Raw genomic sequence first — 54695 nt, 5'->3', positions numbered from 1 at the left:
ATCTGGCCAAGCGCTTCCAGGACTACGGCGTCAATTCTGTGATCTACACCGACATCGGCCGCGACGGCATGATGAACGGCGTCAATATCGACGCCACCGTCAAGCTGGCGCAGGCGCTGACCATCCCGGTCATCGCTTCCGGCGGCCTGAGCAATCTCGACGACATCCGCGCCTTGTGCGCGGTGGCGGACGAGGGCGTCGAAGGCGCGATCACCGGCCGCGCGATCTACGAAGGCGGCATCGATTTCGCCGCCGCGCAGACGCTGGCCGACGAATTGTCGGACTGAGAGCCTGTTCAAAGTTTCGCGAGCAAGAGCGAGGCCAGGCGTTTTCAACGCCGTATCGCTGAAGCGCAGCAGACTATGAGCAGGTTCCGATAGCCTGTTTCTCGACTCATCAAGCCATGCCGGCCCGTACGCATTGTCCGGGCCGGTTGGCTGTTTGCCGGACCTCATATGCTTGCTAAACGCATCATCCCTTGCCTGGACGTGACCGCAGGCCGCGTTGTCAAAGGCGTCAACTTCCTGGGCCTGCGCGACGCCGGCGATCCGGTGGAAATCGCCCGCCGTTACAACGAACAGGGCGCGGACGAACTGACCTTTCTGGACATCACCGCCAGCTCGGACCAGCGCGATATCATTCTGCACGTGATCGAATCGGTGGCGGAGCAGGTGTTCATTCCCTTGACCGTGGGCGGCGGCGTGAAGGAGGTGGCGGACATCCGCCGTCTGCTCAGCGCCGGCGCGGACAAGGTCAGCATCAACACCGCGGCGGTAACCCGCCCGCAGTTGGTCAGCGAGGCGGCCGACCGTTTCGGCAGTCAGTGCGTGGTGGTGGCGGTAGACGCCAAGGCGGTGACGCCGGAGAACGACCGCTGGGAGGTGTTCACCCATGGCGGCCGCACGCGTACCGGCATCGACGCGGTGGCGTGGGCGTGTCAGATGCAGCAACTAGGGGCGGGTGAAATCCTGCTGACCAGCATGGATCGCGACGGCACCAAGATAGGCTTTAATCTGGAGCTGACGCGCGCGGTATCGGAGGCGGTGGACATCCCGGTGATCGCCTCCGGCGGCGTGGGCACGCTGCAGCACTTGGTGGACGGGGTCAAACTGGGCAAGGCCGACGCGGTGCTGGCCGCCAGTATTTTCCATTTTGGCGAGCACACGGTGGCGGAGGCCAAGCAGGCGATGCGGGACGCCGGCATCGAAGTGCGGCTGTGAGCGCCTTCTGATCGACATTCTTGCCGACGTCTTAATTTGAGGCGAAGCGGGCGCCGGGCTGAATCATTTGCCGCGCCGCTACTCATAGCCAAGGCGCGCGGCGTTATAAAGGTGAGCCATGAATTGGTTGGATGAAGTCAAATGGGACGACAAGGGCCTGGTCGCAGCCATCGCCCAGGACGCCGCCAGCGGCCGGGTGCTGATGGTGGCGTGGATGAACCGCGACAGCCTGGCCCTGACTGCCGAAACCGGCATAGCCCATTACTGGAGCCGATCGCGCGACAAGCTGTGGAAGAAGGGCGAGGATTCCGGCCATCTGCAAAACGTCAAGGAGTTGCGGTTGGATTGCGACGGCGACGTGGTGGTGATGCAGATCGAGCAGGCCGGCGGCATCGCCTGCCATACCGGCCGCGAGAGCTGCTTCTACCGCCGCTTTGATCCGGCGCGGCAAGATTGGGAAGTGGTGGACGCGGTCTTGAAGGACCCGGGCGCGATCTACGGCAAGGCCTGACTTGCGCGCGGTCAACGCCGCGCGGCGGCTGGCCGTTAGAATGGCAGCCGGCAAGCCGATTGTTATCGTTTTGCCATCGGAACGACATATACTTGCCGGGGTTGCGGCGTAAAGGAATAGCGACATGAGCCAGGATGTGCTGAAAACCATCGCGGACACGTTGGAAGCGCGGCGCGAAGCCAGCTCCCAGTCTTCCTATGTGGCGTCCCTGTTTCATAAGGGCGAGGACGCCATTTTGAAAAAAGTGGCGGAGGAGGCGGCGGAGACGCTGATGGCCTCCAAGGACAAGGACAAGCTGCACCTGGTGCGCGAAGTGGCCGATCTGTGGTTCCACAGCATGGTGTTGCTGACCTATCATGGCCTGCGGCCCGAGGACGTGCTGATGGAGTTGAAGCGGCGCGAGGGTATTTCCGGCCTGGATGAAAAGGCCTCCCGCGCTCCCTCCCCTTAAGATTTAGCGAGAGCCGACAATAATGACAGATTGCATCTTCTGCAAAATCGTGGCCGGGCAGATTCCGGCCAATAAAATCTACGAAGACGACGATGTGCTGGCCTTCCACGACATTCGTCCAATCGCTCCCGTGCATTTCATGCTGATTCCCAAGCAACACGTGGATTCGCTGGCCCATTGCGGCCCGGAGCACGAGGCGGTGCTGGGCAAGATGCTGACCCTGGCGCCCAAATTGGCGCGCGAGCAGGGCCTGGAGGGCGGTTTCAAGACCGGCATCAACACCGGCCGCGGCGGCGGGCAGGAAGTGTTCCATCTGCATGTGCATGTGTTCGGCCATAAGAGTAACTGATTGGCCGATAGAGCTGGAGCGGCGGCCGGGCGGTCTCCGCGGATTAATTCGATTTGATAAGGAAGTGAATCATGGGTTCTTTCAGCATCTGGCACTGGTTGGTGGTATTGCTGATCGTGGTGCTGGTGTTCGGCACCAAGAAACTGCGCAATATCGGCGAGGATCTGGGCGGCGCGGTCAAAGGTTTCAAGGAAGGCATGAACAGCGAGGGCGACAAGGCCGCCAAGGATAAGCCGGCCGAAACCGGCCGTATCATTGACGGCGACGCCGACAAGAAATAAGGCGCGGTCCAAGCGTGTTTGAAATCAGCTTTGGCGAAATCCTGTTGATCGGCGTGGTGGCCCTGGTTGTGCTGGGGCCGGAGCGCCTGCCCACGGTGGCGCGCACCCTGGGCGCGTTGGTGGGTCGCGCCCAGCGCTTTGTGGCTACGGTGAAGGCCGATATCCAGCAGCAGGCCAACTTGACCGGCCTGAACGAATTGCGGCAGGACATCGAGGATGCCGCGCAGTCGTTCAAAGGCCAGCTCGATTCCGAAGTTAGGGGCGTGCGCGAGGCGATGGAGCAGAACGGCGCCGAACTGCGCGCGCTGGCGGACGAGGCGCGCGCGCCGGTGGAGGAGGCGGCCAACGTCATCCACGGCGGCTTGCAGCCGGATCTGCTGGATTCTCTTCCGGTCGAGGCTGCGGCGCATGCCGAGGCGGCGCCGGTCAAGGACGAGAACCAGCTGGAACTATTCGACGACTTGCCGCCGGCGGCGCCGGCGCCCCAGCCGGCGGATACGCCATCGCTACGTTGAGGCCGGCCGCACCCGGCCGGACGGGGCTGGCTCCCGCTTCGGCCGTTCCTGAATCCATTGGAAATCCCGCGCATGAATGAACAACCCTTGCTCGCGCATCTGCTTGAGTTGCGCACCCGCCTGGTGCGGGCGCTGCTCGGCGTCGCGCTGGTGTTTCTCGGCCTGTTCCATTGGTCCGGGGATATCTACCACCTGTTGGCCAAACCATTGCTGGACGCGCTGCCGGCGGGGGCTAACATGATTGCCACCGATGTCACCGCGCCGTTCTTCGTTCCGGTCAAGGTGACCATGTTGGTGGCCTTCCTGATCTCGCTGCCCAATACCCTGTACCAGATTTGGGCTTTTGTCGCGCCCGGGCTCTACCATCACGAAAAGCGGCTGGTGCTGCCCCTAGTGGTGGCCAGCCTGCTGCTCTTCCTCACCGGCATGGCTTTCGCTTACTTCCTGGTCTTCCCCGTGGTGTTCGGCTTCATGTCGGCGGTGACGCCGGTCGGGGTCAGCATGATGACCGACATCGACAAATACCTGTCCTTCGTGCTGGGCATGTTCATGGCCTTCGGCGTCACCTTCGAGGTGCCGGTGGTGGTGATTCTGCTGGTGCGCATGGGCGTGGTGTCGGTGGAAAAACTGCGCCAGGGCCGGCCTTACGTGATCGTCGGCGCCTTCGTGGTGGCCGCCGTCGTCACGCCGCCGGACGTGTTGTCGCAAACCCTGCTGGCGGTGCCGCTGTGGCTATTGTACGAAGCGGGCATTCTGATGGCGGTGTTCCTGGGCCGCAAGAAAGAGCGTCCTTTGCTGGAGGATGGTTCATGAATCGAAACGCCTGGCATTACGGCGCGTCGGCGTCGCTGATCGCGCTGATCCTGTTGTGCCTGGCCTGGGAGCTGTGGCTGGCGCCGTTGCGCCCGGGCGGCTCGCTGCTGGCGCTCAAGGCGGCGGTGTTGCTGCTGCCGCTGCGCGGCATCCTGGGTCAGCGCCTGTACACCTATCAATGGGCCTGCATGTTCATCCTGGCTTATTTCACCGAGGGCGTAATGCGCGGTTGGGCTGATCGCGGCCTGTCGCAGCAACTTGCATGGGGCGAAATCTTCTTAAGCGGACTATTCTTCGTCTGTGTATTGGGCTTTGCCAGAACCTTCAAGTTGTCGCGTCAGCCGCAGTAGACCCCGCGCGAAGCGAAAAGGAAGCCGTCAGCTCATGCTGACGGCTTTTTTTGCGCTCGCCGCTCATGCGAGGCGCAGACTGTGAAACTTGCCGGGGTCATGCGGGTAAAACCGCAAACGGCTTGGTTTACAATCGCGGCGAAACCGCGGACTTGATCGGCGGAAATCCAAAAAATATAGTTTTGTTGGGGAGTGTGTAAATGCGGAATATGTCGATTGCGGCCCGGATTACGCTGGGTTTCGCCTTGTTGTTGGTGGCGCTGGCGGTGACCAGCCTGCTGGCCTTCATGGGGCTGGGCAGCATTTCCAGCCGGGTGGAGGATGTGAGCACTCATGAGCTGGCCTTTTACCGCGACGTGGTGGAGTTGCAGCAGCATATGGGCAATCTGCGGCGTTTTGAGAAAGACTATTTCATTAATATGGGCGACGCGTCCAAGCGCGCCGAGTACAGCGAGAAATGGAGCAAAACGCTGGAGGGCGCGCATGCGGCGATCAAGAACGCCGGCACTCACCCGCTGAACGGCGACGCCGCTCAGCAACTGACGGCGCTGGACGGACTGCTCAACAGTTACGCGGATGGTTTCAAGACAGTGGGGGCCAAGGTGGACAAGCTGGAGCTTGCCGGCACCAGCGACGCCAACAAAGCGTTTGGCCAATACAAGAGTAGCATCCACCAGATGGAAGAAGTCTCGGCCAAGCTGGCCAAGGGCGGTTCCGACGCGGTGGCGCGGCTGCGCAGTCAGATCGACGCTTCCGCGGACGCGGTGCGTAGCCAGTTGCTGGCCACGGTGGCGATCGGCCTGCTGGCGAGCCTGGTGGTGTCCTGGTACATCATCCGTTCCATCCGCGTGCCCTTGCTGCAGATGCGGGACTCCGCGCAGCAGTTGGCCCAAACCTGCGATCTGAATCTGGAACTGCCGGACTTCGGCCGCAATGAGTTGGGCAGCGTCGGCGAATCGCTGGCTTCCTTGGTCGGCACCGTGCGCCGCTTGGTACAGGAGGCCCAGGGCCACGCCACACAATTGGCCAGCGCCTCGGGTCAGATGGCGGACGTCAGTTCCCAGGTGTCCGGCGCCGCGGCCAATCAGGCGGAGTCCGCCGCCAGCGGCGCGGCGGCGATCGAGCAGATGTCGGTCAGCATCAATCTGGTGGCGGACAACACCCGCGATGTCGAAGGCCAGGCGCGCCAGACCATGGCGCAGGCGGATCGCGGCAACGGCTTGGCGGAAAAAGCCGCTAGCGAGATCCAGCTGATCGCCAGCGGCATTACCGAAACCTCCACGGTGATGGGGCAGCTCAATCAGCGCTCCAGCGATATCGGCGACATTGTGCGGGTGATCCGCGACATCGCCGAACAGACCAATCTTCTGGCGCTGAACGCGGCGATCGAGGCGGCGCGCGCCGGCGAGATGGGCCGCGGCTTCGCCGTGGTGGCCGATGAAGTGCGCAAGCTGGCCGAACGCACCAGCCAGGCCACGACGGAAATATCCACCCATATCGAAGGGGTGCAGACCGATACCCAGCGCGCCTACCAGAGCATGCAGCAGGCAAATGCCCGCATTGAGAGCGGCGTCAGCAGCACCTCCAGCGTGGCCGAGTCGCTGCGTGAAATCCATCAGCTGTCCCAGCACTCGGTGGAACGCATCACCGACATCGCCAACGCGATCAAGGAGCAAAGCCACGCCAGCCAGCTGGTGGCGGGCAATGTGGAGCAGATGGCGCAGATGAACGAGAGCACCGCCAAGGCCTCTGGCCAGGCCAGCCAGCTATCGCAGGAGCTGCAGCAGTTGTCGGTGGATCTGGACTCCAATCTCAGGCGCTTTCGTACCTGAGAACCTGTTACGATCTGCTGCGCGTCGTGGAGCGTTACACGGTGAGTACGTCTTCAAAATGCTCATGTACCGTATGTACACTCCGCTTTTTCAGCCGCAACGCCTTGCCTCGCCCTTGCTCGCGAGATCGTAAACAGGTGCTGAGAACGGGGGCATGTCAGCCGGCGATGCCCAGTGCGTCCAGACTGTTGCGGCGCAAGGCCTGGCGCAGCTCTGGCTCCGGCAGGCCGCGCAGTTCGGCCAGCAAGGCGCTGAAGGCGGCCAGATTGGCCGGCTCGTTGGGCTGACCCTGGGCGAACTCGGGGCGGATGTCCGGCGCGTCGGTTTCCAGCACCAGGCCCGACAGCGGCAGGGTGGCCGCCAGCCGGCGAATGCGCTGCGAGCCGGAGTAAGTCATCGCGCCGCCGAAGCCCAGCTTCATGCCCTGGCGCAGCATCGCTTCCGCCTGTTGCGGGCTGCCGTTGAAAGCGTGGGCGATGCCCAGCTCGATGCGCTGCTCGCGCAGATGCTTGAGCACGCGGTCCACCGAGCGGCGTACATGCAGCACCACGGGCAGCGCGTATTTGCGCGCCAGCTTCAGCTGTTCGACGAACAAGGCCTCCTGCCGCGCCGGGTCCAATTCCGGCAGATAGAAATCCAGACCGATCTCCCCCACCGCTTCCGGTCGCTGTTCGCGCAGCGCGCGTTCCAGCTCTCCCAGGTGCTCGTCCAGATGCCGCTCCAGATAGATGGGGTGCAGGCCGAAGCCTATCCAGCAGCCATGATCGCGGCGTAGGGCGGCGGCCGCGTCGAAGGTGTCCGCGCGTACCGCCGGCACCAGGATCTGGCCGACATTGGCGGCGCGCGCGCGTTCCAGCACGGCGGACAGCATTGGAGCCAGCTCCGGCGCGTCCAGATGGCAGTGGGTGTCGATCAGCGCGTCGGACGCGGGCGGGGAGAGGAAACGGTGCATGGCGGATTCGCGGCCGGCTCAGCCGGCTTCGGGCTGCAATTGCTGCAGCAAGTATAGCCGTTGGTAGATGCCGCCCATGGTCATCAATTCCTCGTGGCTTCCGGTTTCGGCGATCTGGCCGTGGTTGAGCACGATGATGCGGTCGGCGTCGCGGATGGTGGATAAGCGGTGGGCGATGGAGATCAGCGTGATCTGGCCGCGCAGCTGTTCCAGCGCTCTTTGCACCAGCTGCTCGGTTTCGCTGTCGATGTGGGAGGTGGCCTCGTCCAGTAGCAGGATGCGCGGCTTGCCCGCCAACGCGCGGGCGATGGCGATCAACTGCTTCTGACCGCTGGACAGCCGCGAGCCGCTCTCGCCCATATCGGTGTCGTAGCCCTGCTCCAGGGCCAGGATCAGATCGTGCGCGCCGGCGGCGCGCGCGGCGTCCTCGATTTGCTGCTGGGACAGCGGCCGGCCCATGGCGATATTGTCGCGCGCGCTGGCGGCCAGCAGGAAAGGCTCCTGCGGCACCAGGCCGACGCCGTCGCGGAAGGCCGCGTCGTCGAAGGCTGCCAGCGCTTGGTCGTCGATCAGGATCTCGCCGTTTTGCGGCGCGTAGAAGCGCAGCAGCAGCGACAACAGCGTGGACTTGCCGCTGCCGGTGTGGCCGACGATGCCGATGAAGCCGCCGGCCGGAATCTCCAGCGAAAGATCGGGCAGCACCGGCCGCTCCGGCTGATAGCCGAAACTCACCCGGCGGAAGCTGACCGCGCCCCGGCCAATGCGGCCCTGTCCGTGGCCGGCGGTCGCCGTCGGCTCCTGCAGCAGCGCGTCCACCCGCGCGGCCGCCACCACCGCTTGCTGCAGCTGGCTGAACTGCATGGTGATCTGGATCAGTGGGTCCACCATGCGGCCGATATAGCTGATGAAGGCGTAGAGCACGCCGATCTGCAGCGCGCCCAGCGGACGTTGGCTGAAGCTGTAGATCACCCCGGCCAGCAACAGCACTTTCAGCAGGTCCAGCGCCGGACGCAGCAGCCAGGCGTTGGCGCTCAGTTCCGCGATCCGCGCCCGGTAGTAATTGTGGTTGGCCTGATCGAAGCGCTCGGCGAAGCGGCCGGTGGCGTTGGCGGCTTGCAGCACGCTCATGCCGGAGATGGATTCTGCCATCTGGGCGTTGATGTCGCTGCGCAGCGCGCGGGCGCGCGTCACCGACGGCGCGCTCCATCGCTGGTACAGCCAGACGATGGCCAGCATCGCCGGCAGCAGCAGCGCCGCCAGCAGCATCAGCCGCCAGTCCAGCCAGGCCATCGCCGCCATCACGCCGATCACCACGATGCTGCTGTCCAGCATCACGAACAGCACCTGCACATACAGCGCCTTCACCGACTCGGTGTCGTTGGTGACGCGGCTGACCAGTTGGCCGGTGATCGCCTTGTCGAAAAAGGCCATCGGCAGCCGGATCACGTGGCGGTAAACCTGCTCGCGCAGTCTTTGCACCGAGCGCATCGCCACGCCGGACAGGCGCACCAGTTGCAGATAGCGCAGGCTGGAGGCGGCGTAGCCGGCCATCAGACAGGAGAGCAGCAGCAGGCCCATTTCCAGCCACTGCGGCGTGCGCGGCAGCAGGTAGCGGTCGATGAACACCTTGCCCAGCAGCGGCGACAATGCCTCCATCAGGGCGGCGGCGATCAGCCACAACGTGCCCCACAGCACATGGTGTTTTTCCGGCGCGGCGGATTGGCGCAGCAGGGCCACCGCCCGGCTGCGGTTGATCGCGGATTGATCAGATTTCATCCAGGCTGGCCTCCAGTTGTTGATAGCGCCACTGGCTGGCGTACCAGCCGTTCAGTTGCAGCAGCGCCTCGTGGCTGCCGGCTTCGGCGATGCCGCCGTGTTGCAGCACGATGATGTGGTCGGCGTCGGCCACCGCGGACAGCCGGTGGCTGGCGATGATCACGCTGCGGCCGCGGCGCGCCTCGCGCAGATGTTGCAGAATCTGGGTCTCGGTCTGGGTGTCCACCGCGGACAAGGCGTCGTCCAGCAGCAGCAGCGGCGCGTCGGCCAGCAAGGCGCGGGCGATGGCCAGGCGCTGGCGCTGGCCGCCGGACAAGGCCACGCCTTTTTCACCCACCGGGGTGGCGTAGCCCTGAGCCAGGCGCAGGATATCGTCGTGAACCGCGGCCAGCCGCGCTACGCGTTCGATGTCGCGCTCGGAGGCGTCAGGGCGCGTCAGCGCGATATTGTCGGCCACCGAAGCGGAAAACAGAAAGGATTCCTGCGGCACCCAGCTGATCGCCGCGCGCAAGGCGTCCATCTTGTATTCTTCCAGCGGCGTCCCGTTCCAACTGACGCTGCCGGCCGGTAGCGGATATTGGCGCAGCAGCAAGCGCAGCAGCGTGGATTTTCCGCTGCCGGTGGGGCCGACGATGCCCAGGGTCTGGCCGCGGCCCAGGCGCAGTTCGATCGCGCGCAGCGCCGGCGTCGCTTGCCCCGGATAAGTGAAGTCCAGGCCGTGCCAGCGCAGCTCGCCGGCCGGCTCCGCCGCGTTGACGCCGCTGTCGTCCACGGACTCGGGCGCGCTCAGCACCGGCTCCAGCCGGTTCCAGCCGGCGCGGCCGCGCTCCAGCAGCGACAACACCCAGCCGGCGGCGAACATCGGCCAGATCAACTGGCCCAGATACATGCTGAAGCTGGTCAGCGCGCCTATGGTCAACTGCTGCTGCCATACCAGATAGCCGCCCACGCCTAGCGTGGTGGCCGCGGCAGTGCTCAGGGTCAGCCCCACCACCGGTTCGAACGCCGCCTCCCAACGCTGCGCCTCCAGGCTGTTGTCTGAGGCGGAAGCGGCCAGGCCGGCCAGTTCGCGGCTATTGCGTTCCTCCAGGCCCAGGGTGCGTAGGGTGCGGACCCCGCTCAGCGTCTCTTGAACGTGGTCGTTGAGCCGGCTGAAGCTTTGCAGCGAGCCGGCCCAGGCCTGGTGCACGAGGCGGGTGATGCGCCAGAAGGCGAAGGCCATTAGCGGGAAGGGCAGCAGCGCGGCGGCGGCCAGCCGCCAGTCTATGCCCAAGGTCATCATCGCCAGCACCATCACCAGGGTCAGGCTGCCGTCGAAGCCGGCCAGCATCGCTTCTCCGGCGGCCATCTCCACCGCGTCGATGTCGTTGGTGGCGCGCGCCATCAGGTCGCCGGTGCGTTGGTGATGGTAGAAGCCAGGCCCCTGGCGGCTTAGCCGCTGATACAGCCGGGTGCGCAATTCCACGCCCAATTGGTAGGCGGCGGCGAACAATTGCAGCCGCCAGCCGGCGCGCAGCAAGTAGATCACCACGCCGAACAGCAGCAGCCAGCTCAACTCGCGCAGCAGCTGCGGGCCGCCAAGCTCGCCCTTGGCCAGCAGGTCGACGATTTGGCCGATCTGGCGCGGAATCAGCACAGTGAGCACCGCCACGGCGGCCAGCATTAACGCCGCGCGTAGGTAGTAGGGCCAATGGCGGAGAACGAAGCCGCGCAGCAGCGCGGACAGGCTGGTGCCGGGGGCGAGATCGGACGGGCGTGGCATGGCGGAGGCGGGCTATCCGGATTGGGTATAGAGTCGAACATTCTATGCCGAATCCGATCGCGGTGTCAGAACCGGTTCAAGGTCTGCCGCGCTGCGGCGATACGGTATTGCAAAGGGTTTCGAAATGCTCATGTACCACGGGTACATTCCGCTTTTCCGGTTGCTTTCGCCTTGTTCCGCTCATGCGCGCAATTCTTTGTACAGGCTCAGGCCGGGCGGACCCGGCCTGGCGATTGCGCAACAGGGTTTAATTCGCTTGCGCCGCGGGCGTCAGCCGCGGTCTGCGCACTTTGTGATAGAGGACGATCAGCAACAGCAGGAAGGGCAGGCCGAAGACCAGGGTCAGCCGGAAGACCTCGGTAAAGATAGTGGTGACCATGATCGCCAGCATCAGCACCAGTCCGGTCAGCGTGCTGTAGGGAAACAGGCGCATCTTGAATGGCAGATCCAGCCCGCCGGCCTGATCGTGATGACGGCGGAAGCGAAGATGCGTGTAGAAGATCATCAGCCAGGTGAACATGGCGCCGAACATCGACAAGGAAATCATCAGCGTGAACGCCTGTTGCGGAAACAGCACGTACAGCACCGCCGCCAGCGCGATGCCGCTGGTGGACAGTAGAAGCGCGTTGACCGGAATGCCGCGCGGGTTCAGTTTGCCCAGCCCTATAGGCGCGTCGCCGGCGCGCGACAGGCTGAACATCATGCGGGTGGTGATGTAGAGCTGGCTGTTCATCGCAGACAGAGCGGCCACCACCACCACGAAGTTGAGGATGCCGGCTGCGTAGGGAATGTTCAGCACTTGCATCACGGTGACGAAGGGGCTGTTGCCGGCGCCGATGCGGCCCCAGGGCACGATGGCGATGATCAGGCTCAGCGACAGCAGGTAGAACACCACGAGCCGCGCGATGGTGGCGCGGAAAGCCTGGCGCACCGCCTGCTCCGGATTTTCCGCCTCGCCGGCGGCCACCGCGATCATCTCCACGCTCAGATAGCTGAAGATGGAAATGACCACCGCCACCCACATGCCCCAGACCCCGTTGGGGAAAAAGCCTCCATCGGCGCTGAAGTTGCGCGCGCCGTAAGCCGGATCGCCGCTGCCCCACACCACGTAGCAGCCCATCAGGATGAAGGCGATGATGGCGAAGATCTTGATGGAGGAGAACCAGTATTCCACAGTGCCGAAGGCCTTGACGCTGGCGGCGTTGACGCCGATCAGCGCGCTGGAGAATAGCAGGATCCAGATCCAGGGCGGGGCGTCTGGAAACCAGTAGCGCATGTATTCGGCCACCGCGGTGATTTCGGTGCCTACCGCCAGCACCACGCAGGCCCAATAGCTGTAGCGCACCAGGAAGCCGGCCAGAGGGCTGACGTAGTGCTCGGCGTAGGCGCCGAAGGAGCCGGAGGTGGCGTGCGCCACCGTCATCTCCGCCAGACAGCCCATCAGCAACAGGGTGATCAGGCCGCCAATGGCGTAGCTGAGCACCACGCTGGGTCCGGCGAAGCCGATGGCGAACTTGCTGCCGAGGAACAGGCCGGTGCCGATGGCGCCGCCGATGGCGATCATGCTCATTTGTCCGGCGGTGAGCCGGCGTTGCAGGCCTTGTTCCCTGTCTTTGATGTCCTGGAAGCTGCTCATGATGTTTCTCCTCTGTAGATGGCGCTGTTGCGGGATCTATCGTCCCTTGCGCTGTAGAGCCGCCGGCCGCGTAGCTATCGCGGGCGGCGGCTCTGTGGAAGCGCGGCGGCAGGGGCCGTCGCGCCGTTCCGGGCTCAGGTCACCGCGCCGCGGCGATGAAACTCCGGCCGGTCCCAACTGCCGCTGTCCAGAATCTCGCGTAGGATTTCCACCGCGTCCCAGATGTCGGCATGGCTCAGGTAAAGCGGTGTGACGCCGAAGCGAAGCACTTCCGGCTCGCGGTAGTCGCCGATGACGCCGTTGGCGATCAGCGCCTGCATCACCGCGAAGCCTTGCGGATGGCGGAAGCTGACGTGGCTGCCGCGGCGCGCGTGCTCGCGAGGAGTGATCAGAGTCAGCGGGTGGCCGCCGCAACGTTGTTCCACCAACTCGATGAACAGATCGGTCAGGGCCAGCGATTTGGCGCGCAGCTGTTGGCTATCCACCTCTCGCGCCACGTCCAGACCGGACTCCAGCAAGGCCAGCGACACGATGGGCTGGGTGCCGCACAGGAAGCGGCGGATGCCCTGGGCCGGCGCGTAGTCGGTGGCCATCTCGAAGGGTTTGGCATGGCCCCACCAGCCGGACAAGGGCTGCCAGAAAGTGTTTTGATGGCGAGGGGCGACCCAGATGAAGGCCGGCGAGCCCGGGCCGCCGTTCAGGTATTTGTAAGTGCAGCCCACGGCGAAGTCGGCGTCCGCGCCGTTCAGGTCAACCTGCAGCGCGCCGGCCGCGTGGGCCAGGTCCCAGATCGCCAGCGCGCCGCGTTGATGGGCGCTGTGGGTCACTGCGGTCATATCGTAGAGATAGCCGGTGCGGTAATTGACGTGGGACAGCAGCAGCACCGCCACGTCCTCGTCCAGCGCCTGTTCCAGCGGCAGCGCCTCGTCGATCAAGCGCAGTTCATAGCCCTGCTGCAGGAATTCGATCATGCCCTGGATCATGTAGAGATCGGTGGGGAAGTTGTCGCGCTCGGACAGGATCACCTTTCGTTCCGGGTGGGCTTGCCGCTGGATGCGCAAGGCCGCCGCCAGCGCCTTGAACAGATTGAGCGAGGTGGTGTCGGTGACCACGGTTTCGCCGGGGCCGGCGCCCAAGAGCGGCGCCAGCTTGTCGCCCAGCCGCGTCGGCATGTCGAACCAGCCGGCGGTGTTCCAGCTGCGAATCAGGTCATGGCCCCATTCGCGGGTGATCACCTGTTGGCTGCGCTCCAGCGCGCCCTTGGGCAGCACGCCCAGCGAGTTGCCGTCCAGATAGATGGTGTTGGCCGGAAGGTCGAACCGTTGGCGGAAGCCGGCCAGCGGGTCTTGCTGATCGGCGATGAGACAAGCTTCGCGAGTGTGTTTCATGGCGGGTCCTACACGAGAGGAGTGGAAACGGGCAAGGGCCGCAGCACGGCGCGCACCGGGCTGGCGTCCAGGTTCATCAACTTCAGAGGCAGCGCGATCAACTCGTAATCGCCCTCCGGCGCGTGGTCCAGCAGCAGTTGCTCCAGGATGGCCATGCGCTGACGCGCGGTGGCGTGGTGGGCGTCCATGGTTTTGCTGTCCATAGGGTCCAGCGAAGCGGTGTCGACGCCTATCAAGCGCACACCCTGGGCGCCCAACCAATCTATGGCGGCGGCCTCCACGCCGGGGAAGTCCGCGTCCCAGGCCTCCAGCGGGTAGCGCGCGTAGCTGCGGATCAACAGGCGCGGCGGCGGCGGGCCGGGCAGGGTTGCGAGCCGGGACTGGATCTGCTCCAGCCGGATCAACGGGCCGGGGGACAGGCAGTGAATCACCCGGCACGGCCCCAGGTAGGCGTCCAGCGCGACTTGGCCTATGCCTTGGCCGGCGGCCTGGAAGTGGGAGGGCGCATCGGCGTGCGCGCCGCTGTGCGGCGACAGGGTCAGCCGCGCCACGTTGACCGGACAGTGGGCGTCCAGCTGCCAGGCGGGGCTGGCGTCGAAAGCGGTGTCGCCGGGCCAGACCGGCAGGCCGGCGCGCAGCGGGGGACTGATATCAAGCAACATGGAACGGTTCCTGAGCGATAAAAAGCCTGGAATCATGCTAGCACCAAGGCATCCGCCAGAAATTGCAAGTTGGTCTTGCTAATGGCATGCTTTTCGCAGGAACTGCAGCGGAATGGACAGATAACGATGGGAAATTGCAAATGCAGCTTGATGCGATAGATTGCCGGATTCTTTCCGCATTGCAACACAACGCCAGGCTCAGCAATCAGGACCTGGCCGATCAGGTGGCCCTGTCTCCGTCCGCCTGCCTGCGGCGGGTGCGCGCGCTGGAAAGCCAGGGTCTGATACGCGGTTATCACGCGCAGTTGGACCCGGCCCTGCTCGGCTACGAGCTGGAGGCCATCGTGCACGTGACCTTGGACCGGGCGCGCGAGGATTGGCACGAAGATTTCATGAACCGCATCCAGCAGTTCGAGGAAATCGCCGCCGCTTACATCGTCGCCGGACCCAGCAACTACGTACTGCACGTCCGTTGCCGCAATCTGGCGGCTTTCAGCGGTTTCATCGTGGAGCGGCTGAACCGCATTCCCGGCATGCGCGACATCTGTTCCTACATCGTGATGCGCACGCTCAAGGATCAGCGCTGGGAAGTGCCGTTGGACGGCAAGTAGAGGCGGCGGCCGTTCCGCGGCGAGGATGGGGTGTCGCTTGGAGGCAAGCGTGAATATTAATGTTGCTAATGAGAATCATTAACATTAATTTCGGCGCTCCTACCCAAAGCACCCCCATCCACGCCATGAAATACCGGAGCCTTTCCGCCTGCCTGTTATTGTCGGCAGCCCATCCGCAAACCCTGCTGGCCGCCGAGCCCGCGCCGCAACTGGAAATCGTCCACGTCAGCGCCGAGCGCAAACCCGCGCTCTTGCATGGCGAGGTGCTGGACGCGGAGCAATTGCGCCGCGCGCGCGGCACCGGCAACGCCGACATCTTTTCCGCCCTGCCCAGCGTGCAGGTCAATAATATCCGCAACGAAGCCGGCGCCATCGATCTGGGCATCCGCGGCCTGCAGGGCGAAGGCCGGGTGCCGGTGTTGATAGACGGCAGCCTGCAATCCACCCACACCGCCCGCGGCTATCAGGGCACCAGCGACCGCACCTATATCGATTCGGACCTGATCAGCAAAGTCAGCGTGGAGGAGGGAGCCAGCAACGGCGCCTTCTCCAGCGGCGCGATCGGCGGCCTGGTGCAGATGCGCACCTTGAGCGCCGAGGACGTGCTGCGCCCCGGCAAGGATTTCGGCGTGCTGTTGAAGGGCAGCGTGTACAACAATAACAAGACGCCCACGGTGCCGGGAGACGAGCGCGACCAGGTTTATTACCAATTGAATAACGGCCTCAGCCCGCGAGTGTTCAACAACGGCTCGGCCACGCTGGCGCTGGCCTATCGGCAGTCCGGCCTGGACGCCTTGCTGGCCTACAGCAAGCGGCGCACCGGCAATTACTTCGCCGGCAGCCACGGTTTCGACGGCTACCCGGAGGCGGTGGTGTCGCGCGGCCAGGAGGTGGTGAACACCAGTTACGAAAGCGATTCGCTGCTGGCCAAGCTGGGCTTTGCGCTGAACGATGCGCAGCGACTGAAGTTGATCTTCCGCCGCCACCGCCAGCAGGCCGGCGAATTGCTGGCCGCCTACTGGTACAAGAACACCAACGACAAGAACTTCCAGGAACTGCCGTCGGGCGTGGAGTCCATGCCGCAATGGGCGCTGGGCAGCGCCGTCGTGCACGCCTACAGCGCCAACTACAGCTATACGCCCAGCGACAACAAGCTGATTGACCTGAACCTGGGCCTGTGGGCCACCGAGGCGGATCTGGATCAGCACAACGGCTTATGGGCCGGCCGACCCGGCGCCTCCTACGGCGACCAGTACATGCATGCCTACAACAACAAGCGGCATGGTTTCAATTTGCTCAACCGTTCGGAACTGGATGTCCTGCCCTTGAGCCTGAGCTACGGCCTGGCTGTTCAGCAGGAGCGCACCCAGCCCACCAGCCGCTACACCGAGCAGCCGAGGCCGCTGGTAGCGTCGCGCAACGGCGTGCGCAACGAGCGCAGCCTGTTCGGCAACGCCGTGCTGTCCTATCGCTGGGCCAGCTTCTCCCTAGGCGCGAATCTGCATGGTTCGACCACGCGCGACTATTCAACCAATCTGGAAGCGGATTACGCGCCCAAGCTGGATTTGATCGGCCAGGTCGACGTTCATCTGGCCAAGTGGCTGGATGTCTACGCCAAGGGCGGCCGCGCCTATCGCACTCCCAGTCTGTATGAAACCACCACCTCCTCCGAGGTGTTCAGCTACAACCCGTACAACCCCTTGCGGCCGGAGCGTTCGCTGAATCTGGAACTGGGCTTGAAGGCGAGCTTCCAGGACGTGTTCCGCGATCAGGAACGCATCGGCTTCAAAGCGGCTTATTTTAACAACAAGGTGGCGGATTATATTTCCAGCGCCTGGCTGGACCGGACGCCGGGCATGCCGTCGTGGCAGGGCAATCTGACCTTCCTCAACTACGACAAGGTGGAGCTGCGCGGCTATGAATTCGGCGTGGACTACCACAGCCCGTCTTTCTTTGTGGAAGCCGCCGCCACCCGTTACCTGGACCCGGAAGTGTGCTCGGTGAACCAGGCGAGCCGGCGCGACGCCGCGGTGTGCAATCAGAACGGCTTTGCCTGGAGCTTGATCCCGACCCGCATCCCGCCCAAGAGCGTGTACGTCATTTCCGCCGGCAAGCATTTGCTGAACGGCGATCTGACCGTGGGCGGACGCTGGCGCTACCATTCGGGCAAGACCAATCCGGCGGGCTGGCTGAAGGGCACCGGCGCGCAACCGGTGCTGGAACTGGCGTCCGAGCGGCTGCTTGACCTATTCATCGAGTACCGCCTGAACAAGCAAGTCAATGTGAATTTCAATGTGGACAACCTGACCAACCGCTATGCGGTGGATCCTGGCTCCGTGATCAGCATGCCGATACCGGGGCGGACCATACGGATGGGGATGGAAGCGCGCTTCTGAGAACCTGTTTACGATCTGCTGCGCTTCGTGGAGCGTTGCACGGTGAGTACAAGCTCAAAATGCTCATGTACCACGAGTACATTCCGCTTTTTCGCTCGTTTTTACCTTGTCTTGCCCTTGCTTGCGAGACTTTGAACAGGCTCGGAGAAGCCGGCCGCGCGTTTTTTGCCGTGGTAGGCGGGAATCTGCGCGACGGCCGGCGGTCTGTAGACTTTATGAGCCGCATGAGGCGGCCGCTTGATTCAGGGGGATAAACATGAGCATGAAAATGAAGTTGACGCTGGGCGCGGCGGTATTGGCCTTGGGGGCGTGGTTCTACGCGACGCCGTATCTGGCGGTGCGCGGCATGCAACAGGCGCTGGACGCGCGCGACGCGGCCAAGTTGTCCGGCTATGTGGACTACCCCGCCTTGCGCAATAGTCTGAAAGAGGCTGTTGCGCCCAAGTCGGTGTTGGAGTTGAACCAATCCAAAGACAAGAATCCTTTGGCGGCGATGGGCGCGGCCATTGCCGACGCGGTGATCGCCCCGGTGGTGGACGCCATGGTGACGCCGGAAAGCCTGGCCTTGATGATGCGAGGGGTCAGGCCCAAGCCGGGCCTGCCGCAAGGCGGCACGGATGAGCCGGCGGCCGGCGGAGGCGGCGCAGCGTCGACGGAGCCGCGCGCCGGCGTCGACACGGCCATGGGCTATGAAGACATCGATCGTTTCGTGGTGACGGTCAAGCAGAAGGAGAAACCCGAACAGTCGCTCGGTCTAGTGTTCAAGCGCGACGGCTGGTTGGGCTGGAAACTGTCGGCGGTGCGCCTGCCGGAATAAGGACGGCTTCTTGAGACAACAAAAAACCCGCATAGCTTGCGCTGTGCGGGGTTTTTTTGGGTTTCGGCTTGCCAAATCGCTGGTGCCCAGAGTCGGACTCGAACCGACACACCTTGCGGCGGGGGATTTTGAATCCCCTGCGTCTACCAATTTCGCCATCCGGGCGTCTTCGGCATTCCGAGAGAACGAATAATAGCGATAGCAAATCGCTTTGTAAATCCTTTTTTCCCCTGGCGCTGGACGGCGGCTCAATCCTGCTTCAGTTTGAGCGCGAGGTCGTAGAGCTGTTTGCGGTTGCCGTCGCAGATTTGCGCGGTCAGGGAGGCCGCCTGCTTGGTGGGCAACTCTGCCGCCAGCAGCTTGAGCACGCGCACGGTGTTTTCCGGCACCGCGTCGTCGGCCTCGTCGCGCGCCGGGGCCGCGTCCAGAATCAATACAATCTCGCCGCGCTGCTGGTTGGAATCGGATTCCACCCACTCCAGCATTTCCTGGGCCGGCAGGTTCCGGAAGGTCTCGAAGGTCTTGGTCAACTCGCGCGCCAGCAGCACGCGGCGCTCCGGGCCCAGCTCCGCCACGATGTCTCGCAGGGCGTCGACGATGCGGTGAGGCGCTTCGTAGCACACGGTCAGATATGGCGCGGACAGCCATTGGCGCAGCGTTTTGCGGCGCTCGCCGCTCTTGGGCGGCAAGAAGCCGTGGAACAAGAAGGAGGACGCGGTCAGGCCGCTGGCGGACAGGGCGGCGATCACCGCGCTGGAGCCGGGCACCGGCCGCACGGGCAAGCCGGCGGCGCGCACCGCTTCCGCCAGCCGTGCGCCGGGATCGGATACCGCCGGCGTGCCGGCGTCCGACACCTGCACCACGATCTGGTCTTCGGACAGCCAGCGCACCACTTGTTCGGCCATGCCGCGTTCATTGTGCTCGCGCAGGCTGACCAGGCGTTTGGCGTGAATGCCGTAGGCGGACAGCAGCTGTCCGGTGACGCGGGTGTCCTCGGCGCAGACCACGTCGGCGGCGCTGAAAGCCGCCAAGGCGCGGGCGCTAATGTCTGCCAGATTTCCAATGGGCGTGGCCACCACATATAATGTGCCGCGACAGAAACTTTCCCTGGCTGATTCAAGCAGATGAGCGAACGAAGTATGCAAAGACTGACTCCGCTGTTGGTTGGCGTCTTGATGACTTGGTTGACGCCGACAATGGCGCAAACCCCGGACTATATCATCCAAAGCAACACCGCGCCGCTCAAGTTGCTGGGCCAGCCGGCGTCGAAGCCGCTAGTTCCGGCGGCCGCGCCGCGGGACGCCAGCGCGACGGCGGCGAAACCGCAGCCGGCCAACGGCCGCCTGCGCGTCGGCCTGCTGCTGCCCACCGGCTCGGCCACTCTGGGCGAAGCCGCCGCGGTGGTGCGCAGCGGGGTGGAGGCGGCGGCGAGCGTGGATCAGAACGCCGAGTTGGTGCCCATCGACGCGTCCGAGGACACCGCCGTGGCCAGCTACCGTCAGGCGCTGGCCGGCGGGGTCAACGTGGTGATCGGCCCGCTGTCGCGCGGCGCCATCGCCGCGGTGGCGCCGCTGGTGTCGGTACCCACGCTGGCCTTGAATTCGATAGGCCGCGAAGTGCCGGCCAATCCCAAACTATTCTCCTTGTCGCTGATTGTCGAAGGCGAGGCGCGCCAAGTGGCGCGCCTGATGCATGAAGACGGCCGGGCCAACCCCTTGCTGCTGTTCGGCGCGGACAGCCTGTCTCAGCGCCTGCGCCAGGCTTTCATCGACGAGTGGAGGGTCCTGAGCCGAGGCAAGTCGCCCATGGCCTTGGAAGCCAAGCAGGACAGCTTGCCGGCGATACTGCAGGCTGTGGCCGGCGCGGACGCGGTGTTCATGGCGCTGGACGCTCACGAGGCCGGCATCGTCAAGGCCGCGCTGGCGCCGGAGTTGCCGGTGTATGGCACCTCCCAGCTTAACGGCCGGGGCAGCGTGGCGGCCTTGGCCGGCGTGAGGGTGATAGACATGCCCTGGTTCCTGATGCCGGAGCACCCGGCGGTGAAACGCTATCCGCGGCCTGCGGCGGCGTTGACGATGCAGACCGAGCGTTTGTACGCGCTGGGCGTGGACGCCTGGCGGCTGGCGGTGTTGCTGGCGGGCGCGAGACAGCCGGCGGGGCTGAGGCTGGACGGCGTCACCGGCGACTTGAGGCTGGGGCGCGACCGTCTGTTCGAGCGCCAGCTGCCGATGGCGGTGCTAAGCGTGGAGCAGCCGTAGTGAATCTCCAGGGCCGGCTCGCCGAGGATAGGGCGCTGGCCTGGCTGCTGAGGCGGGGCCTGACGCTGGTGGAGCGCAACTGGTCCTGCCGCGGCGGCGAAATCGATCTGATCATGCGCGATGGGCGCTACTGGGTGTTCATCGAGGTGCGCCATCGCGCCAGCGCGGCCTTCGGCGGCGCGGCCGCGAGCATAGGTACGGCCAAGCAAAGGAAACTCATGCTGGCCGCCGAGGTCTATCTGTCCCAAAAGGGAATAGACGCGCCATGCCGTTTTGACGCGGTATTGACCGTGGGCGAGGCGGAGCCGCAGTGGTTGCAGAATATTTTCATGTAGTGCGATGGGTCGACCGACCCTAAAAGATAAGGATGTCCCATGGATTTGATTGACCGCGTCAGCGGGCATTTCCTGGAAAGCATCGCCGTCAAGCAAGAGGCGATGGAGTTGTTGTCGCCGGCGATAGCCGCGGCGGCGGAACAGATGGTGGCTTGCCTGATGAACGAAGGCAAGATTTTGACCTGCGGCAACGGCGGTTCGGCGGCGGACGCGCAGAACTTCGCCGCGGAAATGGTCGGGCGTTTCGAGAAGGAGCGTCCGGGCCTGGCGGCGATTTCATTGGCTACCGACAGCTCGGTCTTGAGCGCGATCGGCAACGATTACGATTTCGACATGGTGTTTTCCAAGCAGGTTAGGGCCTTGGGTCACACCAACGACCTGCTGCTGGCGATTTCCGCGTCCGGCAACGCCGCCAATGTGATCGAGGCCATCTACGCGGCGCACGAGCGCGGCATGAGCGTGATCGCCCTGACCGGCATGGACGGCGGCAAGGTGGCCGAGATCCTGTCGCCGGAAGATATTCAGTTGATTGTGCCGGCGCTGCGTCGCTGCCGGATTCAGGAAGTGCACACCCTGATGGTCCACGCCCTGTGCGATACCATCGATTACATGTTGTTGGGAGGTGAATGATGAAGCGTCGCGTATTCGCGGTATTGCTGGCTGCTGGCTTCAGCAGCGCCCTGAGCGGTTGTTTCGGCGTAGTGGCGGCGGGCGCGGCCGGCGGGGCCTTGGTGGCCACGGACCGTCGCACCAGCGGCGCTTATGTGGACGACCAGGGCATCGAACTGAAAGCCGCCGATCAGATCGGCAAACTGCTGCCGTCGGCCCACGTCAACACCACCAGCTTCAACCGCGCGGTATTGCTGACCGGCGAAGTGCCCAGCGAGCAGGCGCGCCAGCAAGCGGAACTGACCGCGCGCGGCATTCCCAATGTGCGCCGCGTGTTCAATTACACGGTAGTGGCGCCGTCGTCCGGCTTCTCCGAGCGCAGCAGCGATACCTGGGTGACCAGCAAGGCGCGCACTCGGCTGCTGGACGGCAAGGGTTACAACCCCAACAACGTCAAGGTAGTGACCGAGCGCGGCGTGGTCTACATGCTGGGCATGGTGACTCAGACTGAAGGCGCAGCGGCGGCCAAGGTGGTCAGCGAGACTTCCGGCGTGCAAAAAGTGGTGACCCTGTTCGAATACATCAACGACATCGCGCAGTAAGGCGGATGCCCCGCGACGACAAGCCCGGCTTAGGCCGGGTTTTTTCATTGCCAGTCGGCGCGGGAACGAGGAATCGCCTGTTTTTTTAGGAAAAATCCTATGTCCGCTTGTCGGCGGTTCTGCTGGAATCTGCCTTGCTGCCGAAACCCCGGGTTTCGGCCTATTTCTGATGCCCGGCTTTAGCCGGGCGTACCGGCAACGCAGTTGGCATGGACGGGCGAGGACGCGGCTTTATGAACCAGGCGGGCAAGATATCGGCGGAGACGCGGGAGCGCATCATCGCGGCGGCGACGGAACTATACGAGAAATCCGGTCGCAAGCGACATCCCGCCGTAGACCAGGTTCGTCAACTGGCGGGCGTTGACATGGACGCCGCCAGCGTGGTGCTCAAAGACTGGCGGCGAGTGCAGCCGGCGACGGCGGCTGCCTTGGACGGCGAGGTGCCGGAAGGGGTCAGCCAGGCGGGGCTGGCCGCGCTGGAAGCCATCTGGACGCAAGCCAAGGCGTTGGCCAACGACAGCCTGAGCGCGGCCCAGGCGGCCTGGGAGCGCGAGCGATCCGAACTGGATCATCTGCGCGCGGAGCTTGCCGGCGCTTTCGAACGTCAGGCGGCGGAACTGGACGCCACGCGCCGCCAGCTGTCGGCTTCTCTAGCCTTGACCGCGCAGCAGGCGCAGGACCTGGCGGTGGCCCAGCCGCAGGCGGAAGCGTTCCGCGAGCGCATGGACAGGGCCGAGGCCCGCGTCGGGGAACTGGAGCGGGAGCTGTCCGAGGCGAAAAGCCAGTTGCTGCGATCCCAAAGCGAATTGCGTCTGAGCGCCGCAGACGGCCAGGCGGCGGAAAGCGCGCTGGCCAAGCTGCGCGGAGAGTTGCTGCAAGCCGGCGCCAGCGCCGCGATGAAGGCGGAAGTGGCGCGGATCAAAGCGCCTCCCAAACCGATGGCCGCGCCGGAGCCCGGCGACGAGGAACCTTCCTTGACGGCCGCTTACACGCCGCAACCGGCCGCCGAGGACATCCTGAAGTTTCGTTGACGCGTAGCGCGGCCGTCGTCAGTGCTGGGGAATCAGCACGTCGGCGCACAGCACGTGCATGATTTCGTCGATTTCTATCGCCATCGAGATCGTTACGCAGGAGCGGGTGTCGGTCATCGACAGATACGGCTCGCTCATATACAGCACGCCGGGTTGATCCACCGCATGTTGAAAGTAGCTGCGTCGCGACCAGACCGCGCCGGTGGTATCCAGCAGCGGCGCGAACTTGGGGTTGGCGGCAGCCCGCGGCTGGCGGCTGCTGAGGTTGCGGCCGATTTGGCGTCCGGCGCTGTCCAGCAGAAAGCAGCGCACCACGTCCGGCAGCGCCAGCATCGGTTTGGCGGCCAAGTCGAAGGGCGTTCCCTGCATCAGCGAGATGGCGCTTTGAACGAAGGATTGTCGCGCCAGTTCAATCTGGCGCCGGGTCAGTTTCCGTTTCAGCAGTTCGCGCGCCATCAGCTCGTCCCAGCGCTCATCGATGCGCGGGGTGATGATGTGGTCCTGATCCGGCTGATCGCTGGGGTGGGCGACGAAATAGCCTTGCACCAAATCGCAGCCCGACTCCAGCGCGATCAGCACGTCCTGATCGGTTTCTATCCCTTCCTCCACCACCAAGGCACCAATTTCGTGCATCAGCCGCACCAGCTTGGCCAGCAGGTTGCGGGTGCGCGGCTGATGGACGGCGGCGCGCAGCAGGTGCCGGTCGAATTTGACCAAGTCCGGCTCTAGTTGGCAGACGCGGTCCAGATTGGAGTGACCAACGCCGAAGTCGTCTATGGCGATCAGAAACCCGCTGCTTTTCAGTACATTGACGCCTTCAATCAGCGCCTCGTCCACTTCCAGCACGTGTTCCAGCACTTCCAGCACCACTTGGCTGGGGTCCAGTCCGGCGGCCTTGATGCTGTTGGCCAAGGCCATCGCGCGTTCAGGCCGCGACAAGGACGCGGCGTCGATATTGAGAAACAGCCAGCAAGGGTGGTCGCTCTGCATCTGGCTGAAACGGACGGCATGGGCTTCGCTCGCGGCCAGATCCAACTGGTGGCGGCGTTCGGGCGAGACGACGGAGTAAAAGGCCTCCGCCGGCGTCAGCGGAGAGGTGTCCTGTCTGGCGCGCAGCAAGGCTTCCATTCCTATCGTGCGGCGATGAGCCAGGCTATAGATAGGCTGGAAGTGACTGCCGAGTTTCAAGCCGGCATGCTCGAATTCTTTCATGGAATAGCTGCCCTCCGTGGCGCGGACTCTATGGCCAGTATTGTTTTTTTGCCTGAAGCAATTGGCATTCCAGTTTAGTGCATCGCCATTAAAAATAAAAAACGGGCCAAGAGGCCCGTTTGGATAAAGATGTTAAAAACCTTATTACTGTTGGATGCCCGCCACCAACCACTTGCCGTTGGTGCTGTCGTCCTTGATGTAGTGCCAGTATTCGGTAAACGGCTCGGCTGGCGCGTTCACGGCTTCGCTGACCATGCCGGAGAAGCGCACGCTGGCGATGTAGCGATTGCCTTCGGTGCTGGCTTCGGACAGCTGGCAGTCCAACTGCGGGAAGTCGGCCACGTCGGTGTTGCCGGCGATGTCTTCGCGCAAGGCGTTGAACAGGTCCGGCGTCATGTACTTGCGCACTTCTTCCAGGCTCTCCGTGCTGTTCAAGCTTTGCAGGTGCAGGAAGGTGGCCTTGGCCTGACGCAGGAAGTTCGGGGTTTCCGTGCCGTCCGGCAGGCGGGTCGGGGCGTCGTAGGCCGCCGCCGCGCCGAAGGCCGGCTGCGCGCCGCCCAGGCCGGAGCCGATTTTCGGGATGGAGTCGAAACGGGCCGGCTCCTGATAGCCGCCCATGTTCTGCGGCATGCCCGCCGGTTGCGCCGCGCCCATGGCCGGACGCGCCGCGCCGGCCTTGCGGCGGAAGAACATGTAGCCGCCTACCAGCACCAGGCCCAGCAGGGCCAGCGTGCCCCAGGGCATGCCGCCGCTCTTCTGCGGCTGCTGGCCTTGAGCTTGCGCCGCGAGGGCAGGATCGGCGTTGCCGTTGGCCGCGGCCGGAGCTTGCTGCTGGCCGCCTTTATCGCTCATGGCGGAGCCCAGCATATAGCCGGCGGCCGCACCCGCGGCGCCTGCGGCTACGGCGGTGCCGATGCCGGGGCCGGACTTGGGTTGAGCTTGAACCGGCGCAGGCGCTTGCGCGGGCGGAGCCACCGGGCGAGCCGGCGCTTGTTGTTGGTAAGAGCGGGTGGGGGCCGAGCGCTGCATGCCGGCGCTCTTGCCTTTACCTAGGCGGGCCGCTTCCGCGAACGGAGCGGCCAACATGGAAACCATGGTGAAGGCGAGCATGATCGTCTTCGCGCGGGTGGTCATATTTGCTTTTTTCCTGGAGTGGTTGGTATCGCCCCGGTATGACTGGGGCGCAAAAGATTAGTTCGGGGTCAAGGGCTGAATTTCAATGACTTGCGCATGGTTTTTTTCCACGCGGAAACGCACGTTCCATTGGTGCAGCGCCACGCCGTAGACCCGCTGCGGGTCGTCCTGATAGGCCGGGCGCGGGTCCTGGGCCAGCACCTGTTCCACCAGTACCGCGAAGTCGGCCGGGAGGCCGGGGTCGGTCAGTTGCGCGCGCGCGGCGGCGTCCCAGCCCACGCTTAATTGCGGCGGAGGGCCGTCGACGAAGCCGCCGCGGGCGTCGGGCCTGGCTTCGACGAAGGGTATATAGGGTTTGATGTCCAGCACCGGGGTGCCGTCCAGCAGGTCGGCTCCCTCCAGTGTCAGCACCACCTTGGGCTGGGTGTCGATCCGCAGCAGGCGCACTAGCGACAGCCCCAGCGGATTGGGGCGATGCGTGGCGCGGCTGGCGAATACGCCGACCTTGGCGTTGCCGCCCAGCCGCGGCGGCCGCACCAGCGGCTGCCAGCCGCGCTCGGCGGTTTGGTGGAACACGAAGCTGATCCAGACGTGGGAAAACGCGTCCAGACCGCGCACCATGTCGGGGTGGTCGTAGGGCGGCAGCAGTTCCAGCGTGATGCGGGCGGCGTTGACCAGCGAGGGCTGGCGCGGGATGCCGAATTTTTCGCGGTAGGGCGAATGGATCACGCCAACCGTTTCAAAGATGTGGCTCATGGCCGGATTGTAGCATCCGGCCATGAGCCAAGCGCTTGCCGCTAGCCGACGAAGTGCTTGTTGTAGCGGCTGCTCAGCCGGCCCATGGGCAGCAGCATGAAGAAGTCGGCGCAGTTGAAGTCCGGGTCCCAGGCCGGCTCGCCGCAGATATAGGCGCCGGCGCGCAGATAGCCCTTGATCAGCGCCGGCATCGGCGCGGAGGGGGCGTCGTCGCAGACCCGGTCCAGAGGCAGCGGCAGGTGGGGGAACACCCGCCATTCCGCCGGCGAAAGGTGCTTGGCTTCCAGTTGACGGTACAGACTGACCGCCTGGTGGCCGCCGTCGCTCAGCGACACGCTGGCGCAGCCGGCCAGGTATTGGCCGCCGTGCAGTTGCACGTAATCGGCCAGGCCGGACCAGAGCAGGGCGATCACCGCTCCGGAGCGGAAATCGCGGTGCACGCAGGAGCGGCCCACTTCGATCAGGCCGGCGCGCAGGTGGGCCAGCCGGGTCAGATCGAACTCGTGTTCGGAATACAGGCTGGGCGCGCGGCGCGCCATGGCCGGGGACAGCATGCGGTAAGTGCCCACCACCAGGCCGCTGGCGGCGTCTTCCACGATCAGGTGCTCGCACAACTCGTCGTATTCGTCGCAATCGATGCCTAGATCGCGCGAGGCGAGCTCCGCGCCCATTTCTCCGGCAAACACATCGAAGCGCAGCTTCTGCGCGCGGCGGACATCCCGCGCTTCAGTGGCCACGCGCACGCTCAGGCGCGGTTTGGCGCTCACGGCAAGCTGTTCATTTAGCAGCATGTTTTGCTCCCTTTTGTGGTGAGCCCCATGCTAGGCAGCTTGTTTGACGCGGCGATGTCTTTAATATGACCATCGGGTGACCGGCGCTTGACGCCGCGGTTACCCGCTGGATTTATTGAAATCAACGACTTACGCTGGTTCAGGATTTGGCGTAGAATAGGCCGTTTTTCCGTTCGATTTGCTCTTTCCGACAAAGCCATGATTTATCCGACAAACTTCGACGTGATAGTGGTGGGCGGCGGCCATGCCGGCACCGAGGCCGCTCTGGCGGCCGCGCGCATGGGCTGCAACACCCTTCTTTTGACGCACAACATCGAGACGCTGGGTCAGATGTCGTGCAATCCGTCGATCGGCGGCATCGGCAAGGGCCATCTGGTCAAGGAAGTGGATGCCCTGGGCGGCGCAATGGCGCTGGCCACCGATATCGGCGGCATCCAGTTCCGCACGCTCAACGCCTCCAAGGGCCCGGCGGTGCGCGCCACCCGCGCGCAGGCCGATCGCATCCTGTACAAGGCGGCGATCCGCGAGATGCTGGAGAACCAGCCCAATCTGACCTTGTTCCAGCAGCCGGTGGACGATCTGCTGATAGAGGGCGACCGCGTCGCCGGGGCCATTACCGCCATCGGCATCACCTTCCGCGCCAAGACCGTGGTGTTGACCGCCGGCACCTTCCTGTCCGGCAAGATCCATGTGGGCATGGAAAACTACACCGGCGGCCGCGCCGGCGATCAGGCCGCGTCCACGCTGGGCGCGCGCTTGCGCGAACTGAACCTGCCGGTGGGACGGCTGAAAACCGGCACGCCGCCGCGCATCGACGGCCGCAGCGTCGACTTCTCGGTGATGGAAGAGCAGCCGGGCGACACGCCGGAGCCGGTGTTCTCCTATCGCGGCAGCCGCGCGCTGCATCCCAAGCAGCTGCCGTGCTGGATCACCCACACCAATGAGCGCACCCACGAGATCATCCGCTCCGGCTTCGACCGCAGCCCGATGTTCACCGGCGTGATAGAAGGCGTTGGCCCGCGCTACTGCCCGTCGATCGAAGACAAGATCAACCGCTTCGCGGACAAGGACAGCCACCAGGTCTTCCTGGAGCCGGAAGGCCTGACCACGCACGAGTTCTATCCCAACGGGATTTCCACCAGTCTGCCCTTCGACATCCAGCTGGCGGCGGTGCGTTCGATCCGCGGCATGGAAAATGCCCACATCCTGCGGCCTGGCTATGCGATCGAATACGATTATTTCGATCCGCGTGGTCTGAAGGCTTCGCTGGAAACCAAGGCGATCCAGGGCCTGTTCTTCGCCGGTCAGATCAACGGCACCACCGGCTATGAAGAGGCTGCCGCTCAGGGCCTGCTGGCCGGCATGAACGCCGCCTTGTTCGCCCGGGACCAGGCTAGCTGGTGCCCGCGCCGCGACGAGGCCTATCTGGGCGTGCTGGTGGACGACCTGATCACCAAGGGCGTGGCCGAGCCCTACCGCATGTTCACCAGCCGCGCCGAATTCCGCCTGCAGTTGCGCGAAGACAACGCCGACCTGCGCCTGACCGAGATCGCTCGCCAACACGGCCTGATCGGCGACGCCCAATGGGACAGCTTCTGCCGCAAGCGCGACGCGGTGGAGGCGGAGAAGGCGCGCTTGAAAGCCACCTGGCTGCACCCGGCGAGGCTGAGCGACGCCGCCGCGCTGCAAGCGCTGCTGGGCAAGACGATTGAGCGCGAGTACAGCCTGTACGATTTGCTGAAACGCCCCAACGTCGCCTATGCCGATTTGATGAGCTTGCCGGAGGCCGGCGGCGCGGTGGCTGACGAGGCGGTTGCCGAGCAGGTGGAAATTCAGGTCAAATACCAAGGCTATATCAACCGCCAGAATGAAGAACTGGCGCGCCGCGACAACCTTGAGGACGTGCGCCTGCCGGTCGATATCGACTATGGTCTGGTCAAGGGCCTGTCCAAGGAAGTGCAGCAGAAACTGAACCAGCAACGCCCGGAGACCCTGGGGCAGGCTTCACGCATCCAGGGCATCACCCCGGCGGCGGTTGCTCTTTTGATGGTCCACTTGAAACGCGGCTTTGCCGACGCAACGAAAACCGCATGACACATACCACAGAACTACAACAAGGCCTGTCGCAGCTGAAACTGGAACTGAGCGACGCGCAAACCGATTTGCTGGACCGCTATCTGGCGCTGCTGGCCAAGTGGAACCAGACTTACAACCTGACCGCTGTGCGCGAGGAAAAGCGCATGGTCAGCTACCATCTGCTGGACAGCCTGAGCCTGGTGCCGCATCTGGACGGCGGCAGCCGTCTACTGGATGTGGGCTCCGGCGGCGGCATGCCCGGCATTCCGGCGGCGATCGCCCGCCCGGACTTGCAGGTGGTGCTGTTGGATTCCAACCATAAGAAAACCACCTTTCTGCGTCAGGTGGTGGTGGAGCTGGGCCTGCCCAATGTGCAGGTGATGACCGAGCGAGTGGAGGCTTACCAGCCGGAGCAGAAGTTCGACCGCATCACCAGCCGGGCGTTTTCCGAGCTGGCCGAGTTCGTCAAGCTGACCCGCCATCTGCTGGCGGATCACGGTCAATATGTCGCAATGAAGGGTGTCTATCCTTACGAGGAAATCGCCTTGTTGCCGCAGGGTACGGTGGTTTCCGAAGTATTGCCGGTGACAGTGCCGGGCCTGGATGCCGAACGGCACCTGGTGAGAATGCGCCTGGAAGGGGTGGGTGCGCAATGAATTCAAGGGTGATCGCGGTCGCCAACCAGAAGGGCGGGGTCGGCAAGACCACGACTGTGGTGAATCTGGCGGCGGGCCTGGCCGACTTGGGCCGGCGCGTGCTGATTGTCGATCTCGACCCGCAGGGCAATGCCACCATGGGTAGCGGCATCGCCAAGCAATCCCTGAAACTGTCCGGCTATGACGTACTGCTAGGCGAGGCCTCGGTTGAAGAGGCGCGCCAGCCGGCGAAGGAGGGCGGTTACGACGTGCTGCCCGCCAACCGCGATCTGGGCGGCGCGGAACTGGAATTGGTCAATGAGCTGGCGCGCGAGGCGCGGCTGAAGAACGCGTTGCAGGCGGTGGAGGAGCAGTACGACTATGTGCTAATAGACTGCCCGCCCTCGCTGAACCTGCTGACATTGAACGGACTGGTGGCGGCGCACAGCGTGCTGATCCCGATGGTGTGCGAATACTATGCGCTGGAAGGTTTGTCCGATCTGGTGGCGACCTTGCGCAAGGTGAGGGTGGCGGTGAATCCCAAGATCGAGATCATGGGCCTGCTGCGAACCATGTTCGACGCGCGCAATAATTTGTCGCAGCAGGTGTCCGAGCAACTAGCCCGCCATTTCGGCGCCAAGGTGTTCGATACCGTGATTCCGCGCAATGTGCGGCTGGCGGAAGCGCCCAGCCACGGCCTGCCCGGCCTGGTCTACGATCGGGCCTCGCGCGGCGCTCAGGCTTATCTCGCGCTGGCGCAAGAGCTGGCGGACCGGCTCGAGCCCGCAACCACAACTCCCTCCGTCTAAGCAATATGGCCAAATTAAAAGGATTGGGGCGCGGCTTGGACGCGCTCTTGTCCACTGCCGAGACAGTGGACGACAGACTCACCTCCCTGCCCATAGACAGCATCCGTCCCGGCAAATACCAGCCGCGCAGCTTCATGGACGAAGCCGCGCTGGACGAACTGGCCGCGTCGATTCGCGCCCAGGGCGTGATTCAGCCGCTGGTGGTGCGTGAAGTCGGCTTCGGCGATTACGAATTGATCGCCGGCGAACGGCGCTGGCGCGCTTCGCGCAAAGCCGGTTTGACCGAAGTGCCGGCGGTAATCAAGAGCGTGCCGGACGAAGCGGCGCTGGCGATGGCGCTGATCGAGAATATTCAGCGTCAGGAATTGGACCCGATAGAAGAGGCCCAGGGCATCAAGCGCCTGATCGACGAGTTCGGCCTGACCCACGAGGCCGCGGCCGACGCGGTGGGCCGATCGCGCAGCGCGGTCAGCAATCTATTGCGCCTGCTGGCCCTGCCGGAACCGGTGCAGACCCTGTTGCATCAGGGGCGGCTGGAGATGGGCCATGCTCGCGCTTTGCTGGGGTTGCCGGTGGTGGAGCAGCTGGGCCTGGCGCAAGAGGTGGGCGACAAAGGCCTGTCCGTGCGCGAGGTGGAGCGCAGGGTACAGCAGAAAGCTGTGGAAAAAACCACAGTCGCACCGCAGCAAAAACGTACAGACCCGGATGTGGACAGGCTGGCTGAACAGGTGTCGGAACGCATAGGCGCCCGGGTCAGCATTCGTCATGCAAACCGCGGCAATGGCAGGCTGGTTATAGAGTATGCGACGCTGGACGAGCTGGAAGGCTTGCTGGAAAAGCTGCAGAAAAGTTCAGGAAAATGAGTGTGTTGCACTGCAGCATCCCAATGACACGCAAGTTGACTCAAATCAAGCAGGAAGCCTATAATTCGGCGGTTTTTTTGCTGGGTCAACATGGTTAACCGGGAAGTTAAGCGTATACTGCGCCTGCAGTGCACTCTGGTGGGTGTCGCACTGTTGATTGGAGTGGTTGCAGGGGGAGGAAACCTGGCCATTCCGGTTTCTGTCTTGCTTGGCGGATTGTCGGCCTTGGTGCCGGCCCTGGTGTACGCCAGGATCGCCTACGCCAAGCGCCATGTCGCCCCCGCGGAACTGATGAAAGCGCATTTCAGGGCCGAGGCGGTCAAATACGTCCTCACCATCCTGTTATTTGGCGCGACTTTGGTATTTTTCAAGGATTTATCGATAGTCGGTCTTTTTGGCGGGTTTTTTGCCGCCGTATCCGGCTACTGGTTCGGGCTTTTAATCAAAAATTGAGAAAATGAGCGATGGCAAGCAACGCAACTGACTACATCAAGCACCACCTCACCTTCTGGAATTCGGATCCTTCCGCCGGCTTCTGGAGCCTGCACCTTGATACCTTCTCCATTTCGCTGGTTCTCGCCTTCATCTTCGCCGGCGTGTTCGCCGTTGTGGCGCGCAAGGCCAAGCTGGAGAATCCGGGCCGGCTGCAGCTGTTTGTGGAAAGCATCGTCGAGATGGTGGACAAGCAGGTGCGCGACGTATTCCACGGCCAGAGCAAGGTGATCGCTCCGCTGGCGCTGACCATTTTCTGCTGGATCTTCCTGATGAACTTCATGGACCTGCTGCCGGTGGATCTGCTGCCGTCGCTGGCCCAGTGGGTGGGTTACACCTTCTTTGGCGCCGAGCCGCATCATGTCTATTTCCGCGTTGTGCCGTCCGCCGACGTGAACGCCACTTTTGCGATGTCCTTGTCCGTGATGTTCTGCATCATCGGCTTCTCCATCAGCGCCAAGGGCGTTGGCGGCTACACCAAGGAATTGTTCACCGCGCCCTTCCATGCCGAAGGCACCGTGGGCAAGATCCTGCTGGCTCCGGCCAACTTCCTGCTGCAGATGGTGGAACTCCTGGCCAAGCCGATTTCGCTGTCCCTGCGTTTGTTCGGCAATATGTATGCCGGCGAAATGATCTTCATCCTGATCGCGCTGCTGCCTTGGGGCCTGCAGTGGCTGTTGGGCGCGCCGTGGGCGATCTTCCACATCCTGATCATCACCCTGCAGGCCTTCGTGTTCATGATGCTGACCATCGTGTACCTGAGCCTGGCGGTGGAAGCGCACTAATACCGGTTTCTTTGTTTTACCTTTGTTTCTTTAGCTTTTTTACCAACCATCCTTGATTAAGTCTTAGGAGATACACAATGGAAGCACTCGTTTCTCAGATCCAGTCCATGACCGTACTGGCCGCTGCCCTGATCATTGGCCTGGGCGCCATCGGTACTGCTCTGGGTTTTGCCATCCTGGGTGGCAAATTCCTCGAGTCCTCCGCCCGTCAACCGGAAATGATTCCGGTTCTGCAAACCAAACTGTTCATTCTGGCCGGTCTGCTGGACGCCATCTCCATGATCGGTGTTGGTATCGCCATGCTGTACACCTTCAATAACCCGTTCCTGTCCGCCGCCCTGGCCGCTCTGAAAGCCGGCGCTTAATTTTTAAGCGGAATTGGTTGTTGCAGTAATACTACTGGAGGAAAACAAGCGTGGAATTTAACGTAACACTACTGGGTCAGGCGATCACGTTCGCCATCCTGGTATGGTTCACCATGAAGTTTGTTTGGCCTCCGCTTACCAACATGATGGATGAGCGCGCCAAGCGCATCGCAGACGGCCTGGCCGCCGGCGAGCGTGGCAAGCAAGATCTGGAAGCCGCTGAGAAGCGCGTTGCGGACGAACTCCGCAAGGCTAAACAGCAAGCGACCGAAATCGTGATGGCCGCTGAAAAGCGCGCCAGCCAGATCGTGGACGAGGCCAAGGATGTTGCTCGCGTTGAAGGCGCGCGCATTGTGGCCGACGCCAAGTCTGAGATCGATCAGGAAGTCCTGCGCGCCAAGGAAACCCTGCGCGCGCAAGTGGCCGACCTGGCGGTTGCGGGTGCAGAGAAGATCCTGCGCAAAGAGATCGACTCGGCCAAGCACGCTGATCTGCTTGCCTCCATCAAAGCGGAGTTTTAATTAACTCATGGCAGAACTCATTACCGTAGCTAGGCCCTATGCCGAAGCGGTATACAGCCTCGCCACCGAGCAGCAAGCCACCCAGCAATGGTCGGAATCGCTGTCGTGGCTGGCTGCCATGGTGAAGAACCCGGATCTGGAAGCCGTCATCACCAATCCGAAACATACCGCACAAGAGCTTGAGGCGCTGATGCTGGACGTTCTGGGCACGCGCGGCAACGAGGACGTCAAACGTCTTCTGGCCGTGCTGATCGAGAACAGCCGTCTGACGCTGCTGCCGCAAATCGCCGAGCAGTTTGAAGTGTTCAAGGCGCAAGCGGAAGGCGTAGTGGACGCCGTGGTGGAAACGGCGTTTGCAATGAACGATGCACAGCAAGCCGAACTGACCGACACGCTTTCCAAGAAGTACGGCAAATCCGTACGGATTGATGTGCGTGACAACCCTGACCTGATCGGCGGGGTTCGTGTGTTGGTGGGCGACGATGTCATCGACGCTTCCGTGCGCGGCAAACTGCAAGCCATGGCAGTAAGCCTCAAGAATTAGGAGAGATCATGCAGTTGAACCCCTCTGAAATCAGCGATCTGATCAAGGCGAAGATTCAGAACCTGGCCGAAGGCGCAGAAACCCGTACCAAAGGTACCGTGATTTCCGTGACCGACGGCATCGTTCGTATCCATGGCCTGGCAGACGTGATGCAGGGTGAAATGCTCGAATTCCCGGGCAACACCTTCGGCCTCGCGATGAACCTGGAGCGCGACTCTGTCGGCGCCGTGGTTCTGGGCGAGTACGAGCACATCTCGGAAGGCGACGAAGTCACTTGTACCGGTCGCATTCTGGAAGTTCCGGTGGGTCCGGAACTGATTGGCCGCGTGGTCAACGCCCTGGGTCAGCCTATCGACGGCAAGGGCCCGGTTAACGCCAAGCTGTCCAGCCCGATCGAAAAGATCGCGCCGGGCGTGATTGCGCGTCAATCGGTATCCCAGCCGATGCAAACCGGCCTGAAAGCCATCGACTCGATGGTTCCGGTTGGCCGTGGTCAGCGCGAGCTGATCATCGGCGACCGTCAGACCGGCAAGACCGCGGTGGCGCTGGATGCGATCATCAACCAAAAAGACACCGGCGTGGTGTGCATCTACGTGGCGATCGGCCAAAAGGCCTCCTCCATCGCCAACGTGGTGCGCAAGCTGGAAGAGCATGGCGCGCTGGGTCACACCATCGTGGTGGCCGCGACCGCTTCCGAAGCCGCCGCGCTGCAGTTCATCGCCCCGTACTCCGGTTGCGCGATGGGCGAATACTTCCGCGACATCGGCGAAGACGCGCTGATCGTATACGACGACCTGTCCAAACAGGCTGTCGCCTACCGTCAGATTTCGCTGCTGCTGCGCCGTCCGCCGGGCCGCGAAGCCTACCCCGGCGACGTGTTCTATCTGCACTCCCGTCTGCTGGAACGCGCTTCCCGCATCAATGAAGACGAAGTGGCCAAGCTGACCAATGGCGAAGTGAAAGGCAAGACTGGTTCCCTGACAGCGCTGCCCATCATCGAAACCCAGGCCGGCGACGTTTCCGCCTTCGTGCCGACCAACGTGATCTCGATCACCGACGGTCAGATCTTCCTGGAAACCGACCTCTTCAACGCAGGCATCCGCCCGGCCATCAACGCCGGTATTTCGGTATCCCGCGTTGGCGGCGCCGCGCAGACCAAGGTGATCAAGAAGCTGGGCGGCGGTATCCGTCTGGCCCTGGCCCAGTATCGTGAACTGGCTGCGTTCTCGCAGTTCGCTTCCGACCTGGACGAGGCTACCCGCAAGCAACTGCAACACGGCGAAGTGGTTACCGAGCTGATGAAGCAGAAGCAGTTCCTGCCGCTGGCCACCGCCGAAATGGCGTTGACCCTGTGGGCGGTGAACAAGGGCAGCTACGAAGACGTTCCGGTGAAGAAGGCCCTGGCTTTCGAAGCGGCGTTCCTCGCCTATGTGCGCGCGAACCATCACGATGTGTTGGCCGCGGTGAACGCTTCCGGCGACTTGTCCGGCGACAACGAGAAAATCCTGGCCAAGGCGATGGAATCGTTCAAGGCTGGCTTCAGCTACAACTGAGTCTTTTCGGTTAACGCAAACAGTTACTAGGAAAGGTTCAGGATATGGCAGTCGGCAAAGAGATTCTCACCAAGATCCGAAGCGTGCAAAACACGCAGAAGATCACTCGCGCAATGCAAATGGTGGCGACCTCCAAGATGCGCAAAACGCAAGAGCGTATGCGCGCTGCCCGTCCTTACGCCGAGAAGGTGCGCACAGTCATGGCGCACCTTGCTCAGGCGAACACGGATCTTGAGCACCCGCTGTTGCAAAGCCGCGACGTAGTCAAACGCGCCGGCATCATCCTGATGACCTCCGACAAGGGCCTGTGCGGCGGCTTGAACGTGAATACGCTCAAGCGCTTCTTCGCCCAAGTCAAGGGTCTGCAGGATCAGGGCATCGAAGTCGATGTCTGCTGCCTGGGCCAGAAAGGCCTGGCGGCATGCCAGCGCGCGCGCCTCAACGTCGTGGCCAGCGCAACCCAGCTCGGCGATGTGCCGAAGATGGAAAAACTGATTGGCCCGCTTACGGTGCTGTTCAAGCAGTACGCCGAAGGCGAACTGGACGCGCTCTACATCGTTTACTCCCGTTTCATCAATACGATGAAGCAGGAGCCGGCGACTGAACAGCTGCTGCCGCTGACTTCGGAACACATGGTGGTGGAGCACTCGCACTCGTGGGATTACCTGTACGAGCCGAGCGCGCTTGCCGTGATGGAGTTTCTGGTCAAACGCTATATCGAGTCCGTGGTGTTCGAGGCGATGGCCGAGAACATGGCCTCCGAGCAAGCTGCCCGCATGGTGGCGATGAAATCCGCCACGGACAACGCCGGTAACACGATCAAGCAACTGCGCCTGGTGTACAACAAGGCTCGTCAGGCTGCGATCACTACCGAGTTGTCTGAAATCGTGGCAGGCGCCGCAGCGGTGTAAGCCGTCGCAGACTGAAAAAGTTTAATGTTTAGGAACCGATAATGAGCCAAGGTAAAATCGTACAAATCATTGGCGCGGTGATCGACGTGGAATTCCCGCGCGACGCCATGCCAAAGGTTTATGATGCCCTGAAGCTGGTTGATGCCGACCTGACGCTCGAAGTCCAGCAGCAGCTGGGCGACGGCGTGGCGCGCACCATCGCCATGGGTAGCTCTGACGGCCTGAAGCGTGGCATGAGCGTAGTCAACACCGGCGCACCGATCTCGGTGCCGGTGGGCAGCGCCACCCTGGGCCGCATCATGGATGTCTTGGGCAACCCGGTGGACGAAGCCGGCGCGGTAGCGACCGATGTTCGCCGCGCCATCCACCAGCCCGCTCCGAAGTTTGACGAGCTCTCCCCCGCCACCGACCTGCTGGAAACCGGCATCAAGGTGATCGACCTGCTGTGCCCGTTCGCCAAGGGCGGCAAAGTGGGCCTGTTCGGCGGCGCCGGCGTGGGCAAGACCGTCAACATGATGGAACTGATCAACAACATCGCCAAGGCACACTCCGGTTTGTCCGTGTTTGCCGGCGTTGGCGAGCGCACTCGTGAAGGTAACGACTTCTATCACGAGATGAAGGACTCCAACGTACTGGACAAAGTGGCGATGGTGTACGGCCAGATGAACGAGCCGCCGGGCAACCGTCTGCGCGTGGCCCTGACCGGTCTGACCATGGCCGAGCACTTCCGCGACGAGAAAGACGAAAGCGGCAAAGGCCGCGACGTGCTGTTCTTCGTGGACAACATCTACCGTTACACCCTGGCCGGTACCGAAGTATCCGCTCTGCTGGGCCGTATGCCTTCCGCCGTGGGCTATCAGCCGACGTTGGCGGAAGAAATGGGCCGCCTGCAAGAGCGCATTACCTCGACCCGCGATGGCTCGATCACCTCCATCCAGGCCGTATACGTGCCTGCGGATGACTTGACCGACCCGTCCCCGGCGACCACCTTCGCCCACTTGGACGCTACCGTGGTTCTGTCGCGCGACATCGCTTCGCTGGGTATCTACCCGGCGGTGGATCCGCTCGACTCCACCTCGCGTCAGTTGGATCCGCTGGTGGTGGGCGACGAGCACTACACGGTAGCCCGTGGCGTGCAGTCCACCCTGCAGCGTTACAAGGAACTGCGCGACATCATCGCGATTCTGGGTATGGACGAATTGTCCGAGGAAGACAAACTGGTCGTGGCTCGCGCCCGCAAGATCCAGCGCTTCCTGTCCCAGCCGTTCCATGTGGCTGAAGTATTTACCGGTTCGCCGGGCAAATACGTGCCGCTGCGCGAAACCATCAAGGGTTTCAAGGCCATTCTCGCTGGCGAGTACGACCATCTGCCGGAACAGGCGTTCTATATGGTGGGTTCGATCGAAGAAGCTGCCGAGAAAGCCAAGACTCTTAACTAAGGAGAGGGCTGATGTCCAAGATGCGTGTGGAAGTGGTCAGCACCGAGCAAATGATCTTCTCCGGCGAAGCTGAATTTGTGGTTGCGCCGGCTACCGAAGGCGAGATCGGTGTGTATCCCCAACACGTGCCGCTCCTGACCCGTATCAAGCCCGGCGTGCTGCGTCTGAAAGTGCCGGGCAGCAGCGAAGAAGTTCTGGTGGCAGTGTCTGGCGGCATGATGGAAGTGCAGCCCAGCCTGATCACCGTGCTGGCGGATACGGCGATTCGCGGCGAGGATCTCGACGAGGCCCGCGCCAATGAGGCAAAACGCGCTGCGGAGGATTCCCTCAAGCGCGCCACCGACGACCTCTCCACCGCGAAGGCGCACGCTGCTCTGGCAGTGGCCATCGCGGAGTTGAAGGCGCTGGATTTCCTCAAGAAGCGCGCCCACTGATAAGAGATGTAATCGTGTATAGTAGGCTGCCACGCAAGTGGCAGCCTTTTTCCGTTTTCGACTTGTGAAAAACCATGGATAGTCTCAGCATCGTCATTCTCGCTGCCGGCAAAGGCAAGCGCATGTACTCCTCCAAACCCAAAGTATTGCACCCCATAGGCGGCGAACCGATGCTGGCGCGGGTGATCCGCACCGCGCGCGCGCTGAAGCCGGCGCGCTTGATCGTGGTGTACGGCCACGGCGGCGAACAGGTGCGGGCGGCGATTCCGGACGCGGACCTGATCTGGGCGGAGCAGGCCGAACAACTGGGCACCGGCCACGCGCTGAAGATGGCCCTGCCGCATCTGCCGGCGGACGGCAAGACCATGGTGCTGTACGGCGACGTGCCGCTGACCAAGGCGAACACGCTGCGCCGCTTGTCCGACGCCGCCGGCGCGGGCATGGCGGTGTTGACCGACGTGCTGGACGACGCCAGCGGCTACGGCCGCATGGTGCGCGGCGCGAACGGCAAGCTGCAGGCCATCGTCGAGCACAAGGACTGCACGCCGGAGCAATTGGCTATCCGTGAAATCAACACCGGCATGGTGGCCCTGCCCAATGCGCGGTTGGCCGGCTGGCTCGCCGCGCTCAACAACGGCAATGCCCAGGGCGAATACTATCTGACCGATGTGCTGGCCCTGGCGGTGGCGGACGGCGTGAGCGTGGACAGCGCCAGCGTGGACGCCAGCTGGGAAGCGGCCGGCGTCAACAACAAGGTGCAGCTGGCCGAGCTGGAGCGCATCCTGCAGCGCAACCAGGCGCACGCTTTGCTGGAGGCCGGCGTCACGCTGGCGGACCCGGCGCGCATCGACATCCGCGGCGAACTTACCCATGGCATGGACGTGAGCATAGACGTGGGCTGCGTGTTCGAAGGCACGGTGGAGCTGGGTGAGCAGGTGGAGATCGGCGCGCATTGTGTGTTGAAGAACGTCAAGGTGGCCGCCGGCACCAAGATCGCGCCGTTCTCGCATCTGGAAGACGCGGTGGTGGGCGAGGGATGTCGGATTGGGCCTTACGCCCGGCTGCGCCCCGGCGCCCAACTGGCCGGCCACGTGCATATCGGCAACTTCGTCGAAGTGAAGAAGAGCGCTATCGGCGAAGGCTCCAAGGTCAATCACCTGAGCTATATCGGCGATGCCGAGATTGGCAGCAAGGTGAATGTGGGCGCCGGCTCGGTGACCTGCAACTACGATGGGATCAACAAGTTCAAGACCGTGATCGGCGACAACGTTTTCGTTGGTTCCGGCACCCTGATGGTGGCGCCGGTGACGCTGGAGCCCTACAGCACCATAGGCGCCGGCTCGGTGATCAGCCGGACCGCGCCGGCCGGAGAGCTGACGGTGGCGCGCGCGCGCCAGGTCACGGTGCCGGGCTGGAAACGGCCGCAGAAAAAGAGCTGAGCCGCGCCGCTCAGTCAGGGCCGACGGCGCGCCGTAGCAGCGTGGCGGACGGCCTTTCTCCAAATAAGCGTTTGTAGTCGGTGGCGAACTGGCTCATATGCCAGAAACCCCAGGCCGCGGCGATATCTTGCACAGTGTGGTGGCGAGAGTCAGGGCTGAGCAGTTCGCGTTGCACCGCGTTCAGTCGGATGCTCTTGAGATAGGTCAGCGGACACAGCCCCAGCGTGTTCTGAAAAATGTTCTGCAAGGTGCGCCGGCTGAGGTTGAGGTGTTGGCACAGGTCGGCCACCACCAGCGCCTCGTCCGGTTGGCTCATCACGAAGTCGCGCGCCTTGCGCACCAGCCGCCAGTGACTGCGCAGGCTGCGTTGCTGCGTGGGCGCCGGCAAGGCGCTGGCCAGCAGTTCGGTCAATCCATCCAGCAATTCGTGACGCATGAAGCGGTAGGCGGTGATGTCGGCCGGCCCCAGGCGGCTGCGTTCGGCCTCGATCAACAGCTGGCGCTGGCGCAAGATGAAGTCGCGCTTGCGCTCCGGGTCCAGCTGCAGCAGCGGCTGGTCTTTCAGAGACAAGGGCAGTCCGCCGTCCAGGGTCAGCCTGGCGTGCTCATCCAGTTCCGCTTGCGGCACCACCAGTCCCATGATGCGAAAATTATCCGGCGTGGTCAGTTCGAAGTCCTCGCCGCCGGTGCTGATGGCGATGGCGCCATTGCCCATCTGCCCGCCGTCGCGGGCCGCGCCGGGCTGGTCGGGGCAGGGCAGGCCGAACCAGTAGGCGTCCGGCCAGACTACGCAGGACTGGCGCAGCGAACGGCTGGTGAACTCTTCGAAGCATTGCAGCTGATCCAGCCACAACTCTTTCACATGGCCGAAGAAAAGGCCGGGCAACAACTGATCGTAAAGTTGCTGCCAGGCCGTGATCGCGCATGCCTGTTCAAAACTGTTGTTGGTTTCGCGGTGCTTGACGCCGACCTCGGCGCCTAGCGGCGCCAGCGGCTCCCGGGGCGGAGGGCTGGTCGCGCGCAGCTGGTGCAAGGGGCCTGATCCTGGACTGGGGTCTGACATGGTGTTTCCCTTTCGTATACGGTGGCTGGCGGCGGTCTCTCCCGTGCCGCCTACAGCAAGCTGGCCAATAGCGCGGGGGCGGGGCGGGGAATGACGGTTTGCTGCACCAGCAATCCTTTCTCGCCGGCGCTGCGCGCGGCGACGTCGATGGCGCTAGCCACGGCGGCCACATCGCCGCTGAGGACGAAATAGCATTTGCCGCCGATGCCGAAGGCCAGATGAATGCGGATCAGCGTCACTTCCGCGGTTTTGGCGGCCAGGTCCGCCGCCGCGATGCAGGCGGCGACGCTATAGCTTTCCACCACTCCCACGGCCGCCGCGTGTTCCAGCCGGGTCACGCCGCTGATGGCGGGCAGCACGTCCGGATGCAGCCTGGCGATGGAGAAGTGATCGACCAGCAGGTGGCCGGCGGCCTGCCGGCCCTGCGCCGCGGCCTGTTCGACCGAGGCGGCGTCGCCGCCCACCAGCACGATGAATTTGCCGGGGCAGATGGTCTTGGCCGCCAGCAGCTCCACATGGGCGGATTTGAGCATCGCGTCGGCGGTTTCAATGCCCCGGGCGATGCTGCTCAGTTCTATCAGGGCGATGGCGTGAGGCATGTGGGCTCCGAGGTTTGGATGACGATGGTTTCCGCGTCCAGCGCGACGACGACGCCGTCCACGCTGGCATGCAAGGCCGCGCCCAGCGCGCCCTGGGGCATGGCGGCGATCAACTGCCCTTCGCGTACCCGCTCTCCCGTCGCGACGCAGGGCTGCGCGGCCGCGCCGATGTGCTGGCGCAGCGGCAGCACCACTTTCTCGGGACGGTACGCCATAGCCTGAAACGGCGCCTTGTGGTTGAGCAAATCCAGGTCGAGACGGGTGATCAGGCGGGACACCGGCACCAGACGATGGCGCGCCATCGGATCGGCGGGCCTCAGCGCGCCCTGGTAGCGAAGCCCCTGGGCGCGCAGTTCGGCCTTGAGCAGGAGGTTGACGCGCAGCGGCGAGATCTCCACCGGGCAGGCGTAGGCTTCGCAGACGCCGCATTCCGAGCAGGTCAGAGCCGCCAGCACGGTGTCCGGGCTGGGGCCGGCATGGCGGTAGTTGACCGCGCGCACGATCAGGTGCGGCGGCAGTTCGTGGCCGATCAGGTGGCGCGGGCACAGCTCGGTGCACAGGCAGCACTGCTCGCACACCGTGCGCGCCATCGCCAGCTGCGCCGCGTCGCCGCGCTGGCGGCGGCGGATCAGCAGATGGTCGTGCGGCAAGGCCAGCAGGCCGCCGGTGGTCTTGGTCACCGGCAGGTCCAGCGAGGGCAGCAGCCTGCCCATCATCGGCCCGCCGTCGATGAAGGCGACATCGTCGCGGCTGGGCCCGCCGGCCAGCGCCAGCGCTTCGCGCAAGGGCGTGCCCAGCGGCAGGGTCAGCGTCAGCGGTTGTTTGACCAGGCCGTTGACGGTCAGGGTGCGGCGCGTGACCGGCCGCTCCTGGTCCACCGCCGCGGCCACATTGAGCAGGGTCTGCACATTGCTGACCACCACGCCCACGTCCAGCGGCAAGCCGGCCGGCGGCACGCGCCGCCCGGTGGCGAGCCAAATGGTGATCACTTCGTCGCCGGCCGGATAGATGTCTTCCAGAATGTGCAGGCGGACGTCGGCGGGCAACAGCGGCGTCAGCGCGGCAATGGCCTCGCGGTACTTGGCCTTGAGCGCGATCACGCCCTGGGTCGCGCCGGTGGCGGTCATGCCGTGGCGCAGACCGCGCAGCAGCGCCGCCGCCTCGCGCGCCGCCAGTTGCTGATCCACCTTGAGCAGAGGTTCGCACTCGGCGCCGTTGACGAGATAGGTGTCGGCTCGCGCCGCCAGTTTGACCGCGACGGGAAAGCCCGCGCCGCCGGCGCCGACAACGCCGGCGGCGGCCACCCGCTGGCGGATGAGTTCGGCGCTGATCATGGCTGGCTCCCGGCGCGGAAATAACGGCCGCGACGGCGCAGCAGCGTTCCGGCGCGGCATTGCGCCTGCAGCCAGCCGCGATTCAGGCCGACGAAGGGGAAGGCGGTTTGCAGGTCGACCAGGCTCATGCCGCCTGGCTCCGCGGCGATGCGGGCCAGCACCGCCGCCTCGTCCAAGGCGGCGGCCGGCGCGGCCACGGTCTCCGGCGGCCGCAGCATCGCGTCTACCAGTATTTCGGTGTCGGGATCAGGTCGGCCTATCTCGCAGCGGCTAATCACTTCGCCCAAGCGCCGCGCCGCGGCGACGCCGGCGTCCAGCGCCGCGCGGCAGGCGGCGAGGTCGCCCTCCACCACCAGCGAGATCATGCCGGGGTCGGTGCGCCATTGCCGCAACAGGCGAACATTCGCGGACTTGAGCATGGCGTCCGCCGCCTCGATGGCGGTGGCCAGCCCTCTGACTTCCAGCAAGCCCAAGGCATTGATCATCTGCGGCCTCCGCTTACATCAGGGTGATGGGCTGGCGGCCCACGTCCAGCACCGCCTGGGTGAAGGCCTGGCAGGCGGCGCTGCAGGCGGCCTGGCTGCCGGTGAGGAAGGCGCCGGAGTAGTTGGTTTCCGACGGCGGCGGCACATAGCTGGCCAATTGCACGTCGGCGGCCTTGAGCGCGGCGTCGATGCCGAAGGTGGCTTCCAGCGGCGGCGCGATCAGATAGGCCAGCGGCTCGCCCTGCCGCACGCCGGTTTGCGCGGACAGGTAGGAGCCGCTGCGCGAGACCACGTGAGCGAGAAAGGCGCAGTCCTCGGCCTCGTTGGCCCAGCGGAAGGCGGGCCCGTCCGCGATGGTGGCCATCATCGAATCCAGTCCGGCGCGCACCTCGGCCGGCGAGCCGCCGCCAAGGATGATCAGCACTTCGCCAGCGGTGGGCGAGGAGCTGTGGGCCGCGCCGGCGTACAGCGAGCGGCCGAACACCACTTCCACCTGCGCCTGCTTGGTGGCTTCGTCGGCGGCGATGTAGGCGACGTCGTCCGAGTCGGCGGTGAGAAGACCCAGGCTGTTGATGTGGGGGGGCAGCTTGAGCGCGGCCTTGAAGTCGGCTTGGGCAGAGGCGATCAGGCGTACGGCCTTCACGCTGGGTTTGATCAGGTCCAGAACTGCCATGACGGTCTCCTTTAACGGTTCAGCGCCATGCCGGAAGCCTTCTTCTCCAGCATGCGTTTGGCGAGGTCTACGATGACGGCGGCGGCTTCCACCGGCGGCGTGCCGCCGCGGTGGATGTTGGAAAGGCAGGTACGGTCGGCTTCCACCGTGGCGGCGGTGGGCGCGTACACCATGTAGCAGGACAGGCTTTCCGATTGCCCAAGGCCCGGGCGCTCGCCCACCAGCAGGATCACCACCTGCGCGCCCAGCGTTTCGCCCACCTGGTCTTCCACCTTGACCCGGCCGTAGCGGACGAAGAAGGGCGTGCCGACATCGAGGCCGGCGCTTTCCAGCCCCTTGAGCAAGGGCGGCAGGATTTCGTCGAAGTTGGCGGTGACGGCGTCGGTGGACAGGCCGTCGGACACCACCACCTGCACTTGCGGCCGTTGCTTGCAGCGCGTTTTCAGCAGTTGCAGCGAGGTTTCGTTCAGGCGGCGGCCCATGTCGGGGCGGGTCAGATACTGGTCTTTGTTGTCGATCTCGCTTTGCAGCTCCAGCAGGCCTTTTTCCTGCACCCATTGCTGCGGCACCTCTTTGAGCACGGTGTCCTTGGAGCGCGAGTGATCGGCCAGGAAGCGCAGCAGCGCGGTGGTGCGCGGGCGCGGGCCGGCGCGGCCGGTGCAGACGCGGGCGGCGGTGTTGGCGCGGAATTCGGCCAGCACTTCGGCGCGTTGGGGCGCCGCCACGCCCATCCATAGCCGGAAGTCTTCGCCGCCCAGATCGGGCAGGCTTTCCTCGCTGTTGGCCGGGGCGGGTTCTACGACGCTGGCGACGGCGGGCGCGGGTTGCGCCAGTTGGGTCATCACCGCGCGTACGATTTCGTCGATTTGCTGCTTGTCCATGGTTATGGGCTCCAAGTCAGAAGAAGAAGGACGCATCGCCAGCGCGGCGCGTCAGCCTGCCGTTTTCCATCAGCCCCATGGTTTCCAGCCAGGCCTCGAATTCCGGCGCCGGGCGCAGGCCCAGCAATTGGCGGATGGTGGCGGTATCGTGGAAGGCCGTGGTCTGGTAATTCAGCATGATGTCGTCGCCCAGCGGCATGGCGATGATGAAGTTGCAGCCCGCCGTGGCCAGCAGAATGGCCAGGTTTTCGTTGGAGTTCTGGTTGGCGTCGGCGTGGTTGGTGTAGCAGCAGTCGCAGCCCATCGAGATGCCGGAGAGCTTGCCCATGAAGTGGTCTTCCAGACCGGCTCGGATGATCTGGCGGTCGTTGTACAGGTATTCCGGGCCGATGAAGCCGACCACGGTGTTGACGATGAAGGGGTCGTAGTGGCGGGCAAGCCCGTAGTTGCGCGCTTCCATCGTCACCTGGTCCGCGCCGTTGTGCGCGCCGGCGGACAGCGCCGAGCCCTGGCCGGTTTCAAAGTACAGATAATTGTCGCCGGCGATGCGGTTGTGTTGGCGTCCCACCTCGCGGGCCTCATCCAGCAGCTCCAGCGTCACGCCGAACTCCTTCAGCCCCTTTTCGCTGCCGCAGATGCTTTGGAAGATCAGTCCGCCGGGCGCGCCCTGGCGGATAGCCTCGATCTGGGTGGAGATGTGCGCCAGCACGCAGCCCTGGGTGGGAATCCGGTATTTGTCGATGGCATCGTAGATGGTGTCCAGAACGCGGCGCACGTTTTCCACGTTGTCGGTCACCGGGTTGACGCCTATCACCGCGTCGCCCATGCCGAAGGACAGCCCTTCGAACATCTGCGCGGCGATGCTTTTCACGTCGTCGCGGGTGTCGTTGGGCTGCAAGCGCGCGCTGAAGCGGCCGGGCAGGCCTATGGTGGTGTTGGCGCGCTTGATCACCGGCATTTTCTTGGCGCCGTAGATCAGGTCGGCGTTGGAGCAGAGCTTGGCCACCGCCGCCACCATTTCCGAGGTCATGCCCTTGCGCAGGAAGTCCAGCGCCTCGGCGTCGACGTCGTCGCCCAACACCGCCTCGCGCAGCTCGCCCACGCTCCAGTTGCGGATGCGGGCGTAGGCGGCCTCGTTGAGGTCGTCCTGGATCACCCGAGTGACGCAGTCCTCCTCGTAGGGAATGACCGGGTTTTCGCGCAGGTCGGCCAGGGTCAGCTCGGACAGCACCTGCTTGGCGGCCACGCGTTCCTGCGCGCTTTGCGCGGCCACGCCGGCCAGCATGTCGCCGGAGCGCGGCTCGTTGGCCTTGGCCAACACCTCCTTGACGTCGCGGAACTGATAGGTCTTGCCGAATAAATGCGTCTTCAGTTTCATGATCAAACCTCTTTGGATGTTGGAAAGGCCAGCGATTTGACGGTGACGGGCACGATGTCGCCGCCGAACAGCGGCGCGCCGATGTCGATGTAGTCGCCGGCGCGTGTGGCCACTTCGTCGATGACCGCCAGCTCGCGGCCGGTCAACGCCGGTTGCAGCAGCATGCCCAGCGCCTTGCCCAGATCGCTGCAGGACAAGGCCAGCAGGGGGCGTTGTTGCGGAAAACGGCGCGAGAATTCGGCCAGCTCGCCGGCGCAGGCGTCTATCGCTCGGTAGGCGATGGGCAGGTCGGCCGGCAAAGCCAGCGCGTAGAGGTCTTGCGCCGGGTCCAGGTCCAGCCGCCGCACAGCCCGCTCCAGGCTGTCCGTCAGGCCGCCGGGCCTGAAATCGGCCCAATTGAGATCGGGATGGGCCACCGGGATATTGCGCAGCGGCAGACGCAGGCCGCGCAGCCAGATGGTGCTGCCGGACAGCGACAGCGTGTACGCGCCGGCGCCTATCACGGTGGCGCGCACGGTTTGCGTCGCGGCGCGCAGCGGCTGGGCGCCGAGGCCGGGATGGGCGGCGATGGCGCGCGCCAGCAGGGGGCCGATGTCGCCGAAGGCGTAGGGGTCGGCCGGCGGGTGGCGGTAGCACTCGCCGACGCCGCCGGACAGCAACACCGCGTCGAACGGGCGGCCGGCCTGCAGCGCGTCGGTCATCAATAATTGGCGCGCCAGCGTCGAAGGCCGGCCCAGCAGCACCTCCCACAGCAGCTCGGCCATGCGTTCGGCCACGCGCGCGTGCTCGGCGGGGCCCAGCGCGGCGGCGTCGAAGCCGGCGCCGAACAGTTCGGCGCAGATGGCGCGGGCCGGAGCGTGCAGGCGGCGGGTGGCGCCGCCGGCGTCGGCCTCCAGCAAGCGGCCGCCCACGTTCAGGCAGGCGCTGTCCAGCAAGCGGCCGGCTTCGAACACCGCGTAGTTGGCGGTGCCGCCGCCGATGTCGATATTGGCGACACGGCTGGTTTCACGTTCGGACAGCTCGGCCGCGCCCGAGCCGTAGCCGGCGATGGCCGACTCCAGATGCGGGCCGGCGGCGGCCACCACGAAGTCGCCCAGGGTTTCGGACAGGCTCAGCACCGTGTCGCGGGCGTTGCGCGCCTTGGAGGTTTCGCCGGTGATGATGATGGCTCCGGACTCCACCTCGCCGGGAGCGAGGCCGGCGGCCTGGTATTGCGCGCGGATGAAGGTCATCAGTTCGTCTTCGCGCACGCGGCCGTCCTCATCCAGCGGCGTGAAGGCCACCGGGCTCTGGTAGACGATGTCGCGGCGCGAGAATTCGTAGCGCGGCACTTGCGACACCCCGGCGCGGTTGACCAGTTCCAGCAGCGAGAAGATCACCTGGGTGGTGGTGGTGCCGATGTCGATGCCCACGCTGTGTATCTGGCGGCGGTTCATCGCTGGCCTCAGCCTTGCTGCGCCGACAGCGCGGCGCGGAGGCGGTCGTCGGCCGGCTTGGGCGCCAGTTTCATCGCCAGCAGCACCGCGCTGAAGCCGCCCACCAGCTTGCCGACTATCATCGGGAAAATCATGCTGGAGACGTTGGCGGCGGTAAAGCCGAGGTGGTCGCCGAAGGTGAAGGCGGCGGATACGGCGAAGGCCACGTTGATCACCTTGCCGCGATCATCCATCTTGCTCATCAGGCCGAACATGGGGATGGAGTTGGCCAGCGTGGCCACCATGCCGGCGGCGGCGCTGTTGTTCATGCCCAGCAGCCCGCCCACCTTCATCAGCGGCCGTTCAAACCAGCGCGTCAGCATGAACACCATCGGATAGGCGCCCAGCAGCACGCAGGCGATGAAGCCTATCACCTCGATGGCGCGCATCGTTGCGCCCGGCGCGTCGCCCTTGACCATGAAGATGGGGTCCATGCCCGGCACCAGGCTGAGGCCCAGCGTGGCTTGCAGCACGGCCAGCGCCAGGCCGGCGGTGATCAGGACCACCAGGCATTTGGCGAAGATCTGGAAGCCGGAAATCATTTTTTCCGGGCACAGCTTGAGGCCGATGGCCAGCAGCACCGCCACGGCGATCACCGGAATCATATTGATCAGAATCATGCTCAGGCTGAAGTCCACCGGCTGGCCGTCCACGGTGACACCGCTGACCATGGCCACCGCGCCGCCGGCGATGCAGCCCAGCGGGATGGTGACCATGCCGGCCATCACCCCCAGCGCCAGGAAGCGGCGGTCTTCCTTGGCGATGATGCCCAGCGCCACCGGGATGTTGAACACGATGGTGGGCCCCATCATCGCGCCTAGGATCAGGCCGGCGTACAGCCAGGCGGCGGTGTCGCCGCCGGAGAGCTGCTTGGCGAGGAAGAAGCCGCCCATATCGTTGGCCAGCAAGGTGGTGGCGAACATCGCCGGGTTGGCGCCCACCGCTTCGTAGAGCGGAATCACCACCGGCCCCAGCCAGTGCGCCAGCACCGGCGCCAGCGCGATCACGCCGACCATGGCGAGGCCCAGCGCGCCCATGGCCAGAAAGCCTTCTTCGAACTGGGCGCCGGAGCCCTCGATCTGACGGCCGACGCGGCTCAGTCCCACTTTGGCCAGCACGGCCTCCGAACCGCCGAATTGCGCCAGCATTCTGTCCAGCGCCGCGACGACCATGAAGGTCATCATGATCCACATGATGATTTCATTGATACCCATTGCTCTTGCTCCTGTGACGGTGGGCGGTGCCCGATTGCGAATTCAGCAGGCCGGCGCCTGGCGCTGCCAGGCGTGGCGGTAGATGTCGATGATTTGCTCGCGGCTGGCATCGCGCGGATTGCCGGCCAGGCAGGCGTCGTCGAGCGCGGCGTCGGCCAGCGCGGCGAAGTGTTCGGGTTCGACGCCCGGCAACCGCAGGCTGCCGGGCAGGCCGATGTCGACGATCAGCCGCGCCATCGCCGCGATCAGTCCGTCGGCGTCCAGCGTTTCGCCGCAGAGCGCGTGAGCCAGTTCGCGATAGCGGGGCGCGCACACCAGGCGGTTGAAGCGCAGCACCGAGGGCAACAGCACCGCGTTGGCGACGCCGTGCGGAATGTGGTAACGCGCGCCTATCTGGTGAGCCATCGCGTGCACCAGTCCCAGGCCGGCGTTGGAAAACGCCATGCCGGCGAGATAGGAACCCAGCATCATGTCCTGGCGAGCGGCCAGCTGGTGTCCCTGACCAACGGCGATGGGCAGCGCGCGGCCTATCAGGGTGATGGCGCGGTGCGCCAGCGCCTGGGTCAGCGGGTTGGCCCCGCGCGCCAGATAGGCTTCGATGGCGTGGGTCAATGCGTCTATGCCGGTGGCCGCGGTCAGCGGCGCGGGCACGGCCAGGGTCAGGCAGGCGTCCAGCACCGCCAGGTCCGGGAGCAGCGCCGGCTGCGCGATGGCCTGTTTGATGCCGCTGGCGCTGTCGGTGATCACCGTGATGTTGGTGGCTTCCGAGCCGGTGCCGGCGGTGGTGGGGGTCAGCAGCAGCGGCATTCGGCCATTGGGCAGCGCGGCGGCGGCGGCCAGATCGGCCACCCGCATGCCGGGGTGGGCGGCCAGCGCGGCGATGGCCTTGGCGGTGTCCAGCACCGAGCCGCCGCCGAAGGCGATGATGGCGTCGCAGGCGGCGGCGGTCAGCTGACTCGCGGCGGCTTCCACCGTGTCGCTGTCCGGTTCGCCGCCGGGGTAGCGGTAGGTTTCGGCGGCCACGCCGTGCCGCTGCAGCGAGCGGAACAGATTGTCGGCCAGCCCCTGTTCCAGCAGGAAGCCGTCGATGGCGATGAAAACGCGGCGATAGCCGCGCTCGGCCGCGGCTTGGCCCAGCCGGGCGACGGCGCCGGCGCCGATGAAGGTGGCCGGCGGCACCGCGAAGGTTTGCACCTCGCGGGCGTTGAACAGATCGATGGCGTGATAGAGCGCCTGGCCCAGATCAGCGGCTGGCATGGTGTGCTCCTTGCGCGGCCAGCGCGTGGTGGGCGATGGCGAGCGGGGTCAGGTAGAGGGGGTGCTCGGGCAGATGAACGCGGTGGGCGGGGAATTCGCGCTGGAACAGCTCGCGCACACCCGGCAGCGAGCAGGAGCCGCCGGACAGGTAGAGATCACCGTCGGGCAGGCGCGCCAGATGGCGGCGCACGATGTCGCACATCTTCTCGAACACCGGCCGCACCACCGGCCAGATGTCCGCGCCGCGCTCGCGTTTCAGGATTTCCGCCTCGGCCAGCGGCAGGCCGCTGTGGCCCGCCAGCGCCAGCGACACGTGATGGCCGCCGGTGGCCTCGTCGGCGCGATGGCTCACCCGGCCGTTCTCGACGATGGCGATGCCGGTGGTGCCGCCGCCGATGTCGATCACGGCGGCGCGGCTGATCCCCAGCAGTTCCACCACCGCCGAGGGTTCGTCGATGACGCCGCTGACTTCCAGCCCCGCCGCTTCCAGCACATTGACCGAGATGCGTGGATCGGTGCCCGGCGGATAGGAGGTGGCGGCGGCGGCGAAGCGATGCCCCAGCGCTTGCTCCAGTGCGTCCAGCTGGCGGCGGACGATGCTCACCGCGCCGAAGAAATCCCACACCACGCCGTCGCGCACCACATCGGCCCAATCCAGCCGCAGCGCCAGCGGTTCGCCGTCCGGCGCCATCGCCACCGACACCACGTCGCTGGTGCCCAGGTCTATGCCCAGGCGCATGCCGGCCACGGCCGCGCGGCGGACTTCGCCGCGATGCAAGGCGCGCGCGGCGTTGAGTCGCTGTTGCAGCTGGTCGGCAGAGAGGGGGAGGGTGGGCATGGCGCGGCTCCTCACACGATGCGGAAGTGGTCGACCAGCACGCAGCGGCGCAGGCGCACGAAGCTGCGGGCCGAAGTGACCCCTTCGCCGGTGGGCGTGGAAATGGTCATCGTGGTCCAGCCCTCGCCGCCAAAGCCCAGGCCGGCCAGGCAGGGGCCGTTCTTGACGAAGATGCTGGTGTTGATGGCGTTGGCCATCCGGTCCAGATTGTCCAGATTGCGCGAGTGCATGGCCGCGGTGTGGCGGCAACCGCCTTCCAGCCGCACCGCCAGGTCTATGGCCTGGTTCGCGTCGGCGACGCGCAGCACCGGCAAGAGCGGCATCATCAGCTCGGTGACCGCGAACGGATGGTCGGCCGGCGTTTCCACGAATAGCAGGCGGGTGTCGTCCGGCACGTGCAGGCCAATGGCGGCGGCGATCTTCGCCGCGTCGCGGCCCACCCAGTCGCGGCTGACCGCACCCTGTCCGTGCTCGTTCACCTTGGTGAGCAGAATGGGCAGCAGCCGGGCGGCCTCGTCTGCGGTCAATTCCACCGCGCGATGTTTTTCCATCTCCACCTTCAAGTCGTCGCAGATCGCGTCCACCGCGATCAGCGCCTTCTCGTCGGCGCAGATGATGTTGTTGTCGAATGAGGCTCCCCAGACAATGTCGCGCGCGGCGCGGGCGATGTCGGCGGTCTCGTCCACCACCACCGGCGGGTTGCCGGCGCCGGCCGCGATCAGCCGCTTGTCGGTGACCTTGCGCGCGGCGTCCACCACCGCTTCTCCGCCGGTAACCACCAGCAAATGGATGCCGGGGTAGCGGAACAGGCGCTGCGCGGTCTCGATGTCGGGCTTGGCCACCGTGGTCAGCAGATCGGCCGGCCCGCCGGCGGCGACGATGGCCTGGTTCAGCAGGGTGATCGCGCGTTGCGAGGTTTTCCTGGCCGCCGGATGCGGCGCGAACACCACGCTGTTGCCGGCGGCGATCATGCTGATGGCGTTGTTGATGACGGTGGCCACCGGATTGGTGGACGGCGTCACCGAGGCGATCACGCCCCAGGCCGCGTTTTCTATCAGCGTCAGGCCCCGGTCGCCGGTCAGCACTTGCGCTTGCAGGCATTCGACGCCGGGGGTGTGCCGGGCTTGCGCCAGGTTCTTGGCGATCTTGTCGTCCACCCGGCCCATGCCGGTTTCGGTCACGGCCAATTCGGCCAGCTCGCGGGCGTGGGCCTCGCCCGTCGCGCGGATGGCGGCGATGACGCGTTCGCGCAGCGCCACGCTGGCCAGCGCCGTCTGCGCCCGCTTCGCCGCCGCCACCGCGTCGTCCAGCTCGGCGAAAACGCCGGCCGGCAGCGCGCTTTCGGCCGCCGCGCCGCTCGTCGGGGCCGTTTGGCTGATCGACGCCAACACCGCCTTCACCACTTGTTCGATATCGCTTGCCTTGAGTTCCACAATCCACTCCTTTTGAAACTGGAATTACCAAGCTTTCCGGCGCGCCGGGTCACTTGTGGAAAACCACCCGCTGCCGGTGCACCACCTCGTCGACGATGCCGACCACGGCCAGGTCCACCGGCGCGTCCTCGTCCTGTATCCGCCGCGCCGAGCTGCCGGCCACCAGCAGCACCCACTCGCCGTCGCCGGCGCCCAGGCTGTCGGCCGCCACCTGGGTGTCGCCGCCGGGCTGGCCGTCCGCGGTCAGCATCTCTACCAGCAGCAGACGGTCTTTCTGCAAGCCGCCGTGCTTGACGGTGGACACCACCTGCCCCACCACGATGCCCAATTTCATTTGCCTGGCTCCCGTACCCGCCTGGCGGCGGGCAAAACCTCCCCCTGTCGCGCGCGGGCGACATGCGGTTTGCGGGGGGAGAACCGGCCGGGCGGCTTGGTTTCAGCCGCCGGCCAAGATCAGTTGATGCTTAGTCCAGGTTCTTGTCGGCCGACATCTTGATCGGAAACACTTCTTCCAGATCGGCATGCGGGCGCGGAATCACATGAACGGACACCAGTTCGCCGATGCGCTGCGCGGCGGCCGCGCCGGCATCGGTGGCGGCTTTGCAGGCGGCCACGTCGCCGCGCACCATTGCGGTCACCAGGCCGCCGCCGATTTGCTTGACGCCGACCAGCTTGACCCGGGCCGCCTTGACCATGGCGTCCGACGCTTCGATCAGGGCCACCATGCCGCGGGTTTCAATCATGCCAAGAGCTTCCATTTGCACACTCCTTGAGGGGTTGGGGGTTCAACACGAATATCTGCCTATCTCAACGGGAACGCGGCGCGTTCTCGGCTTGCCTGCCCCGGCTCGCCTGTTCGAAGGCGAGGCTGGGGGAAGGGGGATTCAATGCCGGGTTTGCGCAATGAAGCGCTTTGTTGGCCGTCTGGGAGCGCGCGGCGCATCTTCATCGCCAGCAGGCTGACGTTGACCATGTCTTCCACGCTGCAGCCGCGCGACAAATCGTGCAGCGGGCGGGCCAGGCCCTGCACCATTGGGCCCAGCGCCTGATAGCCGGCCAGCCGCTGCGCGATCTTGTAGCCGATGTTGCCGGCCTCCAGCGAGGGGAAGACCAGCACATTGGCGCGTCCGGCCAGCGGGCTGTCCGGCGCTTTGCCGGCGGCCACGTCCGGCACCATCGCCGCGTCGAATTGCAGCTCGCCGTCCAGGATCAGTTCCGGCCTGCGACCGCGCGCCAACGCCACGGCGGCGCGCACTTTTTCCGCGTCAGGGTGGCGGGCGCTGCCGTGGCTGGAAAAGGACAGCATGGCCACGCGCGGCTCCCGGCCGGTGACCTGGCGGTAGCTGTCCGCGCTGGCCAGCGCGATGTCGGCCAGCTGCTCGGCGGTGGGCTGCGGCACCACGCCGCAGTCGGCGAAGCCAAGCGGCTCGTCGCCATCCGCCGGCAACATGAAAAAGATGGACGACACCGTGCGGTTGCCGGGCGCGAGGCCTATCACCTTGAGCGCGGCGCGCAGCACGTCCGAGGTGGAGGAATGGTTGCCGGCGATGCACAGATCGGCGTCGCCGGCCGCCAGCATGGCCGCGCCGAACCACAGCGGCCGCCGCAGCGAGGCGAGCAGCGCATCCGCGCCTTCCTTGGGCAGGCGCGCGGCCAGCGCCGCCTGGTAGGCGGGCAGCCGTGGCGAGACGGCCGGGTCATGGACGGTGAAACCGGTGAGCGGCAGGCCTTGAAGATGGCAAAAATGGCGCAGCTCGAATGGGTTGGCCAGCAGGATGGGCCGCGCCAGGCCGGCCAGCGCCAGCTGGTGCGCGGCGCGCACGCAGCGCGGGTCCAGGCTGTCGGGGAACACGATGCGGGCTGGGCGCTCATGCGCGTCGAGGCGGCATTGCTGGAGCAGAAGGTTCATCTTGTTTCTCCCAGCCCGGGCAGCGGCTGGCCGCGCTTGGCCAGCAAGGCCAGCAGCATCAGCACGTATACCGCGCTGCTCAGGCGGTTGAGTCCTTGCAGGATGTCCGGCCGGCTCAGTTGGAAATCCGCGTCCAGATACAGGCCGGCGGCCATGGTTTCGCACTCGCGTATCGCGGCGCGCAGCAGATTGAGCCGCGCCACTTCCGCGCCGTGCTCGACGGCGGGCACGATGTGGTCG

The 54695-nt window shown here is 64.7% G+C and carries 59 protein-coding genes and 1 tRNA gene (2 of these 60 cut by a window edge); 32 read left to right on the top strand and 28 right to left on the bottom strand.

All coding sequences use genetic code 11. From position 1 onward, the window contains the following. The 10 genes from hisA to HA052_RS00470 all read left to right on the top strand — a co-directional run. Positions 1-287 carry the end of a 1-(5-phosphoribosyl)-5-[(5-phosphoribosylamino)methylideneamino]imidazole-4-carboxamide isomerase gene (gene hisA / locus HA052_RS00515; RefSeq protein WP_081544902.1) on the top strand. 454 nt of this gene lie to the left of the window's left edge, so only the last 287 of its 741 coding nucleotides appear in the window; its start codon lies off the left edge, out of view; its stop codon occupies positions 285-287. Positions 288-455: 168 nt separating this feature from the next. Further along, positions 456-1220, top strand: coding sequence for an imidazole glycerol phosphate synthase subunit HisF (gene hisF, locus HA052_RS00510; protein ID WP_166450379.1), 765 nt, complete (start codon positions 456-458; stop codon positions 1218-1220). Between the two features lie 118 nt (positions 1221-1338). After that, on the top strand, positions 1339-1731 hold the full coding sequence (gene hisI / locus HA052_RS00505; RefSeq protein ID WP_166450378.1) for a phosphoribosyl-AMP cyclohydrolase: 393 nt from the start codon (positions 1339-1341) through the stop codon (positions 1729-1731). 124 nt (positions 1732-1855) lie between these two features. Then, positions 1856-2182, top strand: a complete 327-nt coding sequence (locus HA052_RS00500; protein ID WP_166450377.1) for a phosphoribosyl-ATP diphosphatase — start codon at positions 1856-1858, stop codon at positions 2180-2182. Positions 2183-2204: 22 nt separating this feature from the next. Continuing rightward, positions 2205-2531, top strand: a complete 327-nt coding sequence (locus tag HA052_RS00495; RefSeq protein ID WP_166450376.1) for a histidine triad nucleotide-binding protein — start codon at positions 2205-2207, stop codon at positions 2529-2531. A gap of 71 nt (positions 2532-2602) precedes the next feature. Next, entirely contained in the window at positions 2603-2812 is a 210-nt protein-coding gene (tatA, locus tag HA052_RS00490) for a Sec-independent protein translocase subunit TatA (RefSeq protein WP_081544898.1), read from the top strand. Positions 2813-2826: 14 nt separating this feature from the next. Then, complete coding sequence (tatB, locus tag HA052_RS00485) at positions 2827-3327, top strand: Sec-independent protein translocase protein TatB (protein ID WP_166450375.1); 501 nt, start codon at positions 2827-2829, stop codon at positions 3325-3327. Between the two features lie 72 nt (positions 3328-3399). Next, the gene (tatC, locus tag HA052_RS00480; protein WP_081544896.1) at positions 3400-4140 is read left to right on the top strand and encodes a twin-arginine translocase subunit TatC; all 741 of its coding nucleotides are present in this window, start codon (positions 3400-3402) and stop codon (positions 4138-4140) included. Continuing rightward, positions 4137-4490 carry a DUF2069 domain-containing protein gene (locus tag HA052_RS00475; RefSeq protein WP_081544895.1) on the top strand — a complete coding sequence of 118 codons (354 nt, stop codon included), beginning with the start codon at positions 4137-4139 and terminating at the stop codon, positions 4488-4490. The genes tatC and HA052_RS00475 overlap by 4 nt, the downstream gene beginning before the upstream one ends. A 200-nt stretch (positions 4491-4690) precedes the next feature. After that, entirely contained in the window at positions 4691-6322 is a 1632-nt protein-coding gene (locus HA052_RS00470; protein ID WP_166450374.1) for a methyl-accepting chemotaxis protein, read from the top strand. Between the two features lie 157 nt (positions 6323-6479). On the opposite strand, the gene HA052_RS00465 is transcribed toward HA052_RS00470, so the two are convergent. The 6 genes from HA052_RS00465 to kynB all read right to left on the bottom strand — a co-directional run bounded on the left by HA052_RS00465 (position 6480) and on the right by kynB (position 14498). Further along, a complete protein-coding gene (locus tag HA052_RS00465; RefSeq protein ID WP_166450373.1) occupies positions 6480-7274 on the bottom strand; it encodes a TatD family hydrolase in 795 nt (264 codons plus the stop codon). Positions 7275-7292: 18 nt separating this feature from the next. Continuing rightward, a complete protein-coding gene (locus tag HA052_RS00460) occupies positions 7293-9050 on the bottom strand; it encodes an ABC transporter ATP-binding protein (RefSeq protein WP_166450372.1) in 1758 nt (585 codons plus the stop codon). Continuing rightward, positions 9040-10812: an ABC transporter transmembrane domain-containing protein gene (locus HA052_RS00455; protein WP_166450371.1), complete on the bottom strand. Its 1773-nt coding sequence runs from the start codon at positions 10810-10812 to the stop codon at positions 9040-9042. The genes HA052_RS00460 and HA052_RS00455 overlap by 11 nt, the downstream gene beginning before the upstream one ends. A gap of 247 nt (positions 10813-11059) precedes the next feature. Then, on the bottom strand, positions 11060-12448 hold the full coding sequence (locus HA052_RS00450; protein WP_141111072.1) for an amino acid permease: 1389 nt from the start codon (positions 12446-12448) through the stop codon (positions 11060-11062). Between the two features lie 134 nt (positions 12449-12582). Beyond that, on the bottom strand, positions 12583-13836 hold the full coding sequence (kynU, locus tag HA052_RS00445) for a kynureninase (protein WP_166450370.1): 1254 nt from the start codon (positions 13834-13836) through the stop codon (positions 12583-12585). Positions 13837-13844: 8 nt separating this feature from the next. After that, positions 13845-14498: an arylformamidase gene (gene kynB, locus HA052_RS00440; RefSeq protein WP_081544888.1), complete on the bottom strand. Its 654-nt coding sequence runs from the start codon at positions 14496-14498 to the stop codon at positions 13845-13847. A gap of 140 nt (positions 14499-14638) precedes the next feature. On the opposite strand from kynB, the gene HA052_RS00435 reads away from it, so the two are divergent. The 3 genes from HA052_RS00435 (at position 14639) to HA052_RS00425 (ending at position 18322) form a co-directional block, all read left to right on the top strand. Next, entirely contained in the window at positions 14639-15109 is a 471-nt protein-coding gene (locus HA052_RS00435; protein ID WP_043589560.1) for an Lrp/AsnC family transcriptional regulator, read from the top strand. A 125-nt stretch (positions 15110-15234) separates the two neighbouring features. Next, positions 15235-17505, top strand: coding sequence for a TonB-dependent receptor domain-containing protein (locus HA052_RS00430; protein ID WP_166450369.1), 2271 nt, complete (start codon positions 15235-15237; stop codon positions 17503-17505). Between the two features lie 256 nt (positions 17506-17761). Next, positions 17762-18322 (top strand): DUF2939 domain-containing protein, encoded by a 561-nt coding sequence (locus HA052_RS00425; protein ID WP_166450368.1) that lies wholly within the window; start codon positions 17762-17764, stop codon positions 18320-18322. Positions 18323-18402: 80 nt separating this feature from the next. Here HA052_RS00425 and HA052_RS00420 read toward each other — a convergent pair. Both HA052_RS00420 and rsmI read right to left on the bottom strand, forming a co-directional pair. Then, a tRNA-Leu gene (locus HA052_RS00420) sits at positions 18403-18487 on the bottom strand. An 83-nt stretch (positions 18488-18570) separates the two neighbouring features. Beyond that, entirely contained in the window at positions 18571-19467 is an 897-nt protein-coding gene (gene rsmI, locus HA052_RS00415) for a 16S rRNA (cytidine(1402)-2'-O)-methyltransferase (RefSeq protein ID WP_176219475.1), read from the bottom strand. On the opposite strand from rsmI, the gene HA052_RS00410 reads away from it, so the two are divergent. From HA052_RS00410 to HA052_RS00390, 5 genes are all read left to right on the top strand, one after another. Beyond that, entirely contained in the window at positions 19462-20580 is a 1119-nt protein-coding gene (locus HA052_RS00410; RefSeq protein WP_166450367.1) for a penicillin-binding protein activator, read from the top strand. The genes rsmI and HA052_RS00410 overlap by 6 nt on opposite strands. Beyond that, positions 20580-20915: a YraN family protein gene (locus HA052_RS00405; RefSeq protein WP_166450366.1), complete on the top strand. Its 336-nt coding sequence runs from the start codon at positions 20580-20582 to the stop codon at positions 20913-20915. The genes HA052_RS00410 and HA052_RS00405 overlap by 1 nt, the downstream gene beginning before the upstream one ends. Before the next feature lie 39 nt (positions 20916-20954). Further along, positions 20955-21545: a phosphoheptose isomerase gene (locus HA052_RS00400; protein WP_107800966.1), complete on the top strand. Its 591-nt coding sequence runs from the start codon at positions 20955-20957 to the stop codon at positions 21543-21545. Continuing rightward, complete coding sequence (locus HA052_RS00395; RefSeq protein ID WP_118268418.1) at positions 21545-22126, top strand: BON domain-containing protein; 582 nt, start codon at positions 21545-21547, stop codon at positions 22124-22126. The genes HA052_RS00400 and HA052_RS00395 overlap by 1 nt, the downstream gene beginning before the upstream one ends. Positions 22127-22359: 233 nt before the next feature. Continuing rightward, positions 22360-23157 carry a DNA-binding protein gene (locus tag HA052_RS00390; RefSeq protein WP_166450365.1) on the top strand — a complete coding sequence of 266 codons (798 nt, stop codon included), beginning with the start codon at positions 22360-22362 and terminating at the stop codon, positions 23155-23157. 18 nt (positions 23158-23175) lie between these two features. Here the strand turns inward: HA052_RS00390 and HA052_RS00385 are convergent, their stop codons facing one another. From HA052_RS00385 to HA052_RS00370, 4 genes are all read right to left on the bottom strand, one after another. After that, positions 23176-24369, bottom strand: coding sequence for a sensor domain-containing phosphodiesterase (locus HA052_RS00385; protein WP_166450364.1), 1194 nt, complete (start codon positions 24367-24369; stop codon positions 23176-23178). A 144-nt stretch (positions 24370-24513) separates the two neighbouring features. Further along, a complete protein-coding gene (locus HA052_RS00380; protein WP_166450363.1) occupies positions 24514-25503 on the bottom strand; it encodes a Tim44 domain-containing protein in 990 nt (329 codons plus the stop codon). Between the two features lie 57 nt (positions 25504-25560). After that, on the bottom strand, positions 25561-26259 hold the full coding sequence (gene tsaA, locus HA052_RS00375; protein WP_166450362.1) for a tRNA (N6-threonylcarbamoyladenosine(37)-N6)-methyltransferase TrmO: 699 nt from the start codon (positions 26257-26259) through the stop codon (positions 25561-25563). Between the two features lie 41 nt (positions 26260-26300). Next, the gene (locus HA052_RS00370) at positions 26301-27050 is read right to left on the bottom strand and encodes a GNAT family N-acetyltransferase (protein WP_166450361.1); all 750 of its coding nucleotides are present in this window, start codon (positions 27048-27050) and stop codon (positions 26301-26303) included. Between the two features lie 198 nt (positions 27051-27248). Between HA052_RS00370 and mnmG the strand changes: the two genes are divergently transcribed. The 14 genes from mnmG to glmU all read left to right on the top strand — a co-directional run bounded on the left by mnmG (position 27249) and on the right by glmU (position 39916). Beyond that, a complete protein-coding gene (gene mnmG, locus HA052_RS00365; protein WP_166450360.1) occupies positions 27249-29144 on the top strand; it encodes a tRNA uridine-5-carboxymethylaminomethyl(34) synthesis enzyme MnmG in 1896 nt (631 codons plus the stop codon). Continuing rightward, positions 29141-29782 (top strand): 16S rRNA (guanine(527)-N(7))-methyltransferase RsmG, encoded by a 642-nt coding sequence (gene rsmG, locus HA052_RS00360; protein ID WP_081544879.1) that lies wholly within the window; start codon positions 29141-29143, stop codon positions 29780-29782. The genes mnmG and rsmG overlap by 4 nt, the downstream gene beginning before the upstream one ends. Next, positions 29779-30570, top strand: coding sequence for a ParA family protein (locus HA052_RS00355; RefSeq protein WP_043589578.1), 792 nt, complete (start codon positions 29779-29781; stop codon positions 30568-30570). Before rsmG ends, HA052_RS00355 begins: the two co-directional genes overlap by 4 nt. 5 nt (positions 30571-30575) lie before the next feature. Next, positions 30576-31433 carry a ParB/RepB/Spo0J family partition protein gene (locus HA052_RS00350; RefSeq protein ID WP_081544877.1) on the top strand — a complete coding sequence of 286 codons (858 nt, stop codon included), beginning with the start codon at positions 30576-30578 and terminating at the stop codon, positions 31431-31433. Between the two features lie 90 nt (positions 31434-31523). Next, positions 31524-31886, top strand: coding sequence for an ATP synthase subunit I (locus HA052_RS00345; protein ID WP_166450359.1), 363 nt, complete (start codon positions 31524-31526; stop codon positions 31884-31886). 11 nt (positions 31887-31897) lie between these two features. Then, entirely contained in the window at positions 31898-32710 is an 813-nt protein-coding gene (gene atpB, locus HA052_RS00340) for a F0F1 ATP synthase subunit A (protein WP_166450358.1), read from the top strand. Positions 32711-32787: 77 nt separating this feature from the next. Then, entirely contained in the window at positions 32788-33075 is a 288-nt protein-coding gene (gene atpE, locus HA052_RS00335) for a F0F1 ATP synthase subunit C (RefSeq protein WP_019101091.1), read from the top strand. A gap of 50 nt (positions 33076-33125) precedes the next feature. After that, positions 33126-33596: a F0F1 ATP synthase subunit B gene (locus HA052_RS00330; protein WP_048413017.1), complete on the top strand. Its 471-nt coding sequence runs from the start codon at positions 33126-33128 to the stop codon at positions 33594-33596. Between the two features lie 7 nt (positions 33597-33603). Then, on the top strand, positions 33604-34140 hold the full coding sequence (locus tag HA052_RS00325; protein WP_081544874.1) for a F0F1 ATP synthase subunit delta: 537 nt from the start codon (positions 33604-33606) through the stop codon (positions 34138-34140). Between the two features lie 8 nt (positions 34141-34148). Beyond that, positions 34149-35693 (top strand): F0F1 ATP synthase subunit alpha, encoded by a 1545-nt coding sequence (atpA, locus tag HA052_RS00320; protein ID WP_081544873.1) that lies wholly within the window; start codon positions 34149-34151, stop codon positions 35691-35693. Positions 35694-35737: 44 nt separating this feature from the next. Continuing rightward, positions 35738-36604: a F0F1 ATP synthase subunit gamma gene (gene atpG / locus HA052_RS00315; protein WP_166450357.1), complete on the top strand. Its 867-nt coding sequence runs from the start codon at positions 35738-35740 to the stop codon at positions 36602-36604. 41 nt (positions 36605-36645) lie between these two features. Continuing rightward, entirely contained in the window at positions 36646-38043 is a 1398-nt protein-coding gene (gene atpD / locus HA052_RS00310; protein WP_019103741.1) for a F0F1 ATP synthase subunit beta, read from the top strand. Between the two features lie 11 nt (positions 38044-38054). Further along, positions 38055-38477 (top strand): F0F1 ATP synthase subunit epsilon, encoded by a 423-nt coding sequence (locus HA052_RS00305; protein ID WP_019103740.1) that lies wholly within the window; start codon positions 38055-38057, stop codon positions 38475-38477. 74 nt (positions 38478-38551) lie between these two features. Continuing rightward, positions 38552-39916: a bifunctional UDP-N-acetylglucosamine diphosphorylase/glucosamine-1-phosphate N-acetyltransferase GlmU gene (glmU, locus tag HA052_RS00300; RefSeq protein ID WP_166450356.1), complete on the top strand. Its 1365-nt coding sequence runs from the start codon at positions 38552-38554 to the stop codon at positions 39914-39916. A gap of 10 nt (positions 39917-39926) precedes the next feature. On the opposite strand, the gene HA052_RS00295 is transcribed toward glmU, so the two are convergent. The 16 genes from HA052_RS00295 to eutT form a co-directional block, all read right to left on the bottom strand. Next, entirely contained in the window at positions 39927-40979 is a 1053-nt protein-coding gene (locus tag HA052_RS00295; RefSeq protein ID WP_166450355.1) for a helix-turn-helix domain-containing protein, read from the bottom strand. Between the two features lie 50 nt (positions 40980-41029). Next, a complete protein-coding gene (locus HA052_RS00290) occupies positions 41030-41578 on the bottom strand; it encodes a BMC domain-containing protein (RefSeq protein WP_166450354.1) in 549 nt (182 codons plus the stop codon). Continuing rightward, positions 41557-42912 (bottom strand): 4Fe-4S dicluster domain-containing protein, encoded by a 1356-nt coding sequence (locus HA052_RS00285; protein ID WP_166450353.1) that lies wholly within the window; start codon positions 42910-42912, stop codon positions 41557-41559. The genes HA052_RS00290 and HA052_RS00285 overlap by 22 nt, the downstream gene beginning before the upstream one ends. After that, positions 42909-43397, bottom strand: coding sequence for a BMC domain-containing protein (locus HA052_RS00280; protein WP_166450352.1), 489 nt, complete (start codon positions 43395-43397; stop codon positions 42909-42911). Before HA052_RS00280 ends, HA052_RS00285 begins: the two co-directional genes overlap by 4 nt. Positions 43398-43410: 13 nt before the next feature. After that, positions 43411-44070: an ethanolamine utilization microcompartment protein EutL gene (eutL, locus tag HA052_RS00275; protein ID WP_166450351.1), complete on the bottom strand. Its 660-nt coding sequence runs from the start codon at positions 44068-44070 to the stop codon at positions 43411-43413. Positions 44071-44081: 11 nt separating this feature from the next. Beyond that, positions 44082-44951 carry an ethanolamine ammonia-lyase subunit EutC gene (eutC, locus tag HA052_RS00270; RefSeq protein WP_166450350.1) on the bottom strand — a complete coding sequence of 290 codons (870 nt, stop codon included), beginning with the start codon at positions 44949-44951 and terminating at the stop codon, positions 44082-44084. Between the two features lie 16 nt (positions 44952-44967). Further along, a complete protein-coding gene (locus HA052_RS00265; protein ID WP_166450349.1) occupies positions 44968-46329 on the bottom strand; it encodes an ethanolamine ammonia-lyase subunit EutB in 1362 nt (453 codons plus the stop codon). 2 nt (positions 46330-46331) lie between these two features. Further along, the gene (locus tag HA052_RS00260; RefSeq protein ID WP_166450348.1) at positions 46332-47765 is read right to left on the bottom strand and encodes an ethanolamine ammonia-lyase reactivating factor EutA; all 1434 of its coding nucleotides are present in this window, start codon (positions 47763-47765) and stop codon (positions 46332-46334) included. A gap of 8 nt (positions 47766-47773) precedes the next feature. Beyond that, positions 47774-49018: an ethanolamine utilization protein EutH gene (gene eutH / locus HA052_RS00255; RefSeq protein WP_166450347.1), complete on the bottom strand. Its 1245-nt coding sequence runs from the start codon at positions 49016-49018 to the stop codon at positions 47774-47776. Between the two features lie 42 nt (positions 49019-49060). After that, positions 49061-50275 carry an iron-containing alcohol dehydrogenase family protein gene (locus HA052_RS00250; RefSeq protein WP_166450346.1) on the bottom strand — a complete coding sequence of 405 codons (1215 nt, stop codon included), beginning with the start codon at positions 50273-50275 and terminating at the stop codon, positions 49061-49063. Continuing rightward, positions 50262-51113 carry an ethanolamine utilization protein EutJ gene (gene eutJ, locus HA052_RS00245; RefSeq protein ID WP_166450345.1) on the bottom strand — a complete coding sequence of 284 codons (852 nt, stop codon included), beginning with the start codon at positions 51111-51113 and terminating at the stop codon, positions 50262-50264. Before eutJ ends, HA052_RS00250 begins: the two co-directional genes overlap by 14 nt. Before the next feature lie 11 nt (positions 51114-51124). Further along, the gene (locus HA052_RS00240; RefSeq protein WP_166450344.1) at positions 51125-52546 is read right to left on the bottom strand and encodes an aldehyde dehydrogenase; all 1422 of its coding nucleotides are present in this window, start codon (positions 52544-52546) and stop codon (positions 51125-51127) included. Positions 52547-52595: 49 nt separating this feature from the next. Beyond that, positions 52596-52880, bottom strand: a complete 285-nt coding sequence (gene eutN, locus HA052_RS00235) for an ethanolamine utilization microcompartment protein EutN (protein WP_166450343.1) — start codon at positions 52878-52880, stop codon at positions 52596-52598. Positions 52881-53010: 130 nt separating this feature from the next. Continuing rightward, complete coding sequence (gene eutM / locus HA052_RS00230) at positions 53011-53304, bottom strand: ethanolamine utilization microcompartment protein EutM (RefSeq protein ID WP_048410037.1); 294 nt, start codon at positions 53302-53304, stop codon at positions 53011-53013. A 44-nt stretch (positions 53305-53348) separates the two neighbouring features. Then, positions 53349-54455 (bottom strand): phosphate acetyltransferase, encoded by a 1107-nt coding sequence (pta, locus tag HA052_RS00225; RefSeq protein WP_166450342.1) that lies wholly within the window; start codon positions 54453-54455, stop codon positions 53349-53351. Further along, positions 54452-54695 carry the 3' portion of an ethanolamine utilization cob(I)yrinic acid a,c-diamide adenosyltransferase EutT gene (gene eutT / locus HA052_RS00220; RefSeq protein WP_166450341.1) on the bottom strand. Its footprint extends 569 nt past the window's final position, so only the last 244 of its 813 coding nucleotides appear in the window; its start codon lies off the right edge, out of view; its stop codon occupies positions 54452-54454. Before eutT ends, pta begins: the two co-directional genes overlap by 4 nt.

The sequence above is a fragment of the Chromobacterium fluminis genome (assembly GCF_011602385.1).
GTDB lineage: Bacteria > Pseudomonadota > Gammaproteobacteria > Burkholderiales > Chromobacteriaceae > Chromobacterium > Chromobacterium fluminis.
This window is presented reverse-complemented; position numbering and strand designations above follow the sequence as displayed.

Bases quoted from the DNA above. Each gene is read 5' to 3' on its own strand.
- tsaA (WP_166450362.1), bottom strand. From the start codon at position 26,259: ATGAGCCACATCTTTGAAACGGTTGGCGTGATCCATTCGCCCTACCGC.
- HA052_RS00400 (WP_107800966.1), top strand. From the start codon at position 20,955: ATGGATTTGATTGACCGCGTCAGCGGGCATTTCCTGGAAAGCATCGCC.
- HA052_RS00390 (WP_166450365.1), top strand. From the start codon at position 22,360: ATGAACCAGGCGGGCAAGATATCGGCGGAGACGCGGGAGCGCATCATC.
- atpD (WP_019103741.1), top strand. From the start codon at position 36,646: ATGAGCCAAGGTAAAATCGTACAAATCATTGGCGCGGTGATCGACGTG.
- pta (WP_166450342.1), bottom strand. From the start codon at position 54,455: ATGAACCTTCTGCTCCAGCAATGCCGCCTCGACGCGCATGAGCGCCCA.
- rsmG (WP_081544879.1), top strand. From the start codon at position 29,141: ATGACACATACCACAGAACTACAACAAGGCCTGTCGCAGCTGAAACTG.
- HA052_RS00395 (WP_118268418.1), top strand. From the start codon at position 21,545: ATGAAGCGTCGCGTATTCGCGGTATTGCTGGCTGCTGGCTTCAGCAGC.
- tatC (WP_081544896.1), top strand. From the start codon at position 3,400: ATGAATGAACAACCCTTGCTCGCGCATCTGCTTGAGTTGCGCACCCGC.
- HA052_RS00350 (WP_081544877.1), top strand. From the start codon at position 30,576: ATGGCCAAATTAAAAGGATTGGGGCGCGGCTTGGACGCGCTCTTGTCC.
- HA052_RS00345 (WP_166450359.1), top strand. From the start codon at position 31,524: ATGGTTAACCGGGAAGTTAAGCGTATACTGCGCCTGCAGTGCACTCTG.
- HA052_RS00500 (WP_166450377.1), top strand. From the start codon at position 1,856: ATGAGCCAGGATGTGCTGAAAACCATCGCGGACACGTTGGAAGCGCGG.
- kynU (WP_166450370.1), bottom strand. From the start codon at position 13,836: ATGAAACACACTCGCGAAGCTTGTCTCATCGCCGATCAGCAAGACCCG.
- HA052_RS00325 (WP_081544874.1), top strand. From the start codon at position 33,604: ATGGCAGAACTCATTACCGTAGCTAGGCCCTATGCCGAAGCGGTATAC.
- HA052_RS00305 (WP_019103740.1), top strand. From the start codon at position 38,055: ATGTCCAAGATGCGTGTGGAAGTGGTCAGCACCGAGCAAATGATCTTC.
- eutM (WP_048410037.1), bottom strand. From the start codon at position 53,304: ATGGAAGCTCTTGGCATGATTGAAACCCGCGGCATGGTGGCCCTGATC.
- atpB (WP_166450358.1), top strand. From the start codon at position 31,898: ATGGCAAGCAACGCAACTGACTACATCAAGCACCACCTCACCTTCTGG.
- HA052_RS00250 (WP_166450346.1), bottom strand. From the start codon at position 50,275: ATGCCAGCCGCTGATCTGGGCCAGGCGCTCTATCACGCCATCGATCTG.
- kynB (WP_081544888.1), bottom strand. From the start codon at position 14,498: ATGTTGCTTGATATCAGTCCCCCGCTGCGCGCCGGCCTGCCGGTCTGG.
- hisI (WP_166450378.1), top strand. From the start codon at position 1,339: ATGAATTGGTTGGATGAAGTCAAATGGGACGACAAGGGCCTGGTCGCA.
- eutJ (WP_166450345.1), bottom strand. From the start codon at position 51,113: ATGCCCACCCTCCCCCTCTCTGCCGACCAGCTGCAACAGCGACTCAAC.
- HA052_RS00280 (WP_166450352.1), bottom strand. From the start codon at position 43,397: ATGATCAATGCCTTGGGCTTGCTGGAAGTCAGAGGGCTGGCCACCGCC.
- HA052_RS00260 (WP_166450348.1), bottom strand. From the start codon at position 47,765: ATGAACCGCCGCCAGATACACAGCGTGGGCATCGACATCGGCACCACC.
- HA052_RS00460 (WP_166450372.1), bottom strand. From the start codon at position 9,050: ATGAAATCTGATCAATCCGCGATCAACCGCAGCCGGGCGGTGGCCCTG.
- HA052_RS00285 (WP_166450353.1), bottom strand. From the start codon at position 42,912: ATGATCAGCGCCGAACTCATCCGCCAGCGGGTGGCCGCCGCCGGCGTT.
- HA052_RS00455 (WP_166450371.1), bottom strand. From the start codon at position 10,812: ATGCCACGCCCGTCCGATCTCGCCCCCGGCACCAGCCTGTCCGCGCTG.
- mnmG (WP_166450360.1), top strand. From the start codon at position 27,249: ATGATTTATCCGACAAACTTCGACGTGATAGTGGTGGGCGGCGGCCAT.
- HA052_RS00465 (WP_166450373.1), bottom strand. From the start codon at position 7,274: ATGCACCGTTTCCTCTCCCCGCCCGCGTCCGACGCGCTGATCGACACC.
- HA052_RS00380 (WP_166450363.1), bottom strand. From the start codon at position 25,503: ATGACCACCCGCGCGAAGACGATCATGCTCGCCTTCACCATGGTTTCC.
- atpA (WP_081544873.1), top strand. From the start codon at position 34,149: ATGCAGTTGAACCCCTCTGAAATCAGCGATCTGATCAAGGCGAAGATT.
- HA052_RS00425 (WP_166450368.1), top strand. From the start codon at position 17,762: ATGAGCATGAAAATGAAGTTGACGCTGGGCGCGGCGGTATTGGCCTTG.
- HA052_RS00265 (WP_166450349.1), bottom strand. From the start codon at position 46,329: ATGAAACTGAAGACGCATTTATTCGGCAAGACCTATCAGTTCCGCGAC.
- HA052_RS00470 (WP_166450374.1), top strand. From the start codon at position 4,691: ATGCGGAATATGTCGATTGCGGCCCGGATTACGCTGGGTTTCGCCTTG.
- eutC (WP_166450350.1), bottom strand. From the start codon at position 44,951: ATGGACAAGCAGCAAATCGACGAAATCGTACGCGCGGTGATGACCCAA.
- HA052_RS00495 (WP_166450376.1), top strand. From the start codon at position 2,205: ATGACAGATTGCATCTTCTGCAAAATCGTGGCCGGGCAGATTCCGGCC.
- HA052_RS00385 (WP_166450364.1), bottom strand. From the start codon at position 24,369: ATGAAAGAATTCGAGCATGCCGGCTTGAAACTCGGCAGTCACTTCCAG.
- tatA (WP_081544898.1), top strand. From the start codon at position 2,603: ATGGGTTCTTTCAGCATCTGGCACTGGTTGGTGGTATTGCTGATCGTG.
- HA052_RS00475 (WP_081544895.1), top strand. From the start codon at position 4,137: ATGAATCGAAACGCCTGGCATTACGGCGCGTCGGCGTCGCTGATCGCG.
- glmU (WP_166450356.1), top strand. From the start codon at position 38,552: ATGGATAGTCTCAGCATCGTCATTCTCGCTGCCGGCAAAGGCAAGCGC.
- HA052_RS00290 (WP_166450354.1), bottom strand. From the start codon at position 41,578: ATGCCTCACGCCATCGCCCTGATAGAACTGAGCAGCATCGCCCGGGGC.
- HA052_RS00370 (WP_166450361.1), bottom strand. From the start codon at position 27,050: ATGCTGCTAAATGAACAGCTTGCCGTGAGCGCCAAACCGCGCCTGAGC.
- eutH (WP_166450347.1), bottom strand. From the start codon at position 49,018: ATGGGTATCAATGAAATCATCATGTGGATCATGATGACCTTCATGGTC.
- eutL (WP_166450351.1), bottom strand. From the start codon at position 44,070: ATGGCAGTTCTGGACCTGATCAAACCCAGCGTGAAGGCCGTACGCCTG.
- HA052_RS00355 (WP_043589578.1), top strand. From the start codon at position 29,779: ATGAATTCAAGGGTGATCGCGGTCGCCAACCAGAAGGGCGGGGTCGGC.
- eutN (WP_166450343.1), bottom strand. From the start codon at position 52,880: ATGAAATTGGGCATCGTGGTGGGGCAGGTGGTGTCCACCGTCAAGCAC.
- HA052_RS00435 (WP_043589560.1), top strand. From the start codon at position 14,639: ATGCAGCTTGATGCGATAGATTGCCGGATTCTTTCCGCATTGCAACAC.
- atpG (WP_166450357.1), top strand. From the start codon at position 35,738: ATGGCAGTCGGCAAAGAGATTCTCACCAAGATCCGAAGCGTGCAAAAC.
- HA052_RS00410 (WP_166450367.1), top strand. From the start codon at position 19,462: ATGCAAAGACTGACTCCGCTGTTGGTTGGCGTCTTGATGACTTGGTTG.
- hisF (WP_166450379.1), top strand. From the start codon at position 456: ATGCTTGCTAAACGCATCATCCCTTGCCTGGACGTGACCGCAGGCCGC.
- HA052_RS00430 (WP_166450369.1), top strand. From the start codon at position 15,235: ATGAAATACCGGAGCCTTTCCGCCTGCCTGTTATTGTCGGCAGCCCAT.
- atpE (WP_019101091.1), top strand. From the start codon at position 32,788: ATGGAAGCACTCGTTTCTCAGATCCAGTCCATGACCGTACTGGCCGCT.
- HA052_RS00450 (WP_141111072.1), bottom strand. From the start codon at position 12,448: ATGAGCAGCTTCCAGGACATCAAAGACAGGGAACAAGGCCTGCAACGC.
- HA052_RS00295 (WP_166450355.1), bottom strand. From the start codon at position 40,979: ATGTCAGACCCCAGTCCAGGATCAGGCCCCTTGCACCAGCTGCGCGCG.